The organism is Nitrospirota bacterium (genome assembly GCA_016207905.1).
Lineage (GTDB): Bacteria > Nitrospirota > Thermodesulfovibrionia > Thermodesulfovibrionales > JdFR-86 > JACQZC01.
This window is the reverse complement of record JACQZC010000055.1, coordinates 1-57413: the sequence shown is the minus strand read 5'-3', so window position 1 is coordinate 57413 and position 57413 is coordinate 1. Positions and strand designations below refer to the sequence as shown.

Genomic DNA, 57413 nt, shown 5'->3' with positions numbered 1-57413 from the left:
AGAAGGCATTGTAGTTAGCGTCAATAAAAACGAGGCAGTGGTTGATATGGCATTTTCCTCAGGAATGCTATCTCTGACAGATGCCCTATGGGCAAGCAACACCCTTATCGACGGCAAAAAAAAGACAATCCAAAACTTTGACCTGACAAAAATCCTCAAGCCCGGGGATGTTGTCATGGTAAAAGTTAAGTCGGCAAAAGCCAATATAGTGAAGCTCATGTTAGAGCAAGAGCCCGAGGTTCAGGGCGCAGTCGTTTCTATTGACCCGCATACAGGCTATATAAAGGCACTTGTAGGAGGCAGTTGCTACACAAAAGCCGAATTCAATAGGGCAGTGTATGGAAAGCGTCAGGTGGGCTCTGCATTTAAGCCCATCGTATATTCGGTTGCATTAGAGAACGGTTATACGCCTGCATCCTTTATCATGGATGAGGAGCTCACCTATAAAAGCGGTTCAAAGGAATGGAACCCAAAGAACTACGATGGAGAATTCTACGGCAGTATAACCCTGAGGGAGGCACTTGCCTATTCAAGAAATGTAGTAACCATCAAACTTGCAGAGGCGATAGGGCTGGGTAAGATATTGAATTTTTCAAGAGACCTCGGCATCAAAGACAGTGACCTGCCAAAGGACCTGACCCTTGCTCTCGGCTCTTTAAGCATATCACCGCTTGAGCTTACATCCGCATATAGCACATTTGCAAACTCAGGCATGAAAATGAACCCGATTGCCATAAAATATATTACAGACCTTCAGGGAAGAGTCATTGAAAGCACAGAGCCAAATGGCACCGAAGCACTGAGCCCTCAGACTGCGTTTCTTATAACATCTATGCTGAAAGATGTTGTAAACTATGGAACAGGCGTTGGTGCAAAGGCACTTGGAAGACCTGTTGCAGGAAAAACAGGCACAACGAACGACTTCAGAGATGCATGGTTTTTAGGCTATACGCCTGACATCCTTACTGGCGTGTGGATAGGCTTTGACGATATGAGGCCAATTGGAAACAAGGAAACAGGCGCAAGAGCCGCCCTGCCTGTGTGGTTGAGATTTATGCGCTCCGTAACAGGAGATTATGAGATAAGGGATTTCGAGATGCCCGATGGCATTGTAAGCCGTTTCGTAGACATAAATACGGGTCAGATAGTTAATGCCCCTGGCGAGGAAAGCCAAATAGAGTTCTTTAAGGATGACTCTGTTACAAATGTTCCTGAATCAGAAAACTCATCCTCGCTTGCAAATGTGCCTTCATCTCAAGCTAAGAGTCCCTGAGCATGAAAGGTCATGGTAAAATCGAAAGGAGGTGTTATATGAGATTTATCCTGTGTTTTATGATTTCGCTTATCCTGATGGTGTCTTTGTCATTTGCCGAGCAAACCACATATGAAATGGCATTAAAGGCATATGCCAAGAAAGACTTCACCGAAGCAGTGAAGCTGATGAAAGAGTATGTTTTGGAGTCTCCTTCTGCAAAGGCATACTATCTCCTTGGATATGCAAGCTATAAGCTCGACAACGACAAAGAAGCCGCCTCTTATTTCAATGAGGCATATCTTTTAGACCCTGAGTTTAATCCTCAGAGTCTTATTGGCGAAATAAGCCTGATTGAGAAAAGACAAAAAAAGGCTCAATGATAAACCCAAGAATATTCCGTCAGTATGACATAAGGGGCGTGTGGGGCAAGGACCTCACAGAGGAGGGGGTTTTATCGATTGCCAGAGGTTTTGCCTTCTATCTAAGGGAAAATCTGAAAAAAGAAACCTTAAAGATAAGCATTGCAATGGATGTAAGGGTCAGCTCGCCTCGGATATCCTCTGCTCTACAAAAGGGGCTGATTGAAAGCGGAGTCAGCGTTATAGACATTGGGATGTGCCCAACGCCACTGCAGTACTTCTCGCTTTTCCATCTAAATGTGGATGGTGGCATTATGGTAACAGGCTCTCACAATCCTCCTGAATTCAATGGCTTAAAGCTCTCTGTGGAAAAAGAAACCCTCTATGGAGATAAGATACAGGACATAAGAAAGCTTATAGAGTCAGGCAAAGCCATAAAGGGTAAAGGTGGGGTCGAAACATACGAGATAATCCCTGCGTATATGGATTATGTGGCAAAGGGTTTCCCTAACACAAATCCTTTTAAGGGCATAAAGGTAGTCCTCGATTCTGGTAACGGCACAGCCGGGCTCGTAGCTCCAGAGCTTATGCGGAGATTGGGTGCAGAGGTCATAGAGCTTTACTCGGAGCCCGATGGGAATTTTCCAAACCACCACCCCGACCCTGTTGTCCTCGAAAATATAAAGAAGCTTATCGAGACCGTTACAAAGCAAAATGCCAATCTCGGAATAGGCTATGATGGAGACTCAGACAGGATTGGGGTTGTGGACGAAAAGGGAGATGTTGTCTGGGGAGATAAATTAATGGTTATATTTTCGAGGGACATCCTGAAAGAAAACCCTAATGCCGCAATAATCGGAGAGGTAAAATGCTCACAAACCCTTTATGACGATATAAAAAACCATGGTGGCATACCCATCATGTGGAAGACAGGGCATTCCCTGATTAAAAAGAAGATGAAAGAGGAAGGTGCATTGCTTGCCGGAGAGATGAGCGGACATATATTCTTCAGGGACAGGTATTTAGGATATGACGATGCCATATATGCAAGCCTTCGGCTTATGGAAATCCTTGCAAAAAAAGGAAAGCCTTATTCGGTGAGAAAACTCCTCGAAGGCGTCTCCCCTATGGTCTCGACACCAGAGATTAGGTTTGACTGCCCGGATGAGATTAAATTCGCTATTGTGGAGAAGGTCAAAAAGGCATTCGAGGATTATCCTGTTATCGACATAGACGGTGTGAGGGTGAATTTCCCCAATGGATGGGGATTAATCAGGGCATCGAATACCCAGCCTGCACTTGTTATGAGATTTGAAGCAGTAGATGAGGCTTCCCTTAAAAAGATAAAAGACCTTGTCGAGACAGAATTAAGAAAACTGCTTTAGAGATAAAAAGGATTTCTTTCTTATTGCTTTTTCATCTTCTGCGAGAGGTAAACCACACAGTCCTCGCATATCTTGCCTGAGTTTCTGTGACATATCATCCTGTTCAGTTCCCAGCAAGGCTTTGTCTTGTCTATGAAAGCAGAGCAGGCAGACTTTCTTTCCTCTGAGCACTGGGTTATCTCCCAGCAGGGTGCATAATCGAGAAGTTTTTTTATACCTTCTATGCTTATCTTTTTGTCATGGATAAGCTCCCTTATGCACTTAAGCCACTTGATGTCGTTTTCAGAATAAAACCTGTTTTTGTTTCTCCTTGCAGGCTTGATAAGACCATATCTTTCATAAAGCCTTAGTGTCTGGTCCGTTGTGCCCATAAGCTCTGCCACCACGCCTATAGGATAAAGCGGCATGCCCCGTCTCTGCTCTTCGCTTAGCTCTTTTCTGACTCTCTTTTCCATACTCAAATTATAAGATAATCCTGATTATTAAACAACTTTAGACAAAAAAAAGCAAGTGTATGGGTTCAGGACATATGAGACTCCAAGAGAGGTTTATAGTCATGGATAATGCCATGGTCTTGTAAGAATTGCAAGGGGGTTTTGAGGCCGAGTGATTTATGGGGTCTGATGCAGTTATAGGTATGTTCCCATTGCAGGAGTTCTTTATTCAGTTCCGGGACGACCCATGAGCAGTTATAGACCTCATAAAACTCTTCGGTATGGGTTCTGTTTGAGCGTTCCACATGGCCGTTGAGCTTTGGGCTTTTAGGGGGCAGGACGAAGAGTCTGATGCCTTTTTGTTTACAGGCTTCCTCAAACTCCGAGAAGAACTCAGATCCGCCGTCCACCTGAATCGCCTTTAGTGGAAATGGCATTCTTTTCTCTACCGCATCCAGAAAATCTTTTGCTGTCTTAGCAGTGGCGCGGCTTCTCGCCTCTATCACATCCCATCTTGAGACCATATCCCTTGCTGTAAACTGTTTAATCGCAGTATCCGGTACAGGCCGTATATCAAGGGTATCCACCTGAACGAGGTCGCCCGGTTCTATAACCGTGTAATCATTGGGCTTCCTTACTGCATAAGGTCTTTGTATGCGTCTTTTTGCAGAAACCACTCTTCGTTTCGGTTCAATTAATTCCCCTCTCTTTTTAAGGTGATTGATAATGCGTCCCACTGTTGAGGCAGAGGTCTCAAAACCCTCTCCTCTAAGAAGAACAGCAATTTTATCTTTAGCCCATCTGGGATACTGTTGCCTGAGCCGTTTAACTGCCGTTATGAGGTCGTATGACCATGCAGGTTTTCTTAGATTCTTTGGGCGGCGTGATTGTTCCTTTACCGAGGTAAGGTCTTTGGGGTCGAATCTTTTAAGCCATCTATAGAGTGTGGCTCTGCTCATACCGAAGGTTCTTAAGACGAGCCCTGTATTGTTTGTTTCCTGCCAGAGTGATATAGCCCTTAGCCTATCCAACTCTTTAGGGGTAAGGCTTGGTGGAGCATGTTTCCAGAGGTAATAGAATTCTTTTTGAAGCCAAAAAATTCTCATAGAGAGGTTCCTCCTTAGTAATTTTAACCCCTCTATTTTATCTCACATGTATCTGAACTTATTCAGAGGCGCCATGTCATGATGCTGTTCACCTTTATACAATACCCGCCGTAACTTCCTTCTTCCTTCTTGGCTTGTCTCTCGTGATCCCGGCCGCATGGACAGCCAGAGCAAGGGCCCAGAACTTATCAAAACCACAGTCTTTTTTAAGCGATATACCGCTTATACTTCATACACATTATCATGATGGTCAAAATCCAACAGCGTAACTAAATTCTCTTTTTCGTTGACTTCGTATACCAGAACAAATGACCCGCCTACATGAACTCTCCGTTTGTTTTGTAGCGGCTTTCTTAAAGGTTTAAAACGGCAAGGGTCAACAAGGATATCTTGCACCTTTCTATCAATTAATCGTAGTATTTCCTTGTCTTTTTTCTGAAGTTGCTTGAATTTTTTATCCAGCCTCTCTTTAATAGCAAGTCTGTACACTATTTCAGACCGTATCTTTTTCCAAAATCTTTAACCATTATAGACTTTTCAAGGTCAATATCTCTCATCCTTTGAATAAACTCTGTTCTCAACCCGGGTTCTTCCAGAAGACTTTTCTTAATCTGAACAACATCTTGTTGCAATTCGACAACTTTGTTGTAAAGAGTTTCAATGGTAATATTCTTCATTTATGCATCCTCCTATGTTTCCGATAAGGTGCTTATATTGTAAAATTATATCATAAAGAAACAGACAGAGGGTAAAATTCAATCGCTCGCACAATCCCCGCCATCACTTCCTTACGCCTCTTAGGTTTATCCCTCGCCATTTCATCAAGATTTTTACATGAGGCAACAGGGCACGTGTATGGGTAATAAAAAAACACTTTATGATATAATCTAAAACTGTGGCATTATCGAGGGCGCATCTAATAATCTCAGGCAGGGTTCAAGGTGTCTTTTACAGGTCATTCGCAGAGGAAACCGCCCTTTCCCTCGGGCTAAAAGGCTGGGTGAGAAACCTGCCCGACGGAAGGGTCGAGGCTGTCTTTGAAGGAGAAAGACAAGACATAGAGAAAGCCATAAGTCTATGCCAAAAGGGACCTCCTGTCTCAAAGGTCAGCGATATATCCGTTAAATGGGAAGAGTTTCAAGCAGAGTTCAGAGGATTCTCAATAAGGTATTTTTGAAAGAAGATGCTAAAGGCTCTTTTTGAAAGAATCCTATCCGGAGGCTTCCTATCAAAAGAGGAAGCCATTGCCATCTCAGAGACCGATGGAGATATATTCGAGCTTTTCCTTTATGCCAATAAGATTACAAAGGCATTCAGGGGAGACAGTGTTGACCTTTGCTCAATCGTAAATGCCAAATCAGGTGCCTGCCCCGAGGACTGCTCCTATTGTGCCCAATCAGCAAAGGCAAAAACAGAGCTCGAGAGCTATCCCCTGATAAGTAAGGATGTAGTCATCGAAAAAGCAAGAAAAGCAAAAACCTCGGGTGCAAAAAGATTCTGCATAGTAATAAGTGGAAAAAGGGCAACCCCAACGGAGCTTAAAGAGATTGCACTGATGATTGCCTCTGTAAGAGGCATTGGCCTTCTTCCATGTGCAACATTAGGTTTGCTTAAAGAGGATGAACTCAGAACCCTTAAGTCAGCCGGACTCGAAAGATACCATCATAACCTTGAGACCTCGAGAAGGTTTTTCCCTGAGATATGTAAAACCCATTCGTATGAAGAGAAACTTATGACTATAAGGGCAGTGAAGTCAGCAGGGCTTTCGCTTTGCTCAGGAGGAATATTCGGCATTGGAGAGGACTGGCAGGACAGGGTTGAAATGGCAGTGCTCCTTAGGGAGCTCGATGCAGACTCGATTCCAATAAACTTTCTCATACCAATACCCGGCACTGCCTGTGAGCATGTAGAGCCGATTCCTCCATTTGAGGCACTTAAAATCATAAGCCTCTATAGATTCCTCCTTCCTCAAAAAGAAATAAGGCTCTGCGGTGGAAGACATTGCCTTGGTGAGTTCAATTCATTTGCCTTTATGGCAGGCGCAGATGGGCTCCTTATAGGAGATTACCTTACAACTACAGGCAGAAAAATAGAAGATGACCTTAAGCTTATAAAGCACTACGGCCTAAAAAATCCTTGACATTTGAGTAATTTATGTCTATATTTTAAAGAATAACTTTAAGGAGGTGACTATGACTATAGTTAACATCTCTTTCGCATTAGGGGTTTTGGCATTTCTATTGGGCGCAATGTTCTTATTCACCCCATCTGCCCTAAAAAAAATAAATGAGCTCTCTGCGAGGATGATAGCCAAGGTTGACACTATTACATTTTCCTACAGAATCGGGTTTGGAATATCCCTCTTAATTGTCTCTGCGTTCATGTTCTTCATGGCATATTATTTTGCAAAGAGGTATTGATTGGGAGGGCTTTTCAGGGCTGCTATATTTGGTGTTGACCTCGGAGGCGGCTCTCTAAAGGTGGCTCAGCTAAAGGGCAGAAGGGTTACTCTTGCCACATATATAGACATACCGCACAACATCATGTCAGACGAGGCACGACTGATTGGCACACTCAGGGATTTTTTAAAAGGCATTGGAGTTTCAGGAAGACCTGCAATCGTTCAGTTTCCAGGGAATCTTGCCTTTGTAAGGGCAGTGAGTTTCCCGCCAATGCCTCATGCCGAGCTAAAAGAGGCTGTAAAATGGGAGGTCAAAAGACAGCTCCCATATCCAACCGAGGAGGCAGTCTATGATTATGTGGCAACTGCTGTTACAGATGGCATTTCAGTGATATTTGCCGGAGCACAGAGGAAAAACATCCAGAGTTATCTACTGCCTTTCAAGGAAGCAGGGCTAAATGTGATAGCCATAGATATTTCACCTCTTTGCCTTATAAGGGCTCTTAAACCCAGTTCAGCAGGCAATACGATAATGCTCGACATAGGTGCTGTGTCAACTGAAATTAATATACTAAAGGCAGGAATCCTCAGACTGACAAGGACCGTTGATATTGGAGGAAATTTTATCATCCAGAGCCTTACCACCAGTGCAGTCGGTAAAGAGGAAGCAGAAAGGCTCTTACGGGAAGGAGACGAAGAACTAAAAGAGCCTCTCGAGGAGTTCCTTAAAGAGACCCTGCGCTCAATGGATTATTATCAGGCAAATTTCAAGGAGAAAACCTTTTCCGAGGTCATACTCACAGGTGGTGTGGCAATAAACCCGGCAGTAGGAAGGTTTTTTTCTCATGCGCTTGACATATTGGTCAGTGTCCCTGACCCATTTATTGGTCTTCAGATGGCTGATGAGACTATAAGGTCCATCAGCCCAAGGTTTTCGGTTGCTATTGGACTGGCAAGGAGGACTAATTGAAGGAAACCCTGAACCTGCTTTCAGCAGGGAAGATACCAAGACCTTCGAAGGGTATTGTCTTTTATATAGGCATTACGGTTGTGGCATATGTTATAGGAGTGGCAGGGCTGTCTGCATCTAATATAATAAAGGCTAAAAACCTTGAATCCGAGATAAGAAAGACAGAGGAAAGAAAATCCGCTCTTCTAAGACAGATTAAGCCACCACCCCCTCCTTTAGTTATTACTGATGATAAAGAGATAGCCGGTGCGATTAACAAGACACCGCCATGGGACATTGTGCTGAGCGAATTGTCTGTAGTTATACCTGATGAGGTATGGCTGAATTTCATAGATGTAAGGGATTCTGAGGCAGGGTTTTATATGAGGGTCAATGGACTTTCAAAGAGTCAGGTTGCAGTTGCCAGTTTTATGTCGAGGCTCGAGGCATCCATTTATTTTTCGGATGCAGAGATAGTCTTCTCTCAGAAAGGACAGAAGGATGTAGCATTCGAGCTAAAGGTTAAGGTGCAATGGACCTGAATGCTATAAAAAAGAAGCTGAAAGGGCTTTCCCTGAGAGAAAAGCTCATCGCAGGCATAACTACTGCCATAGTTGTGTTTATCGTTCCTTATATGTTTCTTTATGAGCCTTCTAAAAAGGCAGTTGGAATTAAAAGGCAGAGCTTCGAGAGCATCCTAAAAGATGTAACTACACTCGATACTGTTATAAAGGCACAGCCTCCTGAGGTTCCTCAAGCCATGCCTGTTACCCTTCCAAAGGCAGATACATTTCATGAGATGTTTCTTGCGATAAGCAGACAGGCAAATGCACTGGGAGTTGACTTTATATCTATATCTCCAGAGGTAGTAAGGCAGAAAGATAGATTTATAGAGATGCGGCTTAAATTAGAGCTAAGGGTTAAATATAGACAGCTTTACGATTTCGTAAGATACCTTGGGGAAAAGCACAGGCTTCTCCTTATAGAGTCCATCCGCTTTGAGACAAACGATGCGGTTTACCCACAGGGAATAGCCTTAATAAAAGCACTGACATATCTTGAGAAAACATGAGGACATGGCTTATCATAAGTGGACTCGTTATTTTTCTCTTTGTAGGCACCTCTTATCCTATGGAGCTATCGGACATAAAGATTGAGGAGCTGAAAAAGGATAAACAGCCTAAATGGGGCAGAGACCCCTTTGTCAGATACGAGGACAGGTTTAAGGTGGAGACTGCTGTTAAGGAAGAGGGGCTTTTCATGATTAAGATAGGCGGGGTGATATCTAATGGAAAAAAGGCAGTGGCTATAATAAATGGAGAGTTCTATAGAAAGGGCGACACTGTCTCAGGCTTCAAAATCTTAGATATTTCAGGAGACAAGGTGCTTTTTGAAAGAAATGGCAAAAAATTCCTTCTTGGCATAGATAGGTTTGCCATAAGAGGCACACAACTACAGAAATGAAGGCAATAGTCTTAACAATAGCCTTAGTATTAGTTTTCCTTCAGCCTCTCTTTGCTCAAGAAGAAAGAGGACCAATGATTTCCATGGAGCTAAGGGATGTGCCAATAAAAGATGTCCTGAGGGCATTAAGTCAGGAGCACGGTATAAATATCATTGTGGATGACTCTGTCTCAGGCAATGTGACAGTTAGTCTCAAAGGTATACCCCTATGGGATGCCATAGAGTCCATCTTAAAAAGCAAGGGCTATACATATCGCATCGTCAGGACTGGGCTTCTCTTAGTAGAGCCTCTTACCGATTATGAAAAAAAGGAGGAGTATGTAGTTGTCAGGGAATTCAAACTTAAATACCTCAGGGTCTCGGATAAATCGGTAAGTGCGTTGAATGGATTTTTAAGTGGCAAAGGTCAGATAATACCTGTGGAATCTACGAATTCATTAATTGTGAAGGATATACCTCAGGTCGTTGACAAGATAAGCTCCCTGATTGGGAACATGGACATACAACCTGCACAGATAATGATAGAGGCAAGGATAGTGGAGGTAAGCTCGAACTTCAGAAGGGAGTTTGGCATAAACTGGTCGGCACAAAGCACAGAATGGGTAGTTGACAGCTCCTTCTCGGTGAATGTCCCTCTTACAGGTGGCGCTGCCACAGGCTCATTGGGCTTGGGATATATTAAAGACAATTTCAGTCTTAATGCCGTATTGTCTGCCTTAGAGGATTCAGGAGCAGGAAAAATCCTTTCGAGCCCCCGCATAAGGGTTCTTGAAAATCAGGAGGCTCAGATAACAAGCGGAACAGAGATAGTTGTGCCTTCTGGGACAAGCACCACGGTAGGGGGGGTGACAACAACCTCAGTTGAAAGGGTTCAGGCAACCCTTTCCCTTTCCGTGACTCCAAGGGCAGTGTCCGATGATAAAGTGGCTATGATAATAAACACCAAAAGGGATGAGTTTGACTTCGGAAAATCGGTTCTTGGAATCCCGCCAAAGGATACCCGTGAGGCAAAGACACAGCTTATAGTAAAAGACGGAGAGACGATAGTCATAGGCGGTATATACAGAAAGGCTGACTCCAATAGGGAAACGAGGGTTCCATTTCTTTCAAAGATTCCCCTTCTCGGATGGCTCTTTAAAAGCAAGGCTAAAAGAGACGACCAGCTTGAACTCCTTATCTTTATCACACCTACCATAATCAAAGAGACAGAGACATCGGGCTTGTAGAAGCCATAAGGGCTATATACATAGTCAACCTCAAAGTCAAAAGCTCAGAAAGGGTTCTGGTATTCACTGATACGCCATCAAAGAAAGAAAATATAGAAAAGGCAGACCTCAACCGCAGGCACATGCTCAGAGACATTGCTATCTTAACTGCCGAGGCAGGCAGAAGCCTTTCGAAAAAAGTGCTTTTTTATGAATATCCTGCCACGGGCACACATGCAAAAGAGCCACCTTTAAAACTTTGGGAGTGTGCATTTGGTAAAAGAGCTATTAGTGCTCTCAAAAAGGCAGGCATACTTAAGCCATTACTCAGCAAGAAGGCAACTGATGCACAGATTAAACAAGCCCAAAAGATAATCCTGAGATATAAAAAATCTGCACCTCATGCAGTGATTGCCCTTTCTAATTATTCAACGACCCATACGCTTTTTAGAAATCTCCTTACTAAGGTCTGCGGCAGCAGATATGCCAGCATGCCCCTTTTCGATGTAGGGATGCTTGAGACAGGAATGGCTGTCAACTATAAGGAACTCAAGAAAAGGACAGACCTCATCTCAAAGACATTAAGAAAAGCAGACTCCATAGAGATTAAGACCTCAAACGGCACACACCTTAAATTTCAAAGAGGCAAAAGAAAAATCCACTCTGACACAGGTATACTTACAAAGGCAGGCTCTTTTGGAAACCTTCCTGCAGGTGAGGTTTTCCTTTCGCCCATCGAAGGAACTGCTAATGGAAAGCTCATCTTAGAATGGGCACCAACGAGAAGACTTGCCTCACCCATTACACTCATCGTAAAGGAAGGCAATGTCAAAGATGTCTCGGGCAGTGAGCCTTATGTCACATATCTCGGAGAAAAGCTCAATGAAAGAAAGGAAAACAGAAATATCGCAGAGCTTGGCATTGGCACAAATGATATGGCAAAAAGGCTCGATAACATCCTTGAATCCGAAAAGATAATGGGCACTATACACATAGCACTGGGAGACAATAGCTCATTTGGGGGTAATGTCAAGACGCCTTTTCATCAGGACTTTGTGTTCCTAAAGCCAACCCTAATACTTATAGATAAGAAAGGCACAAAGACAGAGCTTATGAGGGATGGGAGGTTTATAGATGATGTCTGAATACATCGTTGTCTTTATCACAGCACCCAATGAGGATGAGGCAGTCAAGATTGCAAATGCACTTGTAAGTGAGAGGCTTGCAGGCTGTGTAAATATCATAAAGGGAGTGCGGTCTATATATAGCTGGCAGGGTAAGATTGAGGATGAACCTGAAGTCCTTATGATACTGAAAACAAGGCAGAGCCTTTTTGAGCCACTTCTTAAGAGGGTTAAGGAGCTTCATACCTACTCCGTGCCAGAGGTCATTGCACTTCCAATAGTAGAAGGCTCAGAGGACTATCTTAAGTGGCTTTCTGAGGTAACAGGCTGAAGAATCCTTTCTGATAACTTATATGAGTTCTCTATGCAGTCGTTAAACCCGATACCTCTTAGGCTATTACCTGTAATATAGAGTCCTTTATATCTTTGCAGTATCTCATCTATCTTTCTTAATCTTTCGCTATGACCTATAAGATACTGTGGTATTGCCTTTTCATGTCTGAAGATTTTAATGAGCTCGGGCTCTGTCCTTATGCCTGAAATGTCTCTTAGGTCTTCAAGGACCGAACTCAGGAGCCTCTTATCATCCATAAGTGCAATCTCAGGAGACTTTGCACCACCTGCCATGCACCTAAGAAGAACATAGCCCTCAGGTGCTCTATTTGGGAATATACTTGAATCATAAAGCGCACCTAAGATTCTTCTTCCCTCTTTTTTGGGCACGAGGAATCCAAATGCATCGAGGGATGCCTTTAGTTTTTCCTTCTTATACGCCAAAGCCACAATAGAGAGAGGCGGATACGGAATCTCCTCGAGGGCGTCGGAAAAACTTTTATCCATCTCTTTAAGGATATTTGCACTTTCATAGGCAGGTGTGGCAAGGACAATCCTTTCTGCCTCGAGCCTCGAGCCATCCTCTAAATACACTGCATAGCCCTGTTTTGTTTTCTCTATGGAGACTGCCTTGCTTTGGGTTTTTATCCTGTGTTTAAGGACTGCTCCTAAGGCATCGGTCATGCTCGACATGCCTGAAGGGAATGAGGTGAGGACACCAGATGGACCTGCACTTACCTTTGCCCCTGTTTTTTTTGCCTCCTTCTTTAGCTTTATCAATGCCCTTATAAGAGAACCGTATTCATTCTCAAGCTCATATATCCTTGGAAAACAACTTTTGAGGCTCATCGTCTCTGGGTCGCCTGCATAGATGCCTGATGCCATTGGGTCTATGAGCTTTTCGTATGCCTCTTTTCCAAGCCTTCTTCTTGCAAAATCAGCAAGGCTTTCGTCATCTTTAGCTCCTTTTGGCATAAAAGGCTCAAGGAGGATTCTCAGCTTCCCCGGAAGACTCATAAGGGATGAGGCTAAAAAGGCAGGCGGAGATTCAGAAAGCCTGTGGAGTTTTCCCTCTGAATATATAAACCTTTTTCTTGCAGAATCGCTACTTCTAAGCGGGTGAAGCAAAAGGTGTGATGCAAGCTCGAGGGTTTTAGGCTTGTTATTAAGAAAGGCATTGACCCCTGATTCAAAAATATAGCCTCTTTCGGTCTGGCTACAGACCTTTCCGCCTAACTTTCTATCAGCCTCTATGAGGGTAAGCTCGATGTCTCCTTTACCTGAAACGAGGCTATAGGCAAGAGAGAGCCCTGAGATTCCACCTCCAATGATTATTAGGCTCATAGGCTCCAACCTGCTGATTTAATTGCATCTAAGGCAATCTCTCTGAGTGCGCGAATAAATATAGGATTGGTATTCAAAGACTCTGTTCTTTTAAGCTCTATGCCGAGCCTTTCGGCAATGCCCTTGTATAATATATCAATCTCATAAAGTGTCTCCATATGGTCCGAGACAAAGCTTATTGGTATAACGAGGACATTCTTAACACCTCCTGCCGAGAGCTTTCTTAACATCTCATCAGTTGAAGGTTTAAGCCACCTTACAGGACCGCTCTTTGATTGATAAGATATATGCCACCTGTTAGTCATGTTAGGGAAGTGCTTCATTACCTCGTTAATCGTCCCCATAATCTCATTCATATATGGGTCTCCTTCGTCTATGAATCTCTGAGGAAGACTGTGTGCACTAAAAAGGAGATGGATGTCTTGAACGCTCCCAACGCCTTTTTTAATTACATGGATAAGTGCCTCTATATAAGAAGGTTGGTTAAACCAAGAGGTAACTGCATGATACTCAATAGGGTATTTCCTGACAGCCCTTTTAAAGTCCTCCATTGCAGAGCCTGTCGTTGCCTTTGAGTAATGAGGATATAGAGTCAGGCAAATGAGCTTCTTTATGCCCTCCCTGTTAATTTCTCTGACAACATCATCTGTATATGGTCTCCAGTACCTCATTGCAACATAGACCTTTAAGCCTACTGCCTTTTGAAGTTCATCTGCCTGTGCCATTGTAATGTCTAAGATAGGGGACCTGCCTCCAATGAGGGTATATGCCTCCTTTGTCTTTCCCTGCCTCAGGCTCGAGATGAGCCATGCAAGGGGCTTTTGCATAAACGATGGACCAAGCCTGATAATCTCACGGTCTTTGAAGAGATTATAAAGAAACGGCTTAACTGCCTCGATGCAGTCAGGTCCGCCTAAGTTAAGAAGGATTATAGCAGGATTATTCAGCGACTCTGACCCCTCATAAGGTATTTCTCTACTATCTCAACTACCCTGTCATGTATCTTTTCAACAGTTAATCCTGCATCTACGACCTTTATCCTATTAGGCTCTTTTTTGGCTAAAAGGAGATAGCCCTCTCTTACCCTTTTATGGAACTCTATATCCTCAAGCTCGAGCCTGTCGAGTTTGTTAATTCCCATGTTCCGTTTCAGCCCTGTCTCTACATCTGTATCGAGAAGCACTGTCAGGTCAGGCATGAGCCCGCCTGTGACTGCTTTGTTAAGGGTATCTATAAAGCCCACATCTATGCCCCTCGCATATCCCTGATATGCCTTTGTGGAATCGGAAAACCTGTCTGTGATTACTATCTTGCCTGCCTCTAAAGAAGGGACAATAAGCTCCTTTATGTGCTGTCTTCGAGAGGCAAAATAAAGGAAAAGCTCTGTGAGGCTATCCATCTCTTTGTGCTCTGTGGAAAGAAGAATCTCTCTGATTCTTTCGCTTATGGCTGTTCCACCCGGCTCTTTGGAAATTATAACAGTGTGCCTTTTTTTTTCGAGATACTCTTTAATGAGCACAACTTGTGTTGTTTTCCCAGTGCCTTCTATGCCCTCAAACGATATAAATATTCCTCTTGTCATGACACATCCTCCTTAAGCCTCGCAAGCAGTTGAAAGACCTTCAGTGCCTCGGGGATGCTTAAAGAGCCTGTTCCGCATGAGGGTGTAAGGATAATGTTTTTACGCAGGCTCTCAATGGGTATGTGCTTTGAAAATCTATCTAATGCCTCAAGAAACCGCCTCCTTATGGAGGTATCTGTCTCCCGCCTTATTGCCTCTGTCGTTGGCACAATTCCCCATGCAAGTATTCCGCCCTGCTCCATAAAACTCCTTATCTCCTCTGGATATATCATCAGTGTGTCTGCATATCCATAGGCATCAAAGTTTAATATCCTTACGCCTGCCTTCGTAACCAGTGGCCAGTCTGCCCTTCCACAACAGTGAATCCCAGGGATTCCACCTGCTTTCCAGATGGCATCCGAGGTCTCCTTAAGAAGTCTAAGTGCCTCATCTTCTTTTACCCCAATATAAGCAGTGCTTCCCAATGCAGAAAGGATTGGCTCATCTATGAACATTATAACGCCTTTTGCGTTTACTTTGAATGTCTCAATCTGCCACCTGATTTTTGCTTTAAGGAGCATAAGGGAAATCTCCCTTAGCTCCTCGTCATAATAAACAGGCACACCTGTTTTGTCCTTAAGTCCTAAAGTGAATGTAAGAGGACCTGTCACATGGCACTTGAGAAACTCAAACTGCCTTTCTCTTATCAAGTTAAGGAAGGCATAAAGCCCCTTTGCATAGTCCTCTGAGATTGAAATAAGTGTTTCATCTGTGTAAGTCTCATAAAACCTCTCAAGACCCTGAGGATTGTCTTTGTCTATCCATATAGAGCCTTGCTCTGAATCTACCTTTATAAAAGGCATTCCCTCAGAATACTGGGCAATCATGCCTTCCTTGAATGAGAGCCTTGTCATCTGTGGCCAGAATGGTATGTCAAATGTCTCAAGGACAACCCTTACAGCCTTTAGAGGGTCTGTATGGGGAAGGCTTCCAATGCCTGTTGTTGAAAATGGCTTAATCTCCATAGAGAAATCTTAACCGAAAGGCTAAGGCAGGGTCAATTCTCGAACCCATACACACCCTATACGCTGGATTCCCCCCTGCACTGTTTTGCACAAGTGCATACGGTTGTGATACCATTTGCATGTGGAGTTGAAGATTGTTTTCATTTCGTCCGTTGTCGCACTCTCGCTCGCCTTTCAGGTGGCGGCGGCTTATTTGTCCTTCAGGCTCATCCGCGTAACCGAGAGATCCATTGGCTGGATATTAATCGCAGTGGCCATTCCCTTTGCCGTTATAAGGAGGGTCATAGTCCTCGCGAACATATTTTTGTACGGAATTTATCCTGACCTGCTTGCAGAGCTTGTAGCCCTCGGATTCTCCTCATTGCTCTTCTTCGGCCTCAGGAAGATAAAGCCTTTTTTCCTCTCCATCAAGATTTCCGAGGAGAAGTTCAAGTCCCTCACCGAAAAATCGCTCGTTGGCGTTTATATAATTCAGGACTACGTTTTCAAGTATGTGAACCCTGTACTATCAGAGATGCTCGGCTACTCGGTTAAGGAGATGACGGGGGGGATGGGGCCTAAGGACGTCGTCCATCCGGAGGACTGGCCTATTGTTGAGGAGAATCTGAGGCGGCGGATTTCGGGCGTGGTGGAATCTGTCCGCTATGAGTTCCGGTGTGTGAGGAAGGACGGGCAGGTCATAAACGTTGAGGTCTATGGCTCTCGAACAATATACCTTGAAAGGCCTGCGGTCATAGGCAGCTTCCTTGACATCACCGAGCACAAGCGGGCCGAGGAGAAGATAATCAAGGCAAAGGAGGAGTGGGAGAGGACTTTCGATACCATAACAGACCCCATAATGATACTTGACAGGGATTTCCACATAACAAGGGCGAACAAGGCAATGGCCGATGCGTTAGGGGTTACGCCTGCCGAGGTGGTGGGCATGACCTGTTACGAGCACGTCCATGGCACAAAGGAGCCTCCGCCCCAGTGTCCCCACAAGAAACTCCTTGCGGATGGCAAGCCGCACACTGCGGAGGTTTTTGAAGAACGCTTAGGCGGCTTCTTCTTTGTCAACGTCTCCCCTATTTATGATGAAACCGGCACACTCGTCGGCTCAGTCTACTCGGCAAGGGACATCACTGAGATAAAGCAGAACGAGGCAGACTTGATGAGAATGAACAGGGCGCTTGAGACCATAAGGATTTGCGACCAGGCCCTCGTCAGGGAAAAAGAAGAATATCCGTTGCTCAGAGAGATATGCAGGGTTTTAGTCGAGTGCAGCGGATATAGGATGGCATGGGTGGGATACGCCATGGACGACGAGGAGAAGTCCGTGCGCCCGGCGGCGTGGGCCGGGGCAGTGGAGGGTTACCTCGATGCGGCGCACATCACGTATGCGGATACGGAATACGGCCGGGGGCCGACCGGCACGGCCGTAAGGACGGGAAGGCCGGTTTTCGTCAGCAATATAGCGACCAACCCGATAATGGCCCCTTGGAGGGAAGGGGCGCTCCAGCGCGGGTACGCCTCGTCCATAGCCCTGCCTCTCAAGGACGGCTTGAAAGTCTTCGGCGCCCTCTCCATATACGCCCCGGAGCCGGATGCCTTCGACAAGGAGGAGATTACGCTTCTTACGGAACTTTCAAACGACCTTGCCAACGGCATAATCGCCATCTGGGCGCATGAGGGAAAGCGGGCGGCTGAGAAGAGGGAGAGGCGCAGTCTCGAGCGCCTTACCGCTCTGAGGGACATAGACTTGGCTATAAGCTCGAGTTTCGACCTCAGGGTGACCCTCAATATCCTGCTCGACCACATAGTCGTAAAGTTGGGGGTGGACGCCGCGGATGTGCTTCTCCTGAACCTGCACTCACAGATGCTCGAACATGTTGCCGGGCGGGGCTTTGCGACTCGTGCCGCCTCCATGGTGTCCCAGCATCTCGGCGAAGGGTATGCTGGCAAGGTCGCCCTTGAGCGCAGGCAGATTATATTGACCAGCCTGACCGGCGTCGAAGACGAGAGGCTCCGCGCCTTTAGGGCCGTGGAGGGCTTCGACTTCTACATAGGCTTGCCCCTCGTAGCCAAGGGAGCGGTCAGGGGAGTGCTTGAAATATATCATAAGTCTCAATTGAAGCTCGACCCGGACTGGCTTGAGTTTTTGGCCTCCCTTGCCGGTCAGGCGGCGATAGCCGTGGACAACTCTGTGATACTGACCGAGCTTCAGCGCTCACGCGACGAGCTTGTGATTGCCTACGATGCAACCATAGAGGGTTTGGCAAGGGCGCTCGACTACCGGGACAAGGAGACGGAAGGACACTCCCGGCGCGTTACCGAGATGACCGTGAGCATCTCGGCGGCGATGGGAATGAGCGATGAAGAATTGGTGCAAGTGAGGCGCGGCGCGCTCCTCCACGACATAGGAAAGCTCGGCATACCTGACAGCATACTGCTCAAGCCGGGGAAGCTGACCGTCGAGGAGTGGGAGATAATGAAGAACCACCCGGTCATAGCCCACAAGATACTCTCCCCTATTGCCTTTCTCCGTCCGGCAATGGACATACCTTACTGCCATCACGAGAAATGGGACGGAACTGGATACCCCCACGGGTTCATGGGCGAGGAGATACCCCTTCAGGCGCGGATATTCTCGGTCGTGGACGTATGGGACGCCCTGCGCTCCGACAGGCCCTACCGCCCCGCGTGGACTGCGGAGAAGGCGCTGGAGTACATAAAGTCGCTTGCCGGCAAGGAGTTCGACCCAAAAGTGGTTGAGATGTTTCTCAGAATGCTAAATGGAAACTAATCGTTAGGGTCTTAAAAGACGACCTACTAAATCCTATCGGCAGATTTGGGGATTCCCCCCTGCAGGCACCTCTTGAAAAAAAAGGTTTTTTATGATAGACTTCACCTCTTAAGGGGTTGTTAAAACCACACGCCTGAAGAAACCCTCCTTATTGGTCCTGTATTGGGTGTAAGGAGGGAAGGCGGAGGAAAAACCAGAAGGAGGATATAGTATGGTTGCAACGATGAAGGAGCTACTTGAGGCAGGTGTGCATTTTGGCCACCAAGTGAAAAGATGGAATCCGAAGATGAAGCGGTATATCTTCGGAGAAAGAAACGGCATCTATATCATAGACCTTCAGAAGACCATGAAGGGGCTTGAGGATGCATACAATTTTGTTAAGGTAGTGGCAAGCAAGAATGTGCCTATACTTTTTGTCGGCACAAAAAAGCAGGCGCAGGATGCCATCGAGACAGAGGCTATAAGGGCAGGTGCTTATTTCGTAAATCAGAGATGGCTTGGCGGTATGCTCACGAACTTCTTGACAATAAAGAAGTCCATAGAAAGGCTCAAGAAAATCCAAAAGATGAAAGAAGATGGGACATACGAGCTTCTGACAAAAAAAGAGGTTTCCTCATATGAGAAGGAGCGGCAGAAGCTCGAAAAAAACCTGAGCGGCATAAAGGATATGACTCAGCTGCCAGGTGCGGTTTTCATAGTTGACCCAAAGAAAGAACAGATAGCTATTGCCGAGGCAAGAAAGCTCTCAATCCCAATAGTGGCAATCGTCGATACAAACTGTGACCCTGACGAGGTAGACCATGTTATCCCCGGCAATGACGATGCCATAAGGGCAGTAGCACTCATCGCATCAAAAATGGCAAATGCTATCATCGAGGGCAGGGAAATCAGCCTTAAAAAAGAGGAGGAGGCAATAGCCCAGGAAAAAGTAGCAGAGGTCCCTACCACAGAGACTGCGGAGACATCCGAGGGCACAGGGGATGTAGGACAATGATAACCGTAGAGATGGTAAAAGAGCTCAGGGAAAAAACCGGTGTTGGCATGATGGACTGTAAAAGGGCACTCACAGAGTCCGATGGCAATATGGAAAAGGCACTTCAAATACTCAGGCAAAAAGGACTTGCGACTGCCCTTAAGAAGGCAGGAAGGCAGGCAGGCGAGGGTCTCATAGGCTCTTATATACATATGGGCAAGATAGGCGTTTTAGTGGAGCTCAACTGTGAAACGGATTTTGTGGCAAGAACAGATGATTTTAGATCCCTCCTTAAGGACATTGCAATGCACATAGCTGCCGCAAGCCCAGCTTATATCTCAAAAGAGGATGTCCCACGGGATTTGATAGAAAAAGAAAAGGATATATACAGGGCACAGGTTGAGGGAAAGCCTGCAAATGTCATTGAGAAGATAGTCGAAGGAAAGCTCGAAAAATTCTATGCAGAGACCTGCCTCCTCGAGCAGGTGTTTGTCAAAGACCCAGACCAGAAACAAAAGGTAAAAGACCTACTCACAGAAAAGGTAGCAAAGTTAGGAGAAAACATAATAATAAGGCGCTTCGAGAGGTTTCAACTCGGTGAATCCCAAAAGTAAATATAAGAGGGTGCTCCTTAAGTTAAGCGGAGAGTCGCTGATGGGTAAAAAGGCTTATGGCATTGACCCTGAAACCGTAAAACACATTGCCTCCGAGATAAAAGAGACGGTTAAGGCAGGCGCAGAGATTGCCATAGTTATAGGCGGCGGAAATATCTTCAGGGGCATGGAAGCCTCTGCAATAGGCATGGAGAGGGTATCCGCAGACAACATGGGCATGCTTGCCACTGTTATAAATGCCCTTGCACTTCAGAATGCACTTGAAAAAAAAGGGCTTGCCACAAGGGTTCAGTCTGCCATAGAGATGCGGGAGCTTGCAGAGCCATATATAAGGAGAAAGGCAGTCAGACACCTCGAGAAAGGCAGGATTGTCATATTTGCCGCAGGCACAGGCAACCCATATTTTACAACAGACACAGCGGCTGCACTAAGGGCGATGGAGATAAATGCAGAAGTGATACTTAAGGCAACACAGGTGGATGGGGTTTATTCCGATGACCCCATTAAAAACCCGAATGCTAAAAGATTCGATAAAATAAACTACATCGATGTCCTTAGAAAGAGGCTCCATGTTATGGACTCAACCGCTATATCTTTATGTATGGACAACTCACTGCCAATTGTGGTATTTAATTTAGGCAAAAGCGGAAATATCAGGAAGGCAGTAGCAGGCAAAAAAGTGGGAACTTTCATTGGAGAAAGCCATGGAAAAAGACCTAAGGGATAGGAACGAAAAGAGGATGCAGGGAGTGGCTGATTCCCTTAAAAAAGAATTCGGCTCTATAAGAACAGGAAGGGCATCTTTAGCACTCCTTGAAGGCATAACAGTGGATTACTATGGAACTGCCACGCCACTAAACCAGGTCTCCGGGCTCAGCGTGCCTGACAGCAGGCAGATAACGATTCAGCCATGGGAACAAAAAATAATCCCTGATATAGAGAAATCAATCCTTAAATCCGATTTAGGACTTACCCCTATAAACGATGGAAAGGTCATAAGGATTAACATCCCCTTACTTACAGAGGAAAGAAGAAAACAACTCGTAAAGGTGGTGAGGAAAAAGGCTGAAGAGGCAAAGGTTGCCATAAGAAACATAAGAAGGGATTCAAACGAGGAGCTTAAGCGAGCCGAAAAGGAAAAACACATAAGCGAAGATGAAACGAAAAAGTCGATCGAGGAAATCCAGAAGCTAACAGACCTTTACATAAAAAAGATAGATGAAATCGTTGCCCATAAAGAAAAAGAGATAATGGAGGTGTGATATGAACATTAATTATGTTCTGAAGGTTGAAGATGCAAAATTAGCTGATATTCAGAAGGCACTCACACAAGCAGGCATTAAGGTTAGGAGCCTTCAGGAGGTCTATAAGGAAGGTAAAAAAGAAGAAGAGGCAAAAGAGGAGAAATAAATGCCAGCAAAAAAGGTTTCAAAAAAACCTAAAAAGGGAAAGACTGCTAAAAAGAAATCGGAAGGCAAGAAGCCTATAAAGAAACTACCCTCTAAAAAGAAGGTGTCAAAAACACCTAAGAAAGGTAAGACTGCTCAGAAAAAAAAGGTTCCTCAAAAGGCAAAGAGCCTTCCACTGAAAAAGAAACCAAGGGCTCTCTCGGTTAAGCAGGCAGATGAAGAGAAAAAAGAGGCTCTTAGAAGAGCCCTTATCCAGAAGCGCGAGACGATTGTCAGAGAGGCAAAGTCCGAGATAAAAAACTACATAACAGGCGAAAACAGACAGCTCGTTGAGACCGCATTGGATGATGGGGACTGGTCAGTGATTGACCTTTCAGAGGATGTAAGTCTGAGAAAGCTCTCCACACACAGAGAGACCCTTCTCAAGATAGATGAGGCATTGAGAAAGCTGAGAGAGGGCACTTATGGTATATGCGAGGACTGTGCAGACGAGATAGCACCTGAAAGGCTTAAGATACTTCCGTTTGCAATATACTGTAGGGACTGTCAGGAAAAAAACGAGATGCTTGCGTCTGTCGAGAAATCAGGGGCATAGTCTACTTTTTCTAAGAACAAACCCTGTGGAGGTGCAGTAGGACCTGCAAGCCGTCTGTCTTTTGAGGCAATAACCTCCCTCAGCTCCACAGACATCATCCCCCTGCCTACTTCAACGAGTGTGCCAATAATGTTTCTTACCATATGCCTTAAAAAGGCATTTGCAGTAATCGTTATCTTTATGAGTCTTCCGTGAAAAGACCATGTAAGAAAATCCAGCCTGTCGGAAGGCTTAATATCGAGGCTCAGGATATTCCTTATGGTATTTTTTGAGGAACAGCCAGAGCCTCTAAAAGCTGAAAAATCATGCTCTCCTTTAAGAAACTCTCCTGCCTTCTGCATATCATCGAGATTAAGTTCAAAAGGAACCCTCCAGAAGAATCTTCTTAAAAACAGTGGCGCCTCTTCTGAATTTATGATGTAGATGTAAGTTTTGCTAAGGGCACTGTATCTTGGATGAAAGGTAAGAGGCACATCCGATACACTGATAACCCTAATGTCCTCTGGAAGTGTTGCATTGAGTGCTCTCTTAATGGTCTTTGCTGGCAAATTAGAGTGTGTCTTAAAAGAAGCAACCTGTCCAAGACTATGAACCCCTTTATCGGTCCTTCCTGCGGCAATAAGTGTGGATGTGCCACCTGTAATGGAGGCAATCCTGCCTTCTATGACTCCCTGTATGGTGGGTGAAACAGTGAGCCTCTGGGTTTGCCAGCCACTGTAGTTTGTTCCATCATAGTGAAGAATAAGCTTTATATTCCTTAACTGAGTCATTTTTTAGCCATTTGCAGGCTATTTTAAGGATTCCGCACCACCTGCCATTATGCGCGTAACGATAGGTGGCATTTCGACCTTTTTGCCTTCATGCTCGAGGACGATTTTTATTTTCACCAAAGAGGGCAGATAGTCTTTTTCTTTTGACCAGTTATTGCTCCATGTGCCTTTGTCACCCTCATTGACTGTGTCAAGGTATTCAAATCCAATACTGCTGACATAAGGGTCAAACACATATTCCTCCCCCCCTGTGCCATCGAGGTTATCTTCGCTGATAAAGACATTCTCTTTAATCTTAAGTCCATCCTCGTCCCTGAGGATTTTTATCCATTTAAGTCCTCCTAAATCTTGCGGTTTCTCTGAGTATGTATCTACGGAAGTTGTAACGAGTCCGAGGCTTGAGGAGGTCCCTGAGAAGTAAAGGACGGTTTCATCCTGCTTTTTTACGATATAAGGGTATGCGCCCTTTATGAGCCATGAGATCCTGTCTGATATAATTCGCATTCTCTGGGAGATGTCCTCTCTCTCTATGCCCTTTTCCTGAGACTTCTCACCAAGCCTCAATGCCGAAAAAACAATCATAAAGAGCAAGACAGAAAGGGTCATGGCAATTACAATCTCTATGAGTGTAAAGCCTTTTCCCTTACTGACTCTCATAGAAGGTCCTTATGCCTTTTATCGTAAATCTGCCTGATGGAGGCCATGACACAGTGACTAAAATCTCATAGGTCTTTATCCCCTCCACTTTGCTTAAGAGGCTTACAGACCTTTTCACCCTGAAGCCATCCTTAAGCTCAAACGATTCTTGAGACAGAGAGACCTCTTTAAAGGAATATGCCTCATCCAGATAAGAGCGAGCATGAATGAGTGCAGTTGAGTAGTCCGAAGACCTCTTTGTGGTTCTTAGGCTCTGGCTGTAAAACTGCATAAGTGCAGTAATCCCTATGCCGAGTATGACAAGGGCAATTACTACTTCCATAAGGCTAAAGCCTTTTGACCTTTGCAATACCTGTAACAGCCGAGACCTCAATCTGATAGTTATTATTGCCAGGGCCTTTAATCTCTATGAGCCCGCCAGAGCTATTGCCTTTTGGAAAAAACACTATTGGCTCTGCCTCGATGCTGATATTTTTGGCAAGGGTAACTGTAGAGCCAAAGGGCATGCCATCTTTTTCGATACCCACTGTCCTCTTGTCGCTGTCAATATTGACTGTAAAGACTGCCCTCTCCGTGACTGCCATATCCCTCGAATGTTTTAATGTCCTAAAGAGTCTTTTAAGCTCCTCTTTAAATACAGTTTTTTCGTATAACCTGCCAACCGATACCGTAACGACCGAGAAGGCTATGCCTACAATAAAAAGGACTACTATAAGCTCTATAAGGGTAAAACCCTTGTTATGGTTAAATGGGTATCTCATTTATGCTAAACACTGCAAGCAACATGGATACGACGATAAAGCCAACAACTACTCCCATGACTACAATCATAGCTGGCTCAAGGAGGCTCACTGTCCTTTTGATGAGATTTCTGCTTTCAGACTCGAACCTGTCGGCAACTCTGAGAAATGTCTCCTCTAATTTTCCTGCCTCCTCGCCAACTGCTATCATCTGAACGACAAGCGGAGGAAAGACCTCGCTCTGCCCCAAGGCATAAGAAACACGACTGCCCTTTCTGACTCCATCTTCAAGAACACTAAGCCTTTCCGAGACAACCTCGTTTCCAGCTACCTCCCTCGAGATTCTTATAGCATCCAGAATTGCCACACCGCTTAGAAGGAGTGTTCCAAATGTCCTTGAGAAACGGGATATAATTAGTTTCATATGAAGCACCCTAATGAATGGAACCCTAAGCAGGATGCCATCTACAAAGACCCTGCCTTCTTTGGTCTTAGCATAGCCCCTTATGAGGAAAATCGCCAATACGATTACCGTAAAAAACAGCCACCAGTAGGAGGTAAATATATTACTTGCCTTAAGAAGAAGCAGTGTTGGTGCAGGTAGTGCCTGACCCATGTCCTCGAATATCTTCGTAAACTTAGGAACTACATAAAGCATTAAGATGGCAACCGAAAGACCTCCGACTACCGTAAGCAATATCGGGTATATGAGTGCAGAGATTATCTCATCCCTGAATTGAGAGGTCATCTCGAGGAATGCAGAAATCCTTCTTATCACTGCCTCTAAGATACCACTTGCCTCTCCTGCCCTTATCATGTTCACATAAAGAGGTGGGAAAAGCCTATGCCTTGACATTGCCTGCGAAAGGGACTGTCCTCTCTGGATGTCCGCATATATCTCTCGGATTACCAACCTCATTTTTTCTTTTTCGGAGTGCTCGGAGAGAACAAACAATGCCTTGTCTATTGGAAGTCCTGATTCGAGAAGGTTTCCGAGTTCCTGTGTGAATCTGAGAAGGTCTTTCTTTGTAGCCCTCTGGAGGCTTATTGCGGGTTTTTTCCCCACAGCCGACTTTATACTTAATGGAATTAAACCGTTTTTCCTAAGCTCTTCCCTTAGGGTGCGCTCATCTGATGCCTCGGCAGAAGCACTAACCTTTTTGCCCCTCATGTCAGAGGCTTCATAGCTATAAATCGGCATATATTAATTTAGCATATTCTTTCTAAAGAAAACTGCTATTGCGCCTATCTCAAGGAGAACCGAAAACGCAATCAGATAACTTATCGAGACCTCATAGAGAAGCCCCATGACTGTGCCTCCAAGAAGAAATACAATGGTGAAAATCAATGGACCTATGAATGCACCAACCTGATCTAATGCCTCATGAAGACCAAACCCAAAGCCTCTTCCAACTCGTTTTGCGGCATGCGAAAGTATAGCATCCCTTGCAGGTGTTCTTATTGCCTTGCCCATTCTCTCGATAACGATAAAAAGGACTGCAACCTGCCAACTGATAGGCTAACCTTTGGCGCTCGGAATTAAACGAAAGGGCATGATTTTTCACTGTGGCTTAAGGGCTATCATGCCAAGTGGTGGAAGGGTGAGGTTTAAGGAATAGGGCATGCCGCTTGAAGGCACATCCTCGGCAGGCACCCAGCCACCATTTCCCAAATTACTTCCAAAGTAAATCTCAGAGTCGCTATTTAGAATCTCCCTATAGATGACTTTTCTTGGGACTCCAATTCGGTAGTTATGTCTTGGAACTGAAGTGAAATTAAATACAAAGACTAAAAAGTCCTCTGGGTCTTTTGCCTTTCTCATGAATGAGACAACACTCGATTCCGAGTCCGAGAAATCAATCCATTGAAAGCCCCTCCAGTGAAAATCAAGCTCATAGAGGCTTGGCTCTCCTTTAAGAAGTCTATTGAGGTCCCTAACGAATCTCTGAAGCCTCCTGTGCGGCTCATACTGAAGGAGATGCCACTGAAGGCTCGATGAGGAATCCCATTCCCACCACTGCCCAAACTCACCGCCCATGAAAAGCATCTTCTTTCCGGGATGTGCATACATGTACCCAAAAAGCAGTCTCAGGTTTGCAAACTTCTGCCATAAATCCCCTGGCATCTTGTCGAGAAGACTCCTTTTGCCATGAACAACCTCATCGTGGGAAAGCACAAGCACAAAGTTTTCGTGAAAAGCATAAAGAAGTCCAAATGTGAGGTTATTGTGGTGGTATTTCCTATGCACCGGGTCTCTTCCAAAGTAAATCAGCATGTCGTGCATCCAGCCCATATTCCATTTAAGACTGAAGCCAAGACCTCCAAGATATGTTGGCCTTGAGACCATTTGCCATGCAGTGGATTCCTCTGCTATCGTAAGCACCCCTGGATGGTATTCATGGCAAAGCTCGTTAAACCTCCTTACAAAGGCAATTGCCTCGACATTCTCGTTACCTCCATATATGTTGGGTATCCATTGCCCTGTGCCTCTTGAGTAGTCAAGATAAAGCATCGATGCAACTGCATCGACCCTCAAGCCATCGAGATGGTATTTGTCGAGCCAGAAAAGGGCACTTGTAAGAAGAAAGTTTGCCACCTCGTTTCTTCCGTAATTGAATATATGGGTTCCCCAGTCTGGATGCTCCCTCAGCTTTGGGTCTTCGTGCTCATAAAGGAATGTCCCGTCAAAAAAGGCAAGTCCATGACTGTCCTTTGGGAAATGTGCAGGCACCCAGTCCATCAAAACTCCAATTCCGTTCTGATGACAGCAGTCAATGAAATACATAAGCTCCTCGGGCTTTCCAAACCTGCTTGTAGCCGAAAAATACCCTATGGTCTGATACCCCCATGACTCATCGAGCGGATGCTCTGTCAGGGGAAGGAGCTCTATGTGGGTGAAGCCCATCTCACCCACATATCTTACAAGGCTCCCTGCAAGCTCCCGATAGGTTAGAAATCTATTCCCCTCCTCGGGAACCCTCATCCATGAGCCCGGATGCACCTCATATATAGCTATTGGAGATTCAAGCTCGTTTCTCTTTCCTCTGCCATTAATCCATTCATGGTCATTCCATGTATATTTATTTATATCCCAGACAACAGAGGCTGTATTTGGCCTTAGCTCCGAGTAAAACCCATATGGGTCCGTCTTTAGCGAAAGATACCTTTTTCCCAATAGCTCGTATTTATAAAGAGTGCCTTCGGAAAGCCCGGGGATAAAGATCTCCCATATGCCTGTGTTTTTTCTTAATAACATTGGATGCGCCCTTCCGTCCCAGTTATTGAAGTCTCCGACAACGCTTACCCTCCTTGCATTTGGAGCCCAGAGGCTAAAATGCACTCCGCTTATTCCATTGACCTTCCTTATATGGGCACCTAACTTCTCGTAGTTTTTATAATGAGTACCTTCTGCCATAAGATGGATGTCATAGTCAGTTAAAAGACGAGGGAAGCTGTATGGGTCATAAAATGGCTTTTTATCCTTTAGCATGAGCATGTAGGGAAAAAGCTCTTTTTCTTTTTCAAAGAACGCCTCGAAAAAACCATCTGGGTGAAGGAGGCTCATAGGGAACTTCTTCTTTTTCTTAATCACCCATGCATTGGACCTGCCGGGAAAGAACGCTCTTATGGAGATGCCCTTTGGGGTTCTATGTGGGCCAAGCACCTTGAAGGGCTTTGAATGCTCTGCTTTTACGATAAGAGAAATCTCTTCCTTTGATGGCATAGGTTAAGATTATATTATTAAGTACAGGGTGTCAAATAAGCGGTCATTCGCCTTTGAGTGCAACTATGTGGTACATGCCTGCGGATATCTCAGTGATACCTACAATGCCACTTATACGAACAGGTGTGAATTTCTCCTGTCTCTGACCTACCTTTAGCCCCCAGCCCCATGCCCAGAGAGTTCCATCTGATTTAAGTGCCACTGTCTGGTTCATACCCGCGGCGATATAGTAGACATCAGGGACTGCCTCTATCTTCGTTGGGATACTCTTTGGCACACTCGTGCCGTCTCCAAGCTGTCCATACTCGTTAGCACCCCATGCCCAGATAGAGCCGTCTTTTTTGAGGGCAAGGGTATGGCTTCCGCCTGCCACTATTGCCTTTATCCCTGTAAGCCCTTTAACCTCTGTGGCAAGGTATTTGTCAGGGATAGTCGTGCCGTTGCCTATCTGTCCTGAGTCATTCCACCCCCATGCCCAGACCGTTCCGTCTTTCTTAAGTGCCACTGAATGGTGCTGTCCTGCCGAAAGAGCTATGACATCTTTAATGTCCCTAACTGGTATAGGCACTTTGCTGTCATCCGTAGTGCCATCCCCAAGCTGTCCCCTAAAGTTCCATCCCCATGCCCAGACAGAGCCGTCTTTCTTAACAGCTACGGTATGATACCAGCCTGCGGCTATTGCAGTGACATCGGTAAGCCCTTTAACCTGAACAGGTGTACTTCTGTCTGCGCTTGTGCCGTCTCCCAGCTGTCCATAATAATTTCTACCCCACACCCACACTGTTCCGTCCTTTTTAAGTGCAACGGTGTGATACCAGCCTGCGGCTATTGCAGTGACATCGCTAAGCCCTTTAACCTGAACAGGGGTATGTCTGTCTACTGTTGTGCCATCTCCAAGCTGACCTTTAAGATTTCTGCCCCATGCCCAGACCGTTCCGTCTTCCTTGAGGACTACTGTGTGCTCCATCCCAGCTGTTATTCGCATTACAGTAGAAATTCCGCCTACCTGAACAAGTGTAGTCTTGCTTGTAGTTGTGCCATCTCCTATCTGGCCATAATCGTTCATTCCGCCTGCCCAGACAGTGCCCCTTGCAGAGACTGCCTTCATCATTACGCAGACCTGTCTGCTTTTACCTGACTCATTGCCAGCAGAATCCAGCGAAGAAACCGTATAACAGCTTGTCTCACCAAGGTCCTCGTCTCTATAGGATGTGGAGGTTGTAGTTACGGATTTAAGAAATGCACCATCTTTATAGATATTGTATCCTGTAACGCCTACATCGTCTGTAGAGGCATTCCATGATAGGTCTACTTGGGTTGGAGCCGAGGCAATTGCACTAAGCCCAGAGGGTACTGATGGAATCCCTATGTCAGGAGCCATGGCAGTTACTGCACATGCCTCGCCGCTTTGAGAGGATTCGTTTCCAGCATCATCAAAGGCAGTTACACTATAGCAGTACCGGGTGTTCGGATTTAATTTTGCCATCTGCGAGGCTGTTGCCTTTTCGGTTTTTGAAAGCACGCCTTTGGAGTAAACATTATATCCTGTTACCTCCCTGTCATCCTTTGAGGGGTTCCATGTGAGGTTTATCTGTGTAGTTCCAACAGGCTCTGCCTTGAGCCCTGTTGGAGGAGTGGGAGGTCCTTTGTCCTCTACAGTTAAAGTCGTTGCACACACCTCACGGGTTTTTCCTGACTCGTTTCCTGCAGAGTCAACCACACTTATGGTAAAGCAGTATGTGCTCTGGGGCTTAAGCCCTGTGTATGAAGCAGATGCAGTTGTTACAGACTTATGAAGTGTACCCTCACGGTAGATATTATATCCCGATACGCCCAATTCAGCAGTGGAAGGGCTCCATGTAAGGTCTATCTGAGAGGACGATATAGGTCTTGCCTTTAAGCCTGATGGTGGCTCTGGTGGCTTGGGGATTCTTTTAACTTCCACCTTCGGAGGTTTCTCCTTTGGCGCCTCTACCTTTGGCACCTCTACCTTTGGCTTAACCACAGGTTTTGCCTTTGCAATAAGTAACCCCGGGGTCTTTATGCACACCTCTTTACTATGTCCCGACTCATTGCCAGTAGAATCTAAGGCAGTCAGATTTATGCAATAAGCGCTGTCCGGGGTTAAACCCTTGTAGGATGCAGATGTCGTTTTTATGGACTCAAGCAGTCCCTGCTTCTGATAGACCCTGTATTCAACTACAGCGGTGTCGTCAGTGGAGGCTGACCATAAAACCTTTATCTCATATGGGGATAGGGCATTTCCAATGATTCCAGAAGGAACACTGGGCGACTGGGTATCTCTTACCTCTTTCTTACATTTGGAGAGCAAAAAGCCTGCCACACCCAGTAGTAATAATAGACCTAATAATAATATAACCCTTTTTCTTGACACGCTATCTAAGGTATCAAAGCACTTCTCTGTTTGTCAAGAAGTAGCTTTAGAATATGCTATTGCAATGGAGTCTGAATTCTGCTAAAAGGTATTTATGGCAGAGATATTCGGGTTTGATGCATACTCTCCGGGAGAGATTGCCGAGAAGGTTGAAAGCGTTGGGGTTACAAAGGCAAGACTGCCTGTGCTTTCAGTCGTGATGCTCGGTGTCCTTGCGGGTGCATTTATAAGCCTCGGTGCTATGTTTTCTACACTTGTTGTATCTGATAAAAGTCTTGGCTTTGCTATAAGCAGAGTTCTTGGAGGGGTTACATTCTCTCTGGGGCTTGTCCTGGTTGTTATTGCCGGTGCTGAGCTTTTTACAGGGAATAACCTTCTTGTTATGGCATGGGTAAGCAGAAGAATCTCCACAGTAGAGCTGATTAAAAACTGGCTCATTGTATTTATCGCCAATTTCATCGGCTCAATTGGTATTGTGCTCTTTGTCATACTTTCAGGCTACTGGAAGATGTCAGGCGGTGCAGTCGGTGAGGAGGCTTTAAGTATTGCGGCATATAAGGTGACACTTTCATTTGGAGAGGCGTTTTTCAATGGAGTGCTCTGTAATCTCCTTGTGTGTCTGGCAATATGGCTTACACTTGCAGGAAGAAGCGTGATGGATAAGATTTTAGCAATCATCTTTCCGATTTCTGCCTTTGTTGCAGCAGGCTTTGAGCACTGTGTTGCAAATATGTATTTCATCCCGCTTGGAATATTGCTTTATAAATGGGGGCTCGTCACACCTCAGGGCATAGAAAACCTCTCATGGGCAGGATTCATCCATAACTTAATTCCTGTAACAGCAGGAAATATCATAGGTGGCAGTGTTTTTGTAGCACTGGTGTATTATGTGATTTACAGAAGGGCAGGAGTAAACAGGGGCTGACTCCTGCAGGCATATTTTGCTGTCAAGGATTTTCTTAGAGCATGTCAAGCCAATTTAGAAATGTCCTATTCTTGTTAATTTGGGGTTTCACCCCAAACCCCAGTTGCTTTTCCGAATTATTTTTAACCCTTCAGCCTCGTTGATTGTCATTCTGGCTTGTCCAGAATCTTTCTTTCGATTCCGAACAAGTCGGAAGGATTCCCGACGAGCGGGAATGACGGGATGTGGAAATGGACATAGTGAAGCATTTCACGTGAAACACTTCATGTGAAATATTTCATATTGACTGCTTCCATTTTTTACTGATATAGTGCGACATATGAGCAAAAAGATCTCAAAAGAAAAAAGGCTAAGGTTCAAGGCTGATGCTGCAATACTCATGGACAAGGCAAGGCTCATAGATGCCGATGAAAAAGGCGGCAATTTGAACAAAATGAAAAAGATTGAACACTCTAACGGTGAAAATGAAGATAATTCAAGCACTTAGGGAATTCAAATTGAACATATAAAAAAAGGAGGTGGCAACGATTTTTGAATGATATAATAAAAAAATCAAAGACCAATGGAAATAGTTTTAGCCACAAGAAACGCTAAAAAAATCGAGGAGCTTAGAAGGCTCTTGAAAGGGATAGGTTTCACATTATTAAGTCTTGAATCCTTTCCCGACTGCCCGGAGGTTGAGGAAACAGGTAGTAGATTCGAGGAAAACGCTATAGAAAAGGCACAAACAGTCGCAAGATTCACCAAAAAACCTGCCATAGCAGATGACTCAGGACTCGAGGTGGATGCCCTAAGTGGTGCACCCGGGGTGTTGTCTGCAAGATATGCAGGTGAGGGGGCTACTGATAAAGATAATCTCAATAAACTCCTTAAGAACATGCACTCTATTGCTGAGGGTAAAAGACAGGCAAGGTTTGTCTGCGTAATAGCCTTAGCATATCCTGATGGTAAGGTTAAGACCTTTGAGGGCTCTGTAGAGGGTAGTATTGCAAAGGTTGCAATGGGCAGACATGGGTTTGGTTATGACCCTGTGTTTTACCCCAAAGGCTTTAGAAGGACATTTGCAGAGATGAGCCATTCTGAAAAAGACAGTCTTAGCCATAGACAAAAGGCATTAAGAAAGCTCCATGAGTATCTGATTCATGAAAAACAAAAGACATGAGCCGTAGACTTATTGAAAAGGCAGATGCTCTTCTTAAAAAGGAACGGGGCACTGTATTAAAAGACCCTGGAGGCAAGGTCAATATTTGTTTAGTCTACCCCAATACATATTTTGTTGGAATGTCCAATTTAGGATTTCAGGGCATATATACACTGCTTAACGAAAGAGTTGATACTGTTTGCGAAAGGGCATTCCTTCCTGACCCTAAAGACATGCAGGAGTTTGAAAGGACAGGCACGGAGCTTTTCTCTATGGAATCGAAAAGACCTCTCGGAAGATTCGACATAGTTGCATTTTCAGTGTCATTTGAAAACGACTATCCAAACATCCTTAAGCTCCTTGCGCTTTCTAAAATCCCCTTCAGGCAGTCAGAGCGAAAACCCTCTCACCCTTTGCTCGTCATGGGCGGTGTATGCGCCTTTTCAAACCCTGAGCCTTTTGCCGAGTTCTTTGACATATGCTTTATTGGAGAGGGAGAGGAGATGCTGAATGAGTTCATAGATGAGTATAAAAGGGCAGGCACAAAGGATAAACTTTTAAGAAACTGCCTCCACATAGAAGGTCTTTATGTGCCATCTCTTTATGAGGTAAGTAATGAGCCATTAAAAAGAACCGCTCTTGAGGGTGCACCCAAGACAATAAAGAAAAGGTTTGTAAGTGATATATCAGGATTTAAGCCATCGATAATAACGCCTGAGACAGAGTTCTCTAATATGTATCTTATAGAGGCAATGAGGGGATGCCCATGGAAATGTAGGTTCTGCCTTGCAGGTCATGTGTATAGCCCCCTCAGAAAGAAACTTCTTAGTGTAATAAAACAGGAGATTTCCGATGCACTAAAGCTCACAGAGAGGGTGGGACTCATAGCACCATCCCTCATGGATTACCCTTATATAGAGGATGTCCTTAAGACAGAGGGTGTAAATTTCTCTATAACCTCTCTGAGGGCAAGCCCAAAAAGCATAAGGCTAATAGCCCTCCTTAGGGGAAAAAGCATCTCTATTGCACCTGAGGCAGGCACAGAAAGATTAAGAAATGTAATTAACAAAAGGCTTAAAGAGGAGGAAATTATAGAGACCTCAAGACATGCTCTTTTGCATGGGATAGAAAGATTAAAACTGTATTTTATGGTAGGCTTGCCAACAGAGAAAGATGAAGATATAGATGGAATAATAGGTCTTGTAAAAAAGATAAGAGAAAGCCCTACGAAAGGTGAGGTTACACTGTCAGTAAGCACATTCGTGCCAAAGCCATTTACACCTTTTCAGTGGCATCCAATGGAAAAAGAAGATGTAGTTAAAAGAAGGCTAAGTATGATTAAGCGAGCTTTGATTCCCATTAAGGGGGTTCGGGTCTTTCACGATGTTCTAAAGTATGCATATATGCAAGGGATGTTTTCGATGGCCGACAGAAGGGTTTCCAATGTACTCATAAAGATGCTCGAGGTCTCGGACTGGCAGAAAGCCAGTTATAACTCAGGCATTAAGCCTGACTTTTATATATTCAGGAAAAAAGATTTCACTGAGCCTCTTCCATGGGATTTTATAGACACAGGGATAAGCAAGGAGGAACTGTGGAAGGAGTATCAAAAGGCAGTGTCTGAATTGACATTTCACATAAAAATGTGATACACATATTTATGTGATAATAGGAGGTTATGATGGAAAAGCAGAATGTGACATTGTCTTTACCTATATCGCTTCTGAAAAAGGCAAAGGTTATAGCCTTAAACAAGGAAAAATCATTAAGCAGGCTTTTAAGAGAATCCCTCGAAGAAAAGGTCAAAGAGGCAACCGGATATAAAACAGCAAAAGAAAGGCAGATGAGACTCCTGAAAAAAGGACTTGAACTTGGAACAAAGGGGCATCTCAAAATCTCGAGGGAAGAGCTTCATGACAGGCGATAAGGTCTTCCTCGATACGAATATCCTTATTTATGCCTATGACACTACCGCAGGTAAAAAACACGAACTATCTAAGGGGATTGTGGTCGATTTATGGAACTCTGGGCTTGGACATTTAAGCACTCAGGTGCTTCAGGAATTCTTTGTTGCCATGACAAGGAAGATACCAAAACCTGTGAGTGCAGAATTAGCTAAAGACATCATAAAGGACCTCCTGAAATGGGATGTTGTCATAGCTGACGGAGACTCTATACTGGATGCAATAGAAATCCACATTAGGTATAAATTCTCCTTCTGGGACTCTATGGTAATAGGCTCTGCCATAAAGGCTGGTGCAGGGTTATTATTGAGTGAAGATTTATCTGATAAGCAAGAGATAGAAGGTCTTAAGATTAAAAATCCATTTAAATAAGTAGCTCAGGGTGATTCCTGAAACAGCCCTGTTGATAGGTATCTTTCACCTCTGTCAGGAAGAATGACAACTACCCTTTTGCCTTTTCCAAGTCTTTTTGCTACCCTGATGGCGGCACACATAGCCGCACCCGAGGATATTCCGCAAAGAAGCCCTTCTTTGACCGATAGCTCTCTTGAAGTCTTCTCTGCATCGGAGTCAGTGACTGTTATTACTTCATCGTATATCTTTGTGTTTAGGACCCCTGGGAAAAACCCTGCTCCTATACCTGCAATCTTGTGTTTACCCGGAGTTCCACCTGATAGAAGAGGCGAGCCTGCAGGCTCAACAGCAGTAATCCAGATGTTTTTATTTTCGTTTCTTAAGACCTCGCCAACACCTGTGATTGTGCCTCCTGTTCCAACGCCTGAGACAAAGGCATCTGGCACACCTCCAATAGCAGAGATAATCTCGATAGCAGTTGTCCTCCTATGAACCTCTGGGTTTGCAGGGTTTTCGAACTGCTGTGGCATGAAGTAATGAGGATTTTCCTTATATAGCTCTTCTGCCTTTTCGATTGCACCGAGCATTCCCCTTTCAGCAGGTGTAAGAATCAGCCCTGCACCATATGCCTTAAGGAGCTGTCTTCTTTCCATTGACATGGTCTCTGGCATCGTAAGGATTAATCTATATCCTTTGACAGCAGAAACCATGGCAAGCCCTATGCCTGTGTTTCCTGATGTTGGCTCTATGATAGTTCCATGAGCACCGAGTCTTCCATCCCTTTCGGCAGACTCTATCATCGAGATGGCAATCCTGTCTTTGACAGAGCCTCCTGGGTTAAAGCCCTCGAGCTTTGCCATGACCTCTGCATCTTCATTGCCTGTAAGATGGTTTATCCTTACAAGCGGGGTGTTTCCAATAAGGTTTAGTATGTCTTTATGAAGCTTCACCTGCCTCCTTTTCTAAAGTATATCATATCGCTCAGATTTGATATAATATCTGTATCTGGAGGGCAAATATGTCAGAGCTGAGGCTTAATCTCATAGCAAAGGAGTGGGTGATAATAGCCACCGAGCATGCCAAAAAGCCCGAGGAGTTCCGTCAATGGAAGGAAAAGAGGTATCTACCCGAATATCTCGATTCATGCCCGTTTTGTCCAGGAAATGAGGCAACGACCCCGAATGAGATATTCAGGGTTGAGGAGGCAGGCGCATGGAAGATAAGGGTAATACCTAACAGGCTTGCAGTTGTCTCGGATAAGGTGGAGGGGGGCAGGGTGAATGTTGGACTTAGGCACAGTGCCATAGGGGTTGGAAGACATGAGATTATAGTGGAGTCTCCTATCCATAATATGAGCATACCTTTTCTTGAGATAGGGGATATCTCAGGAATACTCAAGGTATACAGAGACAGGTTCATAGAGGCATACAAAGACCCAAAGGTAGAGCATGTCATTATCTTTAAAAATCAGGGTGAGGCATCAGGCACAACGCTTCAGCATCCGCACTCACAGCTTATTGGAATCCCGGTTGTTCCGCAGGATATAAGGGCAAGGATCGAGGAGACAATGAGGTATTATAATACTACAGGCGACTGCCTGATGTGCGCAACTATAAACGATGAGCTAACAGATGGAAAACGGATTATATCGGCAACCGAGCACTTTGTAACATTTATTCCTTATGCCGCACTTTCGCCATTTCATACATGGATATTTCCTAAAAGGCATATGGCATCGTTTGCAGATATCGAGGACTCCGAGATAAACGACCTTGCAATGGCTCTAAGGACAGCCCTTTCAAAGCTCCACTATGGATTGGATAACCCTGATTTTAACTATGTAATACGCTCAGAAGGACCTCAGAAAAACCACTCTAAGCACTTTCACTGGTACCTAAGCATTGTGCCGAGGTTGAGTCAGGCATCAGGCTTTGCATTAGGCTCGGGGATGTATATAAATCCCTCTTTACCAGAGAAAGTAGCCTCATTCATGAGGGAAGTGAGGCTCCCTTAGCTCATTATTGCACCCTTACCTGCCGAGCTAACCATTCTCGAATACCTCGAAAGATAGCCTTTTTTAATCTTAGGAAGGGGTTTTCTCCATTTCTTAAGTCTTGCTTTAATCTCAGATTCAGGAATAAGGACATCTATTTTTCTTTTCGGAATATCTATTTTGATTCTATCACCGTCTTTGACTATGGCAATACAGCCGCCTTCCATTGCCTCAGGAGATACATGGCCAATGCATGGGCCCCTTGTGCCTCCTGAGAACCTTCCATCTGTTATAAGGGCAACTGATTCGCTTAAGCCCATGCCTGCGATTGCCGATGTTGGGGAAAGCATCTCCCTCATGCCAGGGCCTCCTTTTGGTCCTTCGTAGCGAATCGTAACGACATCTCCCTTCTTTATCCTACCTGCCAATATTGCCTTCATCGCAGAGTCTTCTGAGTCAAAAACCCTTGCAGAGCCCTCAAACCTCATTGCCTTCTCGGTGACTGCGGATTGTTTGACAACAGAGCCCTCTGGTGCAAGATTGCCCTTAAGTATTGCAATTCCGCCTTCCTTATGATAAGCCTTATTAAGAGGTCTTATTACATCCTCATCCATGACCTCGGAACAGCGGGCTATGTCTAATATTTTCTTTTCTGAGACAGTTCCCACATTGTTTAATCTATCCTTGAGCCTTTTCATAAGGGCAGGAATACCGCCTGCCCAGTGCAGGTCCTCAAGGTAATGGGTTCCTCCGGGAAGCATATTACAGAGATGAGGTGTTTTTTTGCTCAGGCTGTCAAATGTCTCAAGAGGCAAAGGGATGCCTGCCTCATGGGAGATGGCAGGGATATGAAGAACAGTGTTTGTAGAGCCACCTAAGGCAAGGTCTATCATTATTGCGTTTTCAAATGCCTTTTGGGTCATAATCCTTCTTGGTGTAATATTGTTTTTTATGAGGCTTATAATCACCCTTCCTGATTCAAATGCTATTCTTTTTTTCTCAGCGGATACCGAAAGGGATGTGGCACAGTAAGGCAGGCTCATCCCAAGAGCCTCTGTCACACATGCCATTGTATTTGCAGTATACATTCCCTGACACGCACCTGCACCCGGGCAGGCACATACCTCAAGCTCCTCTATGTCCTTTGACTTTAAGAGACCCTTTTTGTATTTTCCGATTGCCTCGAATGTATCGTTGACTAAAGAAAGCCTTTTTCCCCTCAGATGTCCAGAAAGCATGGGACCTGCTGTGACCACTATGGAAGGTATGTCGAGCCTTGCAGATGCCATAAGCATTCCGGGTGTAATCTTATCGCAGTTTGTAAGCAAAACCAATCCATCGAGCCGATGAGCCTCGACGATTGTTTCAACCATATCCGCAATAAGCTCTCTTGAGGGAAGTGAATAGTGCATCCCGCTATGACCCATTGCTATTCCGTCGCATATGCCCGGAATGCCAAAAAAGAATGGGTATCCGCCTCCTGTATGAATGCCTTTTTCTATGAACCTTTCTAAGTCACGCATGCCTATGTGACCTGGTATTATGTCAGTGAAAGAAGTTGCAACCCCTATAAAGGGCTTGTCCATCTCGGAGCGGGGAATGCCTGTTGCATAAAGAAGTGCCCTGTGTGGAAGCCTGCTAATGCCCTGCTTAATGGTCTTGCTTCTCATATCGCATGCCTAATTCAAGGAATGGCTTTTTTTATATTTCCTTATAAGTTCAGCCATCCTGTCTTTTTTCTGGAGCTTGAGTTTCTGTAGCCTTTTCTTTTCCATCTCCTCTTCAGGTGTGAGATAGACCCTGCCATTTAGCTCAGCCAAAATACTGTCAAGCTCTCTGTGCTCTCTGCCCAGTTTTTTGAATTCCTCATTTTCAGCCGAAAGAGCATTAAATATTTCCTGTTCTGTCATTGATGCCCTCCTTTTACCTTAGCTTCTTAAGAATCTCGGGAAAATCCTTTTTTAATTCAGGATGAAGCCTTCCAATAAAGATTTTTAGTCCTTTTATCTCAAGCCTGAGGTCATGTATCTCTTCTAAAGCCCTGTCAATCTCGGTTAGCTTCTGGGCAGTTGTGGAGAGTTCTTTTTCGAGCATTGAAAGTTTTTCTTTCATTAAAATTTCATTTCCCATTTATTAGCCCCTTCTTTGGAATTTGGTTTTCTTACGGAGCTTGCTATGTTTGTGTTTGCTCATCTTCTTTTTACGCCATTTTGTAACAGAACCCACTAAATCACCTCCTTGCTTTTACCTTTGCCTGCTCCATAAATGCCTCAAGCTGTATCTCCGATGTAGAGGACTCTGTGCCATCATAAGGGATGCTTATTATAGGCACATCGTGCTGTCTGCTCAGGGCAATCATGAGGGCAGTTACTATTGTGCCCGGCATACAGCCAAAAGGCATTGCATTGACAATGCCCGAGGCTCCTCTTTCGATAAGGTCAACCGACTTTCCTATGCTCAGGATTGTTTCACCCTCGAATGAGTCATGCACATAAGGAGACGCCTTCCTCAGAAGCTCCTTTGTGGTAGGCTCATCCAGTGTCTTTAGATAGCCCTGAAACCCTGCCTGCCGAGCATATCTATGCTCAATCCTCTTTTGAAAGAACCTCTTTAGAAAGATATTAATAATATCAGAGGGCTTGTTTTTTAGCAATGCCCTTCTCTGGGCTATGAAGTTTATATAATAAATCCACTCCTCTAAGGGTGCAAGCCAGACCTCGCCTCCAAGAGACTCTAACTTCCTTACGAGGTCTTCGTTTGAAAACCTATTTGACCTCACAAATATCTCTCCGACAACCCCTATCAGAGGCTTTTTCTCTTTATATCTTGGGATAGCAGAAAAGTCCCTTCTTACATCCTTTAAAACATCCTCTATCTTCCCGTTTCTTCCCTGAAGGGATAGCCTTATCTTATCGAGTGAGTGCCTGTAAACCTCATCGGATGTGCCATTTTGCCTCTCATAGGGTCTTGTCTCATGAAGACACTTATAGAGGAGCTCTATGGCAACTATGCCTTTCCATGAAAGCAGGGTAAAGTCCTTGCCTACGATGCCAAGGTCTTTGTAGAATTCAATGTCCTGATTTGGCGCAAATATCAGAACATCCTCAAGTCCAATCTCATCAAGCACCTGTTTGTGAAATACATTATACTGTCCAAACCTGCATGGGCCCGTTCCAGAGGGCATGAAGAATGCAGACTCCTCAGGCTTGAAATCAGAGGAAAACACCTTCTTGAGCATATCTCCTGTTGTTACTGCACATGGATAGCACTCTTTTCCAGAGACAAACCTCATGCCAAGCTCTATGGTTTCTTTGTTGGACTCAGGAAGCACTTCCGAGTCGACATTAGAGCGCCTGAGTGCGGACTGAAGTGCAAATGCATGGTCTGACATCCTCGGAATGTAAACAGTTCTCTTACTGCTAAAGGACTTTATTTTCCTTACGGCAGGCATCTCTTTAGTTACGACATTATCAGGCTTAATGCCTCTTATGCTGTCAAGGAACGCCTCGCATCTCGTTATAGCGCCTGCATCGGCACTGTGCTCGTCTATCTCGATGTGAAGGAATGGTCTTGAGCTTAGTTCCTTTCTAAAATACTTGAGGATGAAGGAGTCGGGTCCGCAGGAGAAATTCCCTATGTATATCGGATAAAGGTTTGGGTGCTCTCTGATAAACCTTCCTGCCCTTAGTATCTTCTGCCCTGACTTCCAGTACATGTTGGGCCATTCATCCTTTATGCTGATATTGTCTATTGGAAGGAAATCCATTGGTATAGAGGGCATCCTCAGGTTCGAGAGCTTTTCTGGTATCTCAAGGTTCATGCCCCTGTCAAACGAATTATACGACCTCCCCACAACGACCACTGCCTTTTTATCCCCAAGGCTTGAGATAAATTCCCTGCCTTTTGCCTTTATAGAGGATTCAAAGTCCCTCTGTGCCTTCTCTGCAATGTCAATCGCATGTTCAATGGCAGTCATCTTGAGTCCGAACTTTTTAAATGCCTTTATGAGTTCTTTAAGGAGATTTCCTTTTCCCAATGACATATTAATCACAGGCGTTATTGTCTTAAGCCCCTCTAAGGCAACCTTTCCTACATAAGGGATGGTCTGGGCATATGGGCATGGAGAGCCTTTTGAAATCTCCTCATCAGGCATGTTGACATTTATAAAACTTGGCAGGAATATGGCATCTACGCCTTTTTCCATAAGATACCTTAGATGTCCATGAGCTACCTTTTGAGGAAAACACGCCTCTGAAAGAACGCACTCGAGCCCTGAGTTTATTATATTTCTATTTGTCCTCGGAGATACCTCGACATCGAATCCGAGTTCCTGTAAGAGTGTCCTCCAGAATGGAAGATAATCATGAAAAGAAAATACATAGGGGATACCAATAATCTGAGCCTTAGAGGATTTTGGTTTCTCTGATTTGTCATCCTGTATGGCACCTCCCCTTAGTAGATTTTCCCTGAAGGAGAATAAATCAGGCATGGTCTCATCTACCTTTTTCCTTCTTATATCGTATTTTTCGCATCTTCCGCCATAAAACAGATACTCCTTTTCGCCTTCTATCTTAACCCTGTTTATCTCGCACACATTAGGACATCCCTTGCATTCAAACGATTTAACGGTGTAGGGTCTCTCTGAAAGCTCAAAACCCTTAAATGTGCTCTGCCTTTCAGACATATGCCTCGATGCAATAAGTGCCATGCCTATGGCGCCTGTTACATCGTGATGTGGAGGAACGGTTATGTTTTTTCCTAAGTATTTTTGAAATGCAGAGACAACTGCCCTGTTAAAGGCAACGCCTCCCTGAAAGAATATGTTTTCTCCAATGTGTTTGCCTGCCACAACACGGTTTATATAGTTCTGGACAATGCTATATGATAAGCCCGAAAGAAGGTCTTCCCTCTTTGCACCCTTCTGGAGATTAGCCATAAGGGAGTTTTCCATAAACACAGTGCATCTTTCGCCGAGCTTAAGGGGAGCATCCGAGGAAAAGGCAAGCTCTGCGAATTGCTCCTTGATAGAGATATTGAGTTTTTCAGCCTGCTCCTCTAAGAAAGAGCCTGTTCCAGCGGCACATGCCTTGTTCATCTCGAAGTCCACTATAACTCCGTCTCTCAGGGAGATAAATTTCGAGTCCTGACCTCCTATCTCGAAGATTGTGTCAACTGTTTTATCTATGAATGCAGAGGCAGTTGCCTGAGCAGTAATCTCGTTCTTAACGATGTCTGCACCAACATAATCGGCAATCATGTATCTGCCTGAGCCTGTTGTGCCAACACCTGCTATAAGCACCTTACCGCCTACCTCTGAGGCTATCTCCCTCAGTCCTTGTCTTACTGCCTCTATTGGTCTTCCTGCGGTCATGAGGTATCTCTTAGCAAGCAGTCTTCCCTCATCGTCTGTCACAGCAAGGTTTGTGCTGATTGAGCCAACATCTATGCCCATGTATGCCTTTGTCCTGCCTTCTTGTACATGAAAAAGCCTTTCGGAAGGACTGTTCGATGGCTCTGAAAGGGGTTTATGGCATGAAACATGGCTTCTTCCTGCCTTGCTATATAGAAACCCTTCTAATGCATCGATGTCAAATCTGTTTCGGATGCCCTCATCCAATGCCTTAAGAGCCACACCCCATGCACCCATAAGTGCAAAATCAGGAGGTATAAAAAGCTCATCGAGCTCAAAAACCTCTTTGAATGCCCTGACCATTCCTTTGTTTGCGGCAACCCCTCCTTGAAAAGACACAGGTCTTTGCATCCGTCTTCCCCTCGAGATTGTGCCTTTGAAGTTTCTTGCCACTGCAAAACACAAGCCTGCTACGATGTCCTCAACAGGGGTTGCTATCTGCTGGAGGTGTATCATGTCTGATTTTGCAAATACACTGCATCTGCCTGCTATCCGTGGAGGAGTTTTGGAGATAAGGGACATCTCGCTCAACTCCTCTATAGTAAGCCTCAGCCTTTCTGCCTGCTGGTCAAGAAAAGAGCCTGTTCCTGCGGCACATACAGAGTTCATGGAGAAGTCTTTTATACTATCCGATAGCAGTATGAGCTTTGAGTCCTCTCCGCCAAGCTCTATGATGCTTTTGATGTGAGGGTAGAGTTTTTTTGTCGAATATGCCTGCGAAACTATCTCGTTTACAGGCTCGATGCCCAGTATGGAGGCTATCAGCCTTCCACCAGAGCCTGTCACTGAAAGGGAAAAATCCCCATCCTCATGCGTAGCCTTCCTCAAAAGCTCTACTGCGGTTTTTATGGGATGCCCCAAGTGCTTTCTATAACAGCCAGAAAGCCTTTTACCCTGACTGTCAAGCATAATAACCTTTACGCTGACAGAGCCTGCATCAAGACCTATGAATTTCATATATTATGAATCCTCTTTGAGTCCAAATCCCTTTGCTAAAGAATAGCAAAATGCGTGTTAAATCTCAAATGTTTTATTTGACAACCAATTGTGTTTATGATATAAACATACTGAAATAAATCGGGAAAGGAGGTGCAAATATAATGTCCTGTAAACCCGGGCACAAAGGGCCATGCGAGCCTGTAAAAAAGACTAAGCCGAAAAAGAAAAAGAAATAAATATCTATCACGCAGATAAAGACCAGAAACATCGAGAAGGCAGTGTGAATGCCTGCTTGCCTACCAAAAGACTAAGCGGGGTGGACGGGGCTCGAACCCGCGACCTCCGACGTGACAGGCCGGCGTTCTGACCAACTGAACTACCACCCCACTATCCACAAAAAATCGCAAGATTTTTGTGGTCTCCTTTAAGTAGGCGGAACAGGGCTTGAACCTGTGACCTCAGCCTTGTAAGGGCCGCGCTCTCCCAACTGAGCTATCCGCCCTTCGAATTTTTATTTAACTACATAAAGTTTCCTTTTGTCAAATTACCATACCAGAAAGGTAAAATCTATAGAATGTTTGACAAAAGAAAACTTAAGGGTTGAAATATTTTATAAGCTTATCTTATAATAAGCAAAAGTTATGGGACTCGAAAACCACAAACTAAAGGTTTTCTGCACAGTTGCAGAGACAAAGAGCTTTTCTAAGGCATCCGAGATTATACATCTGACCCAGCCTGCGGTAAGCCTTCAGATACAGACCATAGAGGAGGCTTTTGAGACAAAGCTTTTTGACAGATCATCGAGCACTGTTACGCTCACAAGGGCAGGCGAAATCCTTTATAGGTACGCAAAGGAGATTCTTGCTCTTTATGCATCGATAGAAAAAGACATAGGTGCTGTAACAGGGCTTGTAAAGGGTTCGATTGCAGTAGGCACAAGCACCACAATCGGCAATTATCTTCTGCCAACCGTAATAGCGGACTTTAAGAGGGCATACCCGAAGATAAAAATCCAGCTCATTGTCGGCAATACAAAAAGAATCGTGGAGTTCCTGAAGGCAGGCAACCTGAATTTAGGGCTTGTCGAGGGCGAGGTCACAAAGTATAAGGTGATGACCGAAAAATTAGTCTCGGATGAGCTTTCCCTGATAGTTGCACCATTTCATCCATGGGCAAAAAGAAAAGAGGTTTCTATCCATGAGATTACAAAAGAGCCTTTTATATTAAGGGAAGACGGCTCAGGCACAAGACAGGTCATTGAAAAGTATCTCAACAAAAAAGGCATAACCACTCAGGACATGGAGATATCCGCTGTGATTGGCTCTACAGAAGCAATAAAAGAGTCAGTTGAAAACGGAATAGGCATCTCCATAGTGTCAAAATGGGCTGTTAGAAAAGAGCTAAGATACGGCACTATTAATGCCCTCGGGTTTAAGGAGGTAAAAATGCTGAGGGACTTCTCGCTTATATTTAACCGTAACAGTATCCACTCTTATGCATCAGATGAGTTCATGGCATATCTGAAGTCTTATCCTTATGAGAGACTTCTTCCGTAGGGGTTTCCCTGTGCTCAAGTCGTTTTTGCTGATGAAACATCTCATCTATGTATCCGAATTATCTCTCATTAATTTGTCCCAAGCAGGATAGCGCTTACGATGGTTCTTAATTCACAAGGCTTGGCACCCTACTGATAATGATCATTTACATCAATAATCTCGACAACATCTTTCTCACGGAAAATAAACAGCGCCCTGTATTTCCTGTTAATCCTGAAACTCCAGATTCTCATCTTTCTCGGCTCAAGCAACTCCGTCCTTAAGCCGGGATGAAAGGGATTTTCCTTAAAGAGGTTTATCTGTTTTTCAAATTTCTTTTCTATGTTTCTGAGTTTGAGATATTTCTCTATCTCAGGATGAACAGGGAGGATTTTCATTTAAAATGCGACGAGCGCTTAAGTCCTTTCTCAAGGCTATCAATAAACTTCTGATTGTAAATACCTGTCTTTTTGAAAGCACCAATGATTTCTTTAATGCCTTTTGTCGGAGGGGGAGAAAAAATATCACTCTCTATTATCTGATGGAGATATTCGTAGCGGAGTTTCTTTTCAATCAACTCTGCATACTCTTTTTTAGAGATGGTAACTGTCTGCATGATATTACTCTATCACATCAGAAAATTCCATGTCAAACCTTTATGTAATTCATGCGGGAGTTCTTGAGGGGGTTCGGAAAAGTGGCAGATTAATACTCGTTTTCTTGATAATTGTGGAGTTGCATCCTGGTGCCTGCTAAGATCAGGCTTAATCTCAATAATAGAACAGGCACATGGAGCGACTCCAACGTCGGTCCGGGTCATTGGAGCGGCGCAAACTCAAGTGTTAGGCGTTGTTGGTCGCCCACACTCAAAAATTATTTGATTCATGAGGCATTGGGTTTCTCCTTTTTTACAGAAACCACAATAGCAGAACCAGTAAGAACAATAAATATGCCCATGCCCATTATCCTTTTGGCTTGTTCTCTTTTTTCATCACGACCCCTGTTTTCCATCGCCAACTCAGCACTTTTACCCATCTGTGCCAATGGATGGAGTCCTGATTTCCAAAACTCTTCTGTAGACATGGTTATAGTTTTTTGTGATGATGTTTTAGATTCATCAGACGATGAAGTAGATTTTGTTTTATCTGTGGAAACGGTCTTAGCTGGAAGTTCCTTTAATGGTAAGTTTTTGCGTACTTTATGCCCCCAATGATTAAAAGAACAATTCCTGCTAAAACAATAGCTCCAGCGAATTCTTTGAAATTCATTTATAATCCTCCCTTCTTGTAAGGTTCTAAAAGTGAGTGCAAGTATTGAGCCATTCTCTGAGGAAGCTGTATTTTCATCTGTCCCCCTTAAAAACCTCAGACTGAAAATATCAGATTCACGCCTTCCCTGTCAAGAAAAATTTTAGGTTTAAAAACAACCCCTTTTGCATAAAAATTACACAATACTCGCCGTCACTTCCTTTCTTCTCGGTTTATCTCTCGTTACCCCAGCCACATGGACAGCACAAAAGGTTGTTTTACATTTACCTCTTTTGCCTATATGCTTCAAGAAAGTTTTTAACCTGTTTGACAAAATCCTCAATATCAGAAAGGTTGTTCCTTAAAATCTCAAAAAGCTCTCTGTCGGAAACTTCATGGTAAAAATGGACAAGCCTGTTCAGGACACCTTATTTATAAAGCCGAGCTTATCCTCTATCAACTTTATATTCAAAAATAATTTACCTTCCTTTTGTGAGAGTTATTCCTGCGATATAGTATAGACCCTGTAGTCTATAAAGGGGAATATATTGTTTTTACTTTCAAGCCCCAAGACAAACTCTTCCTCTATTTTACCTTTCATTGCCATATCATAAAGCCTTCCAAATGCCTTTATATGTAGGTGAAGTCTTTCCTCTCCGTAATGGGGAGATGTGCCTGTCTCAATCATAAAAAGCCAGTCAGATGCCTGCATGAGAAGGAGCTCTCTTAGTGCCTGATTCAGGGTTCTTTTAAGAAGTGGATTATCTGTTTGAGGGAATCTCTTTAAAAGCTCAGACATCCTTCTGGATGCCATATGCACATGCCTTACTGCCCAGTTATTCCGTGGACTGCACCATGTGTCGCCATATCCGCCCCTGCCCCAGCTTGACATAGCAGGGCTTACAGTTTCAAGGTCATGGTCTTCTCTTAGATACTCCGAGGCAGTAATGCTCTTAATGGCATCCTCATGGTGTAATCTTCTCAGAAGGTATTCGAGCCAATCAATACCTTCAAACCACCAATGCCCAAAAAGCTCTGCATCGTATGAGGCAGTGATGATAGGGTTAAACTTATATCTAAGGTTTAAGTCCTCTATCTGGCTTTTTCTTTTCATAACAAAGTCATTTGCATGAACCTCTGCCCTCTTAAGAGCCATGTTTCTAACATAAGGCTTTTTCCTCTTTCCTCCTATGCGATAATATTTTATGCCAGTTGGTATTCTTATTCCACATGGATGTATGTAGGGCCTTAGGTATCTCATAGGAAGCCCGAATCCAATGTCCTTGTAGAAATCCCTGTAAAATGGGTCACCTGGGTATCCTTCTGTCCTACTCCAGACCTCTTTTGAAGATGCACTGTCCCTTCCGAATGCCACCACACCCGAGGTGCATCTTACAGGTTTAAATACGCTATATGAGGGACATGGTTTGCCATGAAGTATGCCATGACCTTCCATAAAGAAAAACCCTATATTGTTTTCCTTGAGTATCAGGTCCAGCCCTTCGTAATATCCGCATTCAGGAAGCCACATGCCTTTTGAGGGCACCGAGAAATTCCTCTTATGCTCTGAAAGGGCAAGGCTTATCTGTGCTCTAACTGCATCTGGAAAAACCGAAAGATTTGGAAGATAGGCATGGGTTGCCGAGGTCGTGATTATCTCTATACTGTCTGTTTGAGAAAGCCAATTTATTCGAGATACTAAGTCAGAGCCAAAATGCTCTTCGTAGATATATCTTATCCTTTTCAGTCGCTCGTTATAGAGCTTTGAAATGGGTGAGAGCTCTGCATCCTTTTTTGTCCTTAGAATTTCTTTTTCTGTAAGCTCTATCAATCTCAATAGATAAGAAAGAAACCTCCTTTGAAGGAGACTATCTTTAAACATCTCCACGAGCGTAGGGCTCAGCGAAAGCGTAAGCCTGAAATTAACCTTATCGTTGATGAGCCTTTCGAGGAGGTCGAGCAGGGGGATATATGTCTCTATTTGTGCTTCATAGAGCCAGTTTTCCTCTAAGAAGTATTCGTGCTCAGGATGCCTTATATATGGAAGATGGGCATGAAGGACAAGTAAGAGATAGCCTCTGTGCTGAGCTTGTCGAAGTATCAAGTTAGCCTGATTCTTCCTTTGCCATTTATAACCCTTCCGATAACCCAATGGGTCAATGACTCCCCTCTAAATGTCTTCACCTTCTCTGGTGAAAGGCTAATCAAAAGCCCTCCTGATGTCTGCGGGTCAGACAAAAGGAGTCTGTCTTCCTCCGATGATTTCCCTGAATCTAATATTCCTTCGAGGAACCTAAGGTTGTTATATGCTCTTTCGGGAATCATACCTCCTTCGATGAAATCCCTTACCATGTCAAACACAGGAACATCTTTTACATTTATCTCGAAATCTACCTTAGAGTCTCTTACCATGTTATATGCATGACCAAGAAGGCCAAAGCCAGTGACATCGGTTGCAGATGTAGCGCCTGCCTTTAAGGCAGAGGATGCCGCCTTGTCGTTTAATGAGAGCATGGAATCTATTGCATGCCTCATATCCTTATCTTTAATCTTTCCTGCCTTAAGTGTAGTAGAAAGAACTCCTACACCAATTGATTTTGTAAGTATAAGGATGTCTCCTGCCTTTGCGCCCTTTGACCTTAAGATTTCCTTTTCATTTATTCTTCCCGTAACAGATAGTCCAAATTTCAATTCGGAATCCTCGAAACTATGTCCGCCCATGAGGGAGACGCCTGCTTTTCTCAGAATATCTATAGCACCTCTTAGTATTTTTTTTATGACATCGGGTTCGTAATCGCAGGAGGAAAACCCTAAGAGAGCAAGGGCAGTCATGGGACGACCTCCCATTGCATAGATGTCGGAAAGGGAGTTCACTGCGCTGATTGCGCCAAATGTAAATGGCTCATTAACAACAGGGGTGATTATGTCCACTGTCTCCACGATAGATAGACCTTTATCGAGCATATAAACGCCTGCATCGTCCCCAGGGCCTATTATGACCAAGGGGTTTTTCTCTGGCTCGATTGAGTTAATAATCTTTTCGAGGTCCGCCGGACCTAACTTTGCGGCTCAGCCAGAAGCCTTTACTTTTTCAGTCAGTCTGTAATCCATTCCTCATTTCCCAATGCAGAAAGAGCTGAATATCCGATGAAGGATGTCCTCTCGGGTCAGCTTTCCTGTGAGTTCGGAGAGACTTTTCACTGCCTCCCTGAGTTCCATTTCGACTATCTCGAGTGGCTCGTTTTTTTCGATAGCATTAACCGTGGCATTAAGCCATTTAATCGAGGTATCTATCTGACCCTTGTGCCTTATGTTTGTAACGAGGGTGTCACGGACACCTCCTTTATTGCTGCCACGGACGCCATTGCCCATTACAGAGCCAAATATTGCCTCTTTGAGTTTACCCATGCCATCACCTGTTTTGGCAGAAAGCCTTAAGAACGGAGTGCCATTTGGAAATCCGAGGTCAGCATGTGGAAGGTCGCTTTTATTAATGACTACTATGGAGTTTTTCCTCATTGCCTTTTCTATGACCTCAAAGTCCTCTACCTTAAGTGCCTGAGAGCCATCGATTACTGCTATGACAATGTCCGATGACTCCAGTGCCTGAAGGCTTCTTTTTATAGCTTCTTTTTCAGCCATGTTATGAGCCTCTTTTATGCCTGCTGTATCCATAACCTTTACAGGCAGACCATTTACATTAATATAGTCTTCTATGACATCTCTGGTTGTGCCTACCTCTTCTGTGACGATTGCCCTGTCTTTTTGAAGCAGGGCATTAAGAATGGATGATTTGCCCACATTTGGTTTTCCCACGATTGCCACTGAGATGCCATCTCTAAAGAGTCTTCCTTCCTCGTAAGAAGCCGATAGCTCTCTTAGGGTGTCAATGACACCTTTTATTTGAGTTTTAATCTCACTCACGGATGAAGGCTCTATTTCTTCTTCCGGGAAATCTATGTATGCCTCGATGTGGGCGCATATATTAAGGAGGCTTTCTCTCAGGGGCTCGATTTTATTTTTGATACTGCCTTTTAACTGTTTTATGGCAATACCTTCGGCAATATCTGTTTTTGCCCTTATGAGGTCTATGACTGCTTCTGCCTGTGTGAGGTCAAGCCTTCCATTCAAGAATGCCCTTTTTGTGAACTCTCCTGGCTCTGCAAGTCTTGCCCCCTGCTTTAGTGTTAGCTCAAGTGCCCTTCTCAGAGGGATAAATCCTCCATGGCAGTTTATCTCCACTATGTCTTCTTTTGTATAGGTTCGAGGTTGCCTCATGACGGTTATAAGCACCTCATCGACCGTCTCATTGGTTTCAGGGTCTTTGATGACCCCATAAAGCACCCTATGAGATTCGACCTCATGGAGGGATTCAAACTTTCTGGAGCTAAAAAGCGTATCTGCTATCTGAATGGCATTTCTTCCGCTCATTCTCACTATGCCTATTCCTGCCTCGCCTACTGGCGTGGATATGGCAGTTATCGTGTCTGAGTTATTCATATTAGATAGCTCCTACTGGGCTCGTAACCCCTTAAGATTAAGCTGAAGGGTTCTGCCTCCTTCCCACTCGTTTATGTTTACCGTATAGGCTGCATCTATCGTATCGGATTCCTCAAGTTTCTCCATGAAGCCTCCCATATCAAAGCCAATTGCCTCTACTGCCTTGCCATTGCCCTTGAGCTTCATCTTGAGGTGCTTTTCTCCGACTACCCTTGGGTTGATTGGAGTCAAGTTTTTTGAGCCAAAAATGGGCTCTGAATTCCCATAGCCAAATGGCTCTAAAGAGGAAATCTCCCTTACAAGTCCAAAGGTTATCTCGTTAATGTCTATATGGGCATCTATTTCAAGGGCGGGTATGAAGTCTTTGACCTCTGACTCTACGATGGCTGTGATTTTTTCTTTAAATGGATTAAGGTTATCGATGCTTAGCCTGAGACCTACTGCCTGAGGGTGTCCTCCAAATGCCATCAAAAGCCCTTTACAGTCCGAAAGTCCTTTATGTATATCGAATTGAGGGATGCTTCTTGCAGAGCCCTTTGCCACCCCGTCTTTAATGGAAAGTATAAATGTTGGTCTCTTAAAGGCATCTGCAATCTTACCTGCCACAATTCCAATTACTCCTTCATGCCAGCCCTCTGCCCATAAAACTATTGCAGAGGTGAGTGGCATCTGACCGAGCATCCTGTAGGCTGAGTTATACACGGATTCTTCTATTTTCTGTCTATCAGAGTTTATTTTATCCATGCCTTTGGCAATGCGAAATGCTACATCCTCATCCTCTGAAAGTAAAAGCTCCACCACATCGGATGCATCCGAAAGCCTGCCAGGTGCATTTATTCTTGGAATAATCGTATAGGACAGCGTATTTGCCTTAATCTCCCTTCCCTCAAGTCCAGAGACAGAGCTTAATGCCTTTATGCCGGGTTTGATAGCCTTCTCGATAATACTCAAGCCTTCCTTAACAATAACTCGGTTTTCGCCTGTAAGCGGAACCATATCCGCTACCGTCCCAATGGCAGTAAGGTCAAGAAACTCGTATGTATCCATCCCTAATGCCTGTGCTACCTTAAGTGCAACTCCAGAGCCTGAAAGATGAAATGTTCTTTGAGAGCCATTGAGTTTTGGATTTATGACCGAATGAGCTAAAGGAACTTTTGCTTGAGAGCCAACACGAATAGGCTCGTGGTGGTCCGTTATTATCACCTCGATGCCCTCCTTTTTAGCACTCTCCACTGCCTCGAAAGAGGTTATACCGCAGTCAACCGTGATTATCAAAGAGGCAGAGATTTCCTTTGCAAGACTGATTGCATTCAGGTTAAAGCCATATCCATGAAGGAATCTATTTGGGATAAAATAAGAGACATCTGCTCCGAGCCTTCTCAAGCAGGATACCATTATAGAGGTGGCAGTCAAGCCATCGGCATCGTAGTCGCCATAAACGAGGATTTTCTTGCCTGCGTTTTTTGCATCAATTACCGCCTCAACTGCGCCTCTAATGCCCTCTATTTCAAATGGCTCTGACATTGCCCTTATGTCAGGTGAGAGGAAATCTTTTACCTCACTGGGGGTTTTTATTCCCCGGTTTATCATGACCTGAGAGATAGCAGGCGATATGGACGAGGCATTCGACAGATAGGATATGTATGCTTTATTCGTGCGGTTTATGAGCCACTTTCTATGCATCTTAAATTTCAAATCTCAAATCTTTATTGAACCTACTATCTCTTTATAAGGGGCTTTTTACCACCCAGAAGTAGCACTGTTGGACTTGCAATGAATATCGAGGAGTATGTACCCACAACAATGCCCATGATTATCGTAAGGGAGAAATCGTGGATGACCTCGCCTCCAAACAAGAAAAGAGCCACTGCCGTAAGAAGGGTTGTCAGGGAAACTATTATCGTTCTCGAGAGCACCTCGTTTACGCTCTTATTGACTATCTCGCCTGTTGGCTCCTTATGGCTTTTTCTTATATTCTCCCTGATTCGGTCAAAGACAACGACTGTGTCAGTAAGGGAGTAGCCTGCTATCATGAGGAGGGCACTTATCAGAAGAAGGTTTATTTCTTTCCCCATGATATAGAAGACTCCAAGCACAGCTAAGACATCGTGGGCAGTGGCAATAGTTGCACCAATTGCAAACCTGAATTTGAATCTGAATGCGATATAGATAAGGATTCCTGCTGTTGCCGCTAAAACCGCAATGAGTGCGTCTTTACGGAGCCTATGTCCAACCTTTGGTCCTATCTCGGTTGTTGAGTCAATAACAGGCTTCTTATCCGAAAACCTCTCTGTAAGTACTGACACTACCCTGTCTACCACACCTTCGGTCTCCTGCCTTTTTATGCTGATAAGTACCTTATTTACAGTTGGCAAATCCTGAAGGTCAAAGTCCTTCATACCTGCTCCTTCGAGGGCTGTCCTTATATCGTGCAAAGGCACAGTAGATTGGAACTTTACCTGAACTGCTATACCACCTGCAAAGTCAATGCCTAAGTTTGCCTTACCCTTTCCTATCTGGATTATGGCAAGAACTCCCATGATGGAAAGTATTGCCGAAAAACCAAATGCATAAAGCTTTTTACCCATAAAATCTATATTTGTCTTTCCTATAAGCTCTATCATATGCTTAACCTCTTAACCTCTTTCCTCTGGTTTAAAATATCGAATATGGTTTTAGTTCCTACGAGTGCAGTGAACAGGTTTATGGAAACACCGAGGCTCAGTGTAACTGCAAAGCCCTTTATCGGACCTGTGCCAAACTGAAACAGGACTGCGGATGTAATAAGGGTTGTCACATGCGAGTCAAATATAGTCCAGAATGCCTTCTGATAACCCGAATCCACTGCTGCACGAGGAGTCTTTCCCGCCCTTAGCTCCTCACGCATCCTTTCAAACATCAAGACATTGGAGTCCACTGCCATGCCTACGGCAAGTATTACACCTGCAATGCCAGGCAGTGTGAGGGTTGCCTCAAGATAAGCCATTGCTCCAAGCAAAAGGAGGATATTGAGGAAAAGCGCAAGGTCAGCAATGAGCCCAGAGAGCCTATAATAAAAGACCATGAAAGCAATTACTGCAATTGCACCTATGATGCCTGCCAGTTTGCCTGCCTGAATAGAATCCCTTCCTAACGATGGACCTACGGTAATATTCTGGAGCATCTTTACAGGTGCAGGAAGTGCACCTGCCTTTAGCACTATGGAGAGGTCTTTTGCCTCATCTATCGAAAATCCGCCCTCTATGGAGGCATCTCCGCCTGCAATCCTTTCCTTTATTTTAGGTGCAGAATAGACATTCCCATCGAGGATTATTGCAAGCCGCTTTTTGACATTAGCACCTGTTACCTCCTCGAAGATTTTTGCACCTGTAGGGTTAAACGCAATGGCTACATAAGGCTCATTAAACCTGTTTAGGCTTACCTTTGCCTCTGTAAGGAGGTCTCCTGTAAGAAGTGTCTCTTTCTTTATGAGGAAAGGCAGTTTTTTAGCCTCTCCTGTCTGCAAATCTATTGTTCTTTCAAAAAGTAGCTCTCTGCCTTCTGGAATCCTGCCTGAGAATTTCTCAAGCAATTCGGACTCATCGTCAAAGGCTATTACAGAGGGCAGTTCAGCAGAAACAGGGGATTCATCGTCAACTACCTTAAATTCGAGCAGGGCAGTTTTTCCGATTATATCTATTGCCCTTTTTGGGTCTTTGACACCCGGCAATTGTATGACAATCTCGTTTTCAGCCTGCCTGTGGATTGTTGGCTCTGCAACTCCAAACTGGTCAATCCTGTTTCTGATTGTCTCAACTGCCTGGTCAGAGGCATTTTCCTTTATCCTACTTGCCTCCTCATTGGAGAGCCTGCAGGTAAGCCCACTGGATGTCTCCTCTAATTTTAAGGTCGGATAGTTCTTCTCTATAGCAGTTCTTATTTCTATTGAAGAAGGGCTTACGGTTATCACTCCTGCCTGTGTTTTAACATCTGCCTGAAGCTTTTTTTTCTTCATCAGCTCCCTGATGGATTGGGAGACCCTCTCTACCGTAATCTCAACTGCCCTTTCTGCTTGAACCTCAAACACAAGATGTGTGCCTCCCTGAAGGTCAAGCCCTAAGACTATGCCTCTTGAGGGCATAGTCTTTTTCCACCACTCAGGCATTGACTTGAAAATAGGTATATTTGGCAAAAAGAATATAAGGGAAAGTAGGACTGCTACGCCTATGAGTATGAGCCTCCAGAGAATCTTCTTTTTCATCAGGCCTCCGCTTGCTTAAGATTAACAGATATTTTGCCTTAAACAGATGCATTTCGGCAAGTGGGGGTAGTCGTTCACTACATATGAGACAGATTCGTGGTTATAAATCCCCCTGTGCCCCGCATTCGGTTCAATGACTGGTTGTGCAGTCTTTAAAGATGATGTCCTTTTAAAATCTTCTGCCACTCTGCAATGTGAAACGCTTTTACTTCGGTTGAATTCTTGGCGTCTTCAACTAAGTTTACAGTATATGCCTTGATAAATTTCTTGTAATCATCAATAAACCGCAGGTAATATTTTAAGCTCTGAAAAATCCCGTTTGCAATAATTTCTAAGCCGCTGTCTTTTTTTATTTTCAAGATGAATTTGTTGATATATTCTTCCTCTTCTTTTGATGGGAAATTGCTTTTATACGTAGTCAAGATGTAATACCGCTGAATGCTTGTTCCTTGTGATTTTTTAACGATGTCAAAAATTATATTTCTGTCTATCGGAATGTTATGTTTTATTTCAATCATTTCAAATGGCGTGCCGTCTATATTCCATATTTCAATATCGCCAAATCCGTGTTTATCTGACGATGTGTGAACATTAAGATGTCCTAACTTTTTCCCTTCATATCTTTTCACGACTTTAAAAAGTTCTTGATAAGCGGAATAGATGGCAATAACGGGAAGTCTTGAACTTAACTTGATTCCAAAATGTCTTTCTAACATTTCGAGAACAGTATTGATGTTAATTATTTCTGAAAAATTTGCCGATTCAATGGTTTCATCAAAAACCATTTTATGTTGCTGTGAAAGTAAATGTAGCTTGATGAAAATATAAACTAAGCATTCTTTGGGGGTGACTCTTTTATTTTCCACTGCATCAAAGAGTTCTAAAAAACTATTCTTTACTTGAGCGTCTCTGATTTTTAAATTCTGTCCTTCTTTTTTTGTCCATTTGATTTTTTCTCTTGTTGCAAGCGTTAAAAACGAGGACTCCTTGTTCGCATATTTTGGAAAATGCTTTTTGAAAAATGGTGCTGTAACTGAAGTATCTAAACTTCTTGCTGAATATCCATTTTTAAAGTCTGTTCTATGTAAGCGAATATCTTGTTTTGGTTCGATGATTTTTTTGACAAGAGAAGTGACTAATGCAGATAAAAGCGATTTATTCTTATCAATCTTGTTGATGAGCGTATCTACATTGGATTTTATAGTGTCGTGAAAGTTATCTTCTTTTTTGGAGTGTAAAACTGATATTGCTTGCTCATAAAACTTATCTAAAATATCTGTTGGATTCATACAAATAATTCAAAAGCATATGGATGAATTTCTTCAAGTCGCTGATTTGCATACTCAATATATTCTGGATGTATTTCCATACCTATATAGCTTCTATTTAACCGTTTAGCAACAACTGCGGTTGTTCCAGAACCTAAAAATGGGTCAAGGACAATATCGTTTTCTTTGGTTAAAAGTTTTATTAGTTCTTGTATAACAAATTCTGGATAAACGGCGGGGTGTATATTTCCCTTGATTGTTTCAACGGTAGATTCAATAATGTCTTTGCGAATAGAATTGCCGTAAATTTTAATTATTGTAAATCCTTTATTTTCAATTTGAGTTAGTCGGCCGCCCGCCTGCCCGCCGTAAGGGAGAGCGTGCAGACCTCTAATTTTCATCCTGAAACTTTCAATCGTTCCTTCTTTAACTTCTCTTATTACCTTCGTCAATTCTTTTTTTGCGTGGGCTTTCTCGTCAACAGAAAGGTTACACTTATCAATTAGTTCAAAGTATTTTTTCCCAATGTCATTGCCAGCTACTTTCCTGCTCCCATTTAAATATTTATCTCTGTATTCTAAAAATGCGTCTTTGTTGAAATAGTAATCGTTTGATTTTGCAAAAATGAAAAACGGCTCTTTGGAAGAAACCAATTTTCTGGGATCTTGTTTTGGAGTAGGATTTATTTTAAGCCAAGTAACTTCATTAATAAGTTTAACTTGTCTTTCCTTTAAAACCTCAATAGCAAACCTGTAAGGAACTAAAAGCAAGCTGCCATCAATATATTTGTCTCCCAAGTTGAAAACGATGGAGCCGGTTTTTCTGGTTACTCTCACACATTCTCTAAAAACTTTCATTAAATTTATAATATATTCTTCAACGGTTTTTTCATTCCCAATTCCAGTTTTTCCGTATTCACGTTGCTGAAAATAGGGAGGACTGGTTATTACTAAGTCAACAAAATTAGAGGGGATGTCTTTCAAGGTTTCTAAGCAGTCACCACAATAAATTTTATTTACTTCTTTGTTTATTATTTCCATATGGGATAGTGTAACATGTTTTCTGCAAATATGAAAAAGGGTGTATGGGTTCAGGACATATGAGACAGATTCGTGGTTGTAAATCCCCCTTTATTAAAGGGGGAAGGGGGGGTGCAACCTGCTAACATAGGTAACAGATTAACCTACGGACATGGGTAACAGTATAATGGCAGAGCAAGGAGGTATTGCGATGCCATGGAGAGAGGTGAGACCTATGGACGAGAGAGTGAGTTTGATTTCGAACTGGCTT

61 protein-coding genes, 2 tRNA genes and 1 pseudogene (1 of these 64 running past the window's edge) are annotated in these 57413 nt (G+C 44.0%); 28 read left to right on the top strand and 36 right to left on the bottom strand.

Annotation, left to right across the window (positions count from 1 at the left end):
* The 3 genes in view from HY805_07020 to HY805_07010 are tightly spaced (at most 38 nt apart) and all read left to right on the top strand, a layout consistent with a single transcriptional unit that may run on beyond the window.
* Positions 1–1273: the 3' portion of a PBP1A family penicillin-binding protein gene (locus HY805_07020; protein ID MBI4823962.1), read on the top strand. The gene continues 1118 nt to the left of window position 1, outside the view; the window shows 1273 of its 2391 coding nt (coding positions 1119–2391); its start codon lies beyond the left edge, outside the window; it ends in the stop codon at positions 1271–1273.
* A 38-nt stretch (positions 1274–1311) separates the two neighbouring features.
* Positions 1312–1635, top strand: coding sequence for a tetratricopeptide repeat protein (locus HY805_07015; GenBank protein MBI4823961.1), 324 nt, complete (start codon positions 1312–1314; stop codon positions 1633–1635).
* On the top strand, positions 1632–2999 hold the full coding sequence (locus HY805_07010) for a phosphomannomutase/phosphoglucomutase (GenBank protein ID MBI4823960.1): 1368 nt from the start codon (positions 1632–1634) through the stop codon (positions 2997–2999). Before HY805_07015 ends, HY805_07010 begins: the two co-directional genes overlap by 4 nt.
* A 20-nt stretch (positions 3000–3019) precedes the next feature.
* Here HY805_07010 and HY805_07005 read toward each other — a convergent pair whose 3' ends face one another.
* The 4 genes from HY805_07005 to HY805_06990 form a co-directional block, all read right to left on the bottom strand.
* Positions 3020–3454 carry a MerR family transcriptional regulator gene (locus HY805_07005; GenBank protein ID MBI4823959.1) on the bottom strand — a complete coding sequence of 145 codons (435 nt, stop codon included), beginning with the start codon at positions 3452–3454 and terminating at the stop codon, positions 3020–3022.
* 65 nt (positions 3455–3519) lie between these two features.
* Positions 3520–4539: a transposase gene (locus HY805_07000; protein MBI4823958.1), complete on the bottom strand. Its 1020-nt coding sequence runs from the start codon at positions 4537–4539 to the stop codon at positions 3520–3522.
* 222 nt (positions 4540–4761) lie between these two features.
* Positions 4762–5028 carry a type II toxin-antitoxin system RelE/ParE family toxin gene (locus HY805_06995; protein MBI4823957.1) on the bottom strand — a complete coding sequence of 89 codons (267 nt, stop codon included), beginning with the start codon at positions 5026–5028 and terminating at the stop codon, positions 4762–4764.
* Complete coding sequence (locus HY805_06990; GenBank protein MBI4823956.1) at positions 5028–5216, bottom strand: hypothetical protein; 189 nt, start codon at positions 5214–5216, stop codon at positions 5028–5030. Before HY805_06990 ends, HY805_06995 begins: the two co-directional genes overlap by 1 nt.
* Before the next feature lie 218 nt (positions 5217–5434).
* Between HY805_06990 and HY805_06985 the strand changes: the two genes are divergently transcribed.
* The 10 genes from HY805_06985 (at position 5435) to HY805_06940 (ending at position 12013) form a co-directional block, all read left to right on the top strand.
* Positions 5435–5716: an acylphosphatase gene (locus HY805_06985; protein ID MBI4823955.1), complete on the top strand. Its 282-nt coding sequence runs from the start codon at positions 5435–5437 to the stop codon at positions 5714–5716.
* 6 nt (positions 5717–5722) lie between these two features.
* Positions 5723–6679, top strand: coding sequence for a biotin synthase BioB (bioB, locus tag HY805_06980; GenBank protein ID MBI4823954.1), 957 nt, complete (start codon positions 5723–5725; stop codon positions 6677–6679).
* A gap of 52 nt (positions 6680–6731) precedes the next feature.
* Positions 6732–6959 carry a hypothetical protein gene (locus HY805_06975; GenBank protein ID MBI4823953.1) on the top strand — a complete coding sequence of 76 codons (228 nt, stop codon included), beginning with the start codon at positions 6732–6734 and terminating at the stop codon, positions 6957–6959.
* Positions 6960–7910 carry a pilus assembly protein PilM gene (pilM, locus tag HY805_06970; GenBank protein MBI4823952.1) on the top strand — a complete coding sequence of 317 codons (951 nt, stop codon included), beginning with the start codon at positions 6960–6962 and terminating at the stop codon, positions 7908–7910. It abuts the gene before it with no gap.
* Positions 7907–8431, top strand: a complete 525-nt coding sequence (locus HY805_06965; GenBank protein MBI4823951.1) for a PilN domain-containing protein — start codon at positions 7907–7909, stop codon at positions 8429–8431. Before pilM ends, HY805_06965 begins: the two co-directional genes overlap by 4 nt.
* Complete coding sequence (gene pilO / locus HY805_06960; GenBank protein MBI4823950.1) at positions 8422–8961, top strand: type 4a pilus biogenesis protein PilO; 540 nt, start codon at positions 8422–8424, stop codon at positions 8959–8961. The genes HY805_06965 and pilO overlap by 10 nt, the downstream gene beginning before the upstream one ends.
* Positions 8958–9353: a hypothetical protein gene (locus HY805_06955; GenBank protein MBI4823949.1), complete on the top strand. Its 396-nt coding sequence runs from the start codon at positions 8958–8960 to the stop codon at positions 9351–9353. Before pilO ends, HY805_06955 begins: the two co-directional genes overlap by 4 nt.
* A complete protein-coding gene (locus HY805_06950; protein ID MBI4823948.1) occupies positions 9350–10579 on the top strand; it encodes a hypothetical protein in 1230 nt (409 codons plus the stop codon). Before HY805_06955 ends, HY805_06950 begins: the two co-directional genes overlap by 4 nt.
* A 122-nt stretch (positions 10580–10701) precedes the next feature.
* The gene (locus HY805_06945) at positions 10702–11703 is read left to right on the top strand and encodes an aminopeptidase (GenBank protein MBI4823947.1); all 1002 of its coding nucleotides are present in this window, start codon (positions 10702–10704) and stop codon (positions 11701–11703) included.
* Complete coding sequence (locus tag HY805_06940) at positions 11696–12013, top strand: divalent-cation tolerance protein CutA (GenBank protein MBI4823946.1); 318 nt, start codon at positions 11696–11698, stop codon at positions 12011–12013. The genes HY805_06945 and HY805_06940 overlap by 8 nt, the downstream gene beginning before the upstream one ends.
* Here the strand turns inward: HY805_06940 and hemG are convergent.
* Genes hemG through HY805_06920 form a run of 4 tightly spaced genes read right to left on the bottom strand, consistent with a single transcriptional unit; the run spans position 11980 to position 15945 of the window.
* Positions 11980–13359, bottom strand: a complete 1380-nt coding sequence (gene hemG / locus HY805_06935; GenBank protein ID MBI4823945.1) for a protoporphyrinogen oxidase — start codon at positions 13357–13359, stop codon at positions 11980–11982. The genes HY805_06940 and hemG overlap by 34 nt on opposite strands.
* Complete coding sequence (gene hemH, locus HY805_06930) at positions 13356–14306, bottom strand: ferrochelatase (GenBank protein ID MBI4823944.1); 951 nt, start codon at positions 14304–14306, stop codon at positions 13356–13358. The genes hemG and hemH overlap by 4 nt, the downstream gene beginning before the upstream one ends.
* The gene (locus HY805_06925) at positions 14303–14941 is read right to left on the bottom strand and encodes a dTMP kinase (GenBank protein MBI4823943.1); all 639 of its coding nucleotides are present in this window, start codon (positions 14939–14941) and stop codon (positions 14303–14305) included. The genes hemH and HY805_06925 overlap by 4 nt, the downstream gene beginning before the upstream one ends.
* A complete protein-coding gene (locus HY805_06920; GenBank protein MBI4823942.1) occupies positions 14938–15945 on the bottom strand; it encodes a methionine synthase in 1008 nt (335 codons plus the stop codon). Before HY805_06920 ends, HY805_06925 begins: the two co-directional genes overlap by 4 nt.
* Before the next feature lie 121 nt (positions 15946–16066).
* Here HY805_06920 and HY805_06915 point away from each other — a divergent pair, with 121 nt between their 5' ends.
* The 7 genes from HY805_06915 (at position 16067) to HY805_06885 (ending at position 22321) form a co-directional block, all read left to right on the top strand.
* Positions 16067–18730 (top strand): PAS domain S-box protein, encoded by a 2664-nt coding sequence (locus tag HY805_06915; GenBank protein MBI4823941.1) that lies wholly within the window; start codon positions 16067–16069, stop codon positions 18728–18730.
* 211 nt (positions 18731–18941) lie between these two features.
* A complete protein-coding gene (gene rpsB / locus HY805_06910) occupies positions 18942–19724 on the top strand; it encodes a 30S ribosomal protein S2 (protein ID MBI4823940.1) in 783 nt (260 codons plus the stop codon).
* Entirely contained in the window at positions 19721–20317 is a 597-nt protein-coding gene (gene tsf / locus HY805_06905) for a translation elongation factor Ts (GenBank protein ID MBI4823939.1), read from the top strand. The genes rpsB and tsf overlap by 4 nt, the downstream gene beginning before the upstream one ends.
* Positions 20301–21044, top strand: coding sequence for a UMP kinase (locus HY805_06900; protein ID MBI4823938.1), 744 nt, complete (start codon positions 20301–20303; stop codon positions 21042–21044). The genes tsf and HY805_06900 overlap by 17 nt, the downstream gene beginning before the upstream one ends.
* The gene (gene frr / locus HY805_06895; GenBank protein MBI4823937.1) at positions 21022–21579 is read left to right on the top strand and encodes a ribosome recycling factor; all 558 of its coding nucleotides are present in this window, start codon (positions 21022–21024) and stop codon (positions 21577–21579) included. Before HY805_06900 ends, frr begins: the two co-directional genes overlap by 23 nt.
* A gap of 1 nt (position 21580) precedes the next feature.
* Positions 21581–21727: a hypothetical protein gene (locus tag HY805_06890; GenBank protein ID MBI4823936.1), complete on the top strand. Its 147-nt coding sequence runs from the start codon at positions 21581–21583 to the stop codon at positions 21725–21727.
* Complete coding sequence (locus HY805_06885; GenBank protein MBI4823935.1) at positions 21728–22321, top strand: TraR/DksA C4-type zinc finger protein; 594 nt, start codon at positions 21728–21730, stop codon at positions 22319–22321.
* Here the strand turns inward: HY805_06885 and truA are convergent.
* The 8 genes and pseudogenes from truA to HY805_06845 form a co-directional block, all read right to left on the bottom strand.
* The gene (gene truA, locus HY805_06880) at positions 22273–23091 is read right to left on the bottom strand and encodes a tRNA pseudouridine(38-40) synthase TruA (GenBank protein MBI4823934.1); all 819 of its coding nucleotides are present in this window, start codon (positions 23089–23091) and stop codon (positions 22273–22275) included. The two genes, HY805_06885 and truA, sit on opposite strands and share 49 nt — an antisense overlap.
* An 18-nt stretch (positions 23092–23109) precedes the next feature.
* A complete protein-coding gene (locus HY805_06875) occupies positions 23110–23748 on the bottom strand; it encodes a prepilin-type N-terminal cleavage/methylation domain-containing protein (GenBank protein MBI4823933.1) in 639 nt (212 codons plus the stop codon).
* Positions 23735–24070, bottom strand: coding sequence for a hypothetical protein (locus HY805_06870; GenBank protein ID MBI4823932.1), 336 nt, complete (start codon positions 24068–24070; stop codon positions 23735–23737). The genes HY805_06875 and HY805_06870 overlap by 14 nt, the downstream gene beginning before the upstream one ends.
* Positions 24071–24074: 4 nt before the next feature.
* Positions 24075–24509 carry a prepilin-type N-terminal cleavage/methylation domain-containing protein gene (locus HY805_06865; protein ID MBI4823931.1) on the bottom strand — a complete coding sequence of 145 codons (435 nt, stop codon included), beginning with the start codon at positions 24507–24509 and terminating at the stop codon, positions 24075–24077.
* Positions 24493–25689 carry a type II secretion system F family protein gene (locus HY805_06860; GenBank protein MBI4823930.1) on the bottom strand — a complete coding sequence of 399 codons (1197 nt, stop codon included), beginning with the start codon at positions 25687–25689 and terminating at the stop codon, positions 24493–24495. Before HY805_06860 ends, HY805_06865 begins: the two co-directional genes overlap by 17 nt.
* Before the next feature lie 138 nt (positions 25690–25827).
* Positions 25828–26001 (bottom strand): annotated as a pseudogene (locus HY805_06855) (MFS transporter).
* Between the two features lie 48 nt (positions 26002–26049).
* Positions 26050–28212, bottom strand: a complete 2163-nt coding sequence (gene glgB, locus HY805_06850; protein MBI4823929.1) for a 1,4-alpha-glucan branching protein GlgB — start codon at positions 28210–28212, stop codon at positions 26050–26052.
* A 43-nt stretch (positions 28213–28255) separates the two neighbouring features.
* On the bottom strand, positions 28256–30544 hold the full coding sequence (locus tag HY805_06845) for a fibronectin type III domain-containing protein (protein ID MBI4823928.1): 2289 nt from the start codon (positions 30542–30544) through the stop codon (positions 28256–28258).
* 157 nt (positions 30545–30701) lie between these two features.
* On the opposite strand from HY805_06845, the gene HY805_06840 reads away from it, so the two are divergent.
* From HY805_06840 to HY805_06815, 6 genes are all read left to right on the top strand, one after another.
* Entirely contained in the window at positions 30702–31532 is an 831-nt protein-coding gene (locus HY805_06840) for a formate/nitrite transporter family protein (protein MBI4823927.1), read from the top strand.
* A 319-nt stretch (positions 31533–31851) separates the two neighbouring features.
* The gene (locus HY805_06835; protein ID MBI4823926.1) at positions 31852–32019 is read left to right on the top strand and encodes a hypothetical protein; all 168 of its coding nucleotides are present in this window, start codon (positions 31852–31854) and stop codon (positions 32017–32019) included.
* A 75-nt stretch (positions 32020–32094) separates the two neighbouring features.
* Positions 32095–32694, top strand: a complete 600-nt coding sequence (locus tag HY805_06830; protein MBI4823925.1) for an XTP/dITP diphosphatase — start codon at positions 32095–32097, stop codon at positions 32692–32694.
* Complete coding sequence (locus HY805_06825) at positions 32691–34322, top strand: radical SAM protein (GenBank protein MBI4823924.1); 1632 nt, start codon at positions 32691–32693, stop codon at positions 34320–34322. The genes HY805_06830 and HY805_06825 overlap by 4 nt, the downstream gene beginning before the upstream one ends.
* Before the next feature lie 29 nt (positions 34323–34351).
* Entirely contained in the window at positions 34352–34600 is a 249-nt protein-coding gene (locus tag HY805_06820) for a CopG family transcriptional regulator (protein MBI4823923.1), read from the top strand.
* Positions 34587–35009, top strand: coding sequence for a PIN domain-containing protein (locus HY805_06815; protein ID MBI4823922.1), 423 nt, complete (start codon positions 34587–34589; stop codon positions 35007–35009). The genes HY805_06820 and HY805_06815 overlap by 14 nt, the downstream gene beginning before the upstream one ends.
* Positions 35010–35014: 5 nt before the next feature.
* Here the strand turns inward: HY805_06815 and cysK are convergent, their stop codons facing one another.
* Positions 35015–35941, bottom strand: coding sequence for a cysteine synthase A (gene cysK / locus HY805_06810; protein MBI4823921.1), 927 nt, complete (start codon positions 35939–35941; stop codon positions 35015–35017).
* A 68-nt stretch (positions 35942–36009) separates the two neighbouring features.
* Here cysK and galT point away from each other — a divergent pair, with 68 nt between their 5' ends.
* Positions 36010–37005 (top strand): galactose-1-phosphate uridylyltransferase, encoded by a 996-nt coding sequence (gene galT, locus HY805_06805; protein MBI4823920.1) that lies wholly within the window; start codon positions 36010–36012, stop codon positions 37003–37005.
* Here the strand turns inward: galT and ilvD are convergent.
* The 7 genes from ilvD to HY805_06770 form a co-directional block, all read right to left on the bottom strand.
* Positions 37002–38654, bottom strand: coding sequence for a dihydroxy-acid dehydratase (gene ilvD, locus HY805_06800; GenBank protein MBI4823919.1), 1653 nt, complete (start codon positions 38652–38654; stop codon positions 37002–37004). The two genes, galT and ilvD, sit on opposite strands and share 4 nt — an antisense overlap.
* 9 nt (positions 38655–38663) lie before the next feature.
* Positions 38664–38894: a YdcH family protein gene (locus HY805_06795; GenBank protein ID MBI4823918.1), complete on the bottom strand. Its 231-nt coding sequence runs from the start codon at positions 38892–38894 to the stop codon at positions 38664–38666.
* 13 nt (positions 38895–38907) lie between these two features.
* Positions 38908–39114: a hypothetical protein gene (locus HY805_06790; protein MBI4823917.1), complete on the bottom strand. Its 207-nt coding sequence runs from the start codon at positions 39112–39114 to the stop codon at positions 38908–38910.
* Between the two features lie 3 nt (positions 39115–39117).
* Positions 39118–39210 carry an AURKAIP1/COX24 domain-containing protein gene (locus tag HY805_06785; GenBank protein ID MBI4823916.1) on the bottom strand — a complete coding sequence of 31 codons (93 nt, stop codon included), beginning with the start codon at positions 39208–39210 and terminating at the stop codon, positions 39118–39120.
* Positions 39211–39214: 4 nt separating this feature from the next.
* On the bottom strand, positions 39215–43351 hold the full coding sequence (locus tag HY805_06780; protein MBI4823915.1) for a CoA protein activase: 4137 nt from the start codon (positions 43349–43351) through the stop codon (positions 39215–39217).
* Between the two features lie 294 nt (positions 43352–43645).
* Positions 43646–43719: transfer RNA gene (locus HY805_06775), tRNA-Asp, on the bottom strand.
* A gap of 43 nt (positions 43720–43762) precedes the next feature.
* Positions 43763–43835: transfer RNA gene (locus HY805_06770), tRNA-Val, on the bottom strand.
* Positions 43836–43974: 139 nt separating this feature from the next.
* On the opposite strand from HY805_06770, the gene HY805_06765 reads away from it, so the two are divergent.
* On the top strand, positions 43975–44889 hold the full coding sequence (locus HY805_06765; GenBank protein ID MBI4823914.1) for a LysR family transcriptional regulator: 915 nt from the start codon (positions 43975–43977) through the stop codon (positions 44887–44889).
* A gap of 128 nt (positions 44890–45017) precedes the next feature.
* Here HY805_06765 and HY805_06760 read toward each other — a convergent pair whose 3' ends face one another.
* The 12 genes from HY805_06760 to HY805_06705 form a co-directional block, all read right to left on the bottom strand.
* On the bottom strand, positions 45018–45266 hold the full coding sequence (locus tag HY805_06760; GenBank protein MBI4823913.1) for a type II toxin-antitoxin system YoeB family toxin: 249 nt from the start codon (positions 45264–45266) through the stop codon (positions 45018–45020).
* The gene (locus tag HY805_06755; GenBank protein ID MBI4823912.1) at positions 45263–45484 is read right to left on the bottom strand and encodes a hypothetical protein; all 222 of its coding nucleotides are present in this window, start codon (positions 45482–45484) and stop codon (positions 45263–45265) included. The genes HY805_06760 and HY805_06755 overlap by 4 nt, the downstream gene beginning before the upstream one ends.
* Positions 45485–45750: 266 nt before the next feature.
* Positions 45751–45951 carry a hypothetical protein gene (locus HY805_06750; GenBank protein ID MBI4823911.1) on the bottom strand — a complete coding sequence of 67 codons (201 nt, stop codon included), beginning with the start codon at positions 45949–45951 and terminating at the stop codon, positions 45751–45753.
* 448 nt (positions 45952–46399) lie between these two features.
* Positions 46400–46537: a DUF86 domain-containing protein gene (locus HY805_06745; protein MBI4823910.1), complete on the bottom strand. Its 138-nt coding sequence runs from the start codon at positions 46535–46537 to the stop codon at positions 46400–46402.
* 77 nt (positions 46538–46614) lie between these two features.
* Entirely contained in the window at positions 46615–48216 is a 1602-nt protein-coding gene (locus HY805_06740; GenBank protein ID MBI4823909.1) for a DUF1957 domain-containing protein, read from the bottom strand.
* Positions 48216–49151 carry a selenide, water dikinase SelD gene (selD, locus tag HY805_06735; protein ID MBI4823908.1) on the bottom strand — a complete coding sequence of 312 codons (936 nt, stop codon included), beginning with the start codon at positions 49149–49151 and terminating at the stop codon, positions 48216–48218. The genes HY805_06740 and selD overlap by 1 nt, the downstream gene beginning before the upstream one ends.
* Positions 49152–49229: 78 nt before the next feature.
* Positions 49230–50615 (bottom strand): tRNA uridine-5-carboxymethylaminomethyl(34) synthesis GTPase MnmE, encoded by a 1386-nt coding sequence (gene mnmE / locus HY805_06730; GenBank protein MBI4823907.1) that lies wholly within the window; start codon positions 50613–50615, stop codon positions 49230–49232.
* 12 nt (positions 50616–50627) lie between these two features.
* Complete coding sequence (gene recJ / locus HY805_06725) at positions 50628–52310, bottom strand: single-stranded-DNA-specific exonuclease RecJ (protein ID MBI4823906.1); 1683 nt, start codon at positions 52308–52310, stop codon at positions 50628–50630.
* A 23-nt stretch (positions 52311–52333) separates the two neighbouring features.
* The gene (gene secF, locus HY805_06720; GenBank protein ID MBI4823905.1) at positions 52334–53239 is read right to left on the bottom strand and encodes a protein translocase subunit SecF; all 906 of its coding nucleotides are present in this window, start codon (positions 53237–53239) and stop codon (positions 52334–52336) included.
* Positions 53236–54855 carry a protein translocase subunit SecD gene (gene secD, locus HY805_06715; protein ID MBI4823904.1) on the bottom strand — a complete coding sequence of 540 codons (1620 nt, stop codon included), beginning with the start codon at positions 54853–54855 and terminating at the stop codon, positions 53236–53238. Before secD ends, secF begins: the two co-directional genes overlap by 4 nt.
* Before the next feature lie 152 nt (positions 54856–55007).
* Complete coding sequence (locus HY805_06710; GenBank protein ID MBI4823903.1) at positions 55008–56144, bottom strand: DNA methyltransferase; 1137 nt, start codon at positions 56142–56144, stop codon at positions 55008–55010.
* Positions 56141–57163, bottom strand: coding sequence for a site-specific DNA-methyltransferase (locus HY805_06705; GenBank protein ID MBI4823902.1), 1023 nt, complete (start codon positions 57161–57163; stop codon positions 56141–56143). Before HY805_06705 ends, HY805_06710 begins: the two co-directional genes overlap by 4 nt.
* Positions 57164–57413 lie beyond the last annotated feature (250 nt).

What these genes read in the sequence shown, in the direction of transcription:
- HY805_07015 (MBI4823961.1), top strand. Translation starts at nt 1,312, where the DNA reads ATGAGATTTATCCTGTGTTTTATGATTTCGCTTATCCTGATGGTGTCT.
- HY805_07010 (MBI4823960.1), top strand. Translation starts at nt 1,632, where the DNA reads ATGATAAACCCAAGAATATTCCGTCAGTATGACATAAGGGGCGTGTGG.
- HY805_07005 (MBI4823959.1), bottom strand. Translation starts at nt 3,454, where the DNA reads ATGGAAAAGAGAGTCAGAAAAGAGCTAAGCGAAGAGCAGAGACGGGGC.
- HY805_07000 (MBI4823958.1), bottom strand. Translation starts at nt 4,539, where the DNA reads ATGAGAATTTTTTGGCTTCAAAAAGAATTCTATTACCTCTGGAAACAT.
- HY805_06990 (MBI4823956.1), bottom strand. Translation starts at nt 5,216, where the DNA reads ATGAAGAATATTACCATTGAAACTCTTTACAACAAAGTTGTCGAATTG.
- bioB (MBI4823954.1), top strand. Translation starts at nt 5,723, where the DNA reads ATGCTAAAGGCTCTTTTTGAAAGAATCCTATCCGGAGGCTTCCTATCA.
- HY805_06975 (MBI4823953.1), top strand. Translation starts at nt 6,732, where the DNA reads ATGACTATAGTTAACATCTCTTTCGCATTAGGGGTTTTGGCATTTCTA.
- pilO (MBI4823950.1), top strand. Translation starts at nt 8,422, where the DNA reads ATGGACCTGAATGCTATAAAAAAGAAGCTGAAAGGGCTTTCCCTGAGA.
- HY805_06955 (MBI4823949.1), top strand. Translation starts at nt 8,958, where the DNA reads ATGAGGACATGGCTTATCATAAGTGGACTCGTTATTTTTCTCTTTGTA.
- HY805_06950 (MBI4823948.1), top strand. Translation starts at nt 9,350, where the DNA reads ATGAAGGCAATAGTCTTAACAATAGCCTTAGTATTAGTTTTCCTTCAG.
- HY805_06945 (MBI4823947.1), top strand. Translation starts at nt 10,702, where the DNA reads ATGCTCAGAGACATTGCTATCTTAACTGCCGAGGCAGGCAGAAGCCTT.
- HY805_06940 (MBI4823946.1), top strand. Translation starts at nt 11,696, where the DNA reads ATGTCTGAATACATCGTTGTCTTTATCACAGCACCCAATGAGGATGAG.
- hemG (MBI4823945.1), bottom strand. Translation starts at nt 13,359, where the DNA reads ATGAGCCTAATAATCATTGGAGGTGGAATCTCAGGGCTCTCTCTTGCC.
- HY805_06925 (MBI4823943.1), bottom strand. Translation starts at nt 14,941, where the DNA reads ATGACAAGAGGAATATTTATATCGTTTGAGGGCATAGAAGGCACTGGG.
- HY805_06920 (MBI4823942.1), bottom strand. Translation starts at nt 15,945, where the DNA reads ATGGAGATTAAGCCATTTTCAACAACAGGCATTGGAAGCCTTCCCCAT.
- rpsB (MBI4823940.1), top strand. Translation starts at nt 18,942, where the DNA reads ATGGTTGCAACGATGAAGGAGCTACTTGAGGCAGGTGTGCATTTTGGC.
- tsf (MBI4823939.1), top strand. Translation starts at nt 19,721, where the DNA reads ATGATAACCGTAGAGATGGTAAAAGAGCTCAGGGAAAAAACCGGTGTT.
- frr (MBI4823937.1), top strand. Translation starts at nt 21,022, where the DNA reads ATGGAAAAAGACCTAAGGGATAGGAACGAAAAGAGGATGCAGGGAGTG.
- HY805_06890 (MBI4823936.1), top strand. Translation starts at nt 21,581, where the DNA reads ATGAACATTAATTATGTTCTGAAGGTTGAAGATGCAAAATTAGCTGAT.
- HY805_06885 (MBI4823935.1), top strand. Translation starts at nt 21,728, where the DNA reads ATGCCAGCAAAAAAGGTTTCAAAAAAACCTAAAAAGGGAAAGACTGCT.
- truA (MBI4823934.1), bottom strand. Translation starts at nt 23,091, where the DNA reads ATGACTCAGTTAAGGAATATAAAGCTTATTCTTCACTATGATGGAACA.
- HY805_06875 (MBI4823933.1), bottom strand. Translation starts at nt 23,748, where the DNA reads ATGAGAGTCAGTAAGGGAAAAGGCTTTACACTCATAGAGATTGTAATT.
- HY805_06870 (MBI4823932.1), bottom strand. Translation starts at nt 24,070, where the DNA reads ATGGAAGTAGTAATTGCCCTTGTCATACTCGGCATAGGGATTACTGCA.
- HY805_06865 (MBI4823931.1), bottom strand. Translation starts at nt 24,509, where the DNA reads ATGAGATACCCATTTAACCATAACAAGGGTTTTACCCTTATAGAGCTT.
- HY805_06860 (MBI4823930.1), bottom strand. Translation starts at nt 25,689, where the DNA reads ATGCCGATTTATAGCTATGAAGCCTCTGACATGAGGGGCAAAAAGGTT.
- glgB (MBI4823929.1), bottom strand. Translation starts at nt 28,212, where the DNA reads ATGCCATCAAAGGAAGAGATTTCTCTTATCGTAAAAGCAGAGCATTCA.
- HY805_06840 (MBI4823927.1), top strand. Translation starts at nt 30,702, where the DNA reads ATGGCAGAGATATTCGGGTTTGATGCATACTCTCCGGGAGAGATTGCC.
- HY805_06835 (MBI4823926.1), top strand. Translation starts at nt 31,852, where the DNA reads ATGAGCAAAAAGATCTCAAAAGAAAAAAGGCTAAGGTTCAAGGCTGAT.
- HY805_06830 (MBI4823925.1), top strand. Translation starts at nt 32,095, where the DNA reads ATGGAAATAGTTTTAGCCACAAGAAACGCTAAAAAAATCGAGGAGCTT.
- HY805_06825 (MBI4823924.1), top strand. Translation starts at nt 32,691, where the DNA reads ATGAGCCGTAGACTTATTGAAAAGGCAGATGCTCTTCTTAAAAAGGAA.
- HY805_06820 (MBI4823923.1), top strand. Translation starts at nt 34,352, where the DNA reads ATGATGGAAAAGCAGAATGTGACATTGTCTTTACCTATATCGCTTCTG.
- HY805_06815 (MBI4823922.1), top strand. Translation starts at nt 34,587, where the DNA reads ATGACAGGCGATAAGGTCTTCCTCGATACGAATATCCTTATTTATGCC.
- galT (MBI4823920.1), top strand. Translation starts at nt 36,010, where the DNA reads ATGTCAGAGCTGAGGCTTAATCTCATAGCAAAGGAGTGGGTGATAATA.
- ilvD (MBI4823919.1), bottom strand. Translation starts at nt 38,654, where the DNA reads ATGAGAAGCAAGACCATTAAGCAGGGCATTAGCAGGCTTCCACACAGG.
- HY805_06795 (MBI4823918.1), bottom strand. Translation starts at nt 38,894, where the DNA reads ATGACAGAACAGGAAATATTTAATGCTCTTTCGGCTGAAAATGAGGAA.
- HY805_06790 (MBI4823917.1), bottom strand. Translation starts at nt 39,114, where the DNA reads ATGGGAAATGAAATTTTAATGAAAGAAAAACTTTCAATGCTCGAAAAA.
- HY805_06780 (MBI4823915.1), bottom strand. Translation starts at nt 43,351, where the DNA reads ATGAAATTCATAGGTCTTGATGCAGGCTCTGTCAGCGTAAAGGTTATT.
- HY805_06765 (MBI4823914.1), top strand. Translation starts at nt 43,975, where the DNA reads ATGGGACTCGAAAACCACAAACTAAAGGTTTTCTGCACAGTTGCAGAG.
- HY805_06760 (MBI4823913.1), bottom strand. Translation starts at nt 45,266, where the DNA reads ATGAAAATCCTCCCTGTTCATCCTGAGATAGAGAAATATCTCAAACTC.
- HY805_06755 (MBI4823912.1), bottom strand. Translation starts at nt 45,484, where the DNA reads ATGCAGACAGTTACCATCTCTAAAAAAGAGTATGCAGAGTTGATTGAA.
- HY805_06750 (MBI4823911.1), bottom strand. Translation starts at nt 45,951, where the DNA reads ATGTCTACAGAAGAGTTTTGGAAATCAGGACTCCATCCATTGGCACAG.
- mnmE (MBI4823907.1), bottom strand. Translation starts at nt 50,615, where the DNA reads ATGAATAACTCAGACACGATAACTGCCATATCCACGCCAGTAGGCGAG.
- secF (MBI4823905.1), bottom strand. Translation starts at nt 53,239, where the DNA reads ATGATAGAGCTTATAGGAAAGACAAATATAGATTTTATGGGTAAAAAG.
- secD (MBI4823904.1), bottom strand. Translation starts at nt 54,855, where the DNA reads ATGAAAAAGAAGATTCTCTGGAGGCTCATACTCATAGGCGTAGCAGTC.
- HY805_06710 (MBI4823903.1), bottom strand. Translation starts at nt 56,144, where the DNA reads ATGAATCCAACAGATATTTTAGATAAGTTTTATGAGCAAGCAATATCA.
- HY805_06705 (MBI4823902.1), bottom strand. Translation starts at nt 57,163, where the DNA reads ATGGAAATAATAAACAAAGAAGTAAATAAAATTTATTGTGGTGACTGC.